Raw genomic sequence first — 55,757 nt, forward strand, 5'->3', positions numbered from 1 at the left:
CCTGCAGCGGCCGCTGGCCGTGGTGGTGGTGGGCGGCACGCTGTTCCTGCCGCTCCTCATCCTTCTGGTGCTGCCGGTAATGATCGAGCGCTTCGGCCAGCCCCGCCGCGTGCTGCGCGCGGCCCCGGCGTGACCGCGCAGCACGATTCCCGCCGGCCGCGGCATCGGCTAAACGGGGGTTAATCACGCCCCAGGGAGGCCCGTCATGACCCAGCCCTTCGCCCGCCGCGCGCTGCTCGCGGCCCCGCTGCTCGCCGCACCCGGCCTCGTTCGGGCCCAGGCGCCGGTGGTGAACCGCACCGCGCGCATCCTGGCAGGCTTCCCCGCCGGCGGCACGGTGGACCTCACCTGCCGCCTGCTGGCCGAGCGGCTGCGCGGCGTCTGGGCCCCGCAGGTGGTGGTGGAGAACCGGGTGGGGGCGACGGGGCGGCTCGCCATCGAGGAGCTGATCCGCGCCGAGCCCGACGGAACCACCTTCCTCGTCACCCCCGCGAGCATGGTGACGATCTACCCGCACCTCTACGGCGACCGGCTGCGCTACGAGCCGCTGCGCGACATGGCGCCCGTCTCGCCCGTGGTGGTCTATCCCTTCGGGCTGGCGGTCGGGCCGGGGGCGCCGGGGGTGACGAACCTCGCGCAGATGCTCGACCTCGCGCGGCAGCGGCGCGGCCTCTCCTACGCCTCGCCCGCCGCAGGCTCCGTGCCGCATTTCACCGGCGTGATGCTGGCCCGCGCGAGCGGCGTGGAGCTGACCCATGTGCCCTATCGCGGTGCCGCCCCGGCCATCGCCGACACGCTGGGCGGGCAGATCGCCGCCACCATCAATGTGCTGGGCGACCTCGTGCCGCACCATGAGGGCGGGCGGCTGCGCATCATCGCGCTGACCAGCGCCCAGCGCCTGGCGCGGCTGCCGGGCGTGCCCACCTTCGCCGAGCAGGGCCACCCCGACCTCACGGCCGACGAGTGGTTCGGCGCCTTCCTGCCCGCGCGCGCGCCGACCGGGCTGGTGGGGCAGCTCAACGCGCTGCTCGCCGAGGCGGTGCGCCACCCGGAGATGCGTCAGAACCTCGAGAACCGCGCCTTCGACGTGGCGCACAGCAGCGCGGCCGATTTCACCGCGCGCATCCGCGCCGAGACGGCGAAATGGGGCCCGATCGTGCAGGCCTCGGGCTTCCGTCCGGAGGATTGATAAGGGCGGCGGTCACGCCGGACGGTTCAGCCCGCCGCGGCGCGGCGGGCCGGCAGCATCCGGGAGGGCAGCGCGGCGAGGCCCTCCATCTCGGCGGGGCTCGCGCCCGCCCCGGCGCGGCCGAGCCCGGCGAGCCGCGCGGCCAGGTTGAGCACCGTCTCGCGCAGCTCCGGCGCCTCGATCAGCGCGAAGCTCTGCAGCAGGGCGGCGTTCTCCGCGAGACGGCGCGCCGCCTCGCCCGAGGCCTTCGCGTTCGCGGCCTCGCTCAGCCCGTCGAGCAGGAGGGGCAGCGGCGCCTCCAGCAGCCCGGCCAGCCGCACCAGCCGGCCGATGGAGAGACGGTCCTGCCCCAGCTCGTATTTCTGGATCTGCTGGGCGGTGACGCCGAGCCGCTCCGCCGCCTCGCGCCGCGTGATCCCGCGCTGGAGCCGGAGCCGCCACAGCCGCTGGCCGAGCTCCGCGTCGATCGCATCCGCCCGCCGCGCCCCGCGCGGGGAAGGCGGCGAGGCCTCGCACCCGGGCGCGCCTGCGGCCACCGGCGCGGGAAGTCCGGGGCGGCAGGAGGGCGCGGCGGGGGGCATCGGTGCCATCGGCTTTCGCTCCTTCAGGGTCGCACAGCTCTGATCGCAGATCGGGGGAGGGCGGTTCGGCCAGCGCGGGCTTTTGCGCCATATCCCCGTATATTCTGCCAGCATGACAAAACCGAGCGGAAAATACAACCGAGGCGGGTGCGGCGGGTGATCGTTTCTCTGATACGGCGTGCCGGGCGGCCGGGGTGCGCGCGGAATACCGCGCCGTCACGCCGGCTGCGCGGCGCTACAAGCCAGGGTTGTGTCCCGGGCGCGGCGTCGCCGCATGGCAGCCGCCGCTGGTCTGCTGCCGTTCTCGCGCGCCGCCGCCCGCCAAACCGGCGCGCCCCTTTCCTTCGGCGTCACCGCCGGCTGCATCACCCGGGAAGCGCGGGCATGGGCGCCCCCACGGGCCGCGCGATGCTCATCTTCCCGAGGCTGCCCCAGCCGCGCTCGTATTGCGGCGGAACCGAGAGCGCCTCGGTCCTTCCCAGCGCCACCGCCGCGTTCAGCACCCAGTAGGGGTCGCGCAGGAAGGCGCGGGCCAGCAGCACCATGTCCGCCTTGCCCTCCGCGAGGATGGCCTGGGCCTGGGCGGGCTCGGTGATCAGCCCCACCGCCATCACGGGCAGCCCCGCCCCCGCGCGCACCGCCGCCGCGCCGGGCACCTGGTAGCCGGGGCCGAGGGGAATCCGCTGCGCGGGGTCGAGCCCGCCCGAGCTCACATCCACCACATCCACGCCGAGCGCCCGGAGCCGGCGGGAAAGTTCCACGCTCTCCTCCGTCGTCCAGCCGCCCTCCACCCAGTCGGTGTGGGAAATTCTCACCCCGAGGGCCACCCCGGCCGGAAGCGCGGCGCGCACGGCGGCCACCGCCTCGCGCAGCAGCCGGGTGCGGCCCTCGAAATCCCCGCCCCAGGAATCCTTGCGGCGGTTGGAGAGCGGCGAGAGGAACTGGTGCAGCAGATAGCCATGCGCCGCGTGCACCTCGATCAGCCGGTAGCCCGCGCGCACCGCCCGCCGCGCCGCGGCCACCATGTCCGCGATCACCTGCGCCACCTCCGCCTCCGTCATCGCGCGCGGCACGGCGTAGTGGCCGAAGGCGAGGGGGGAGGGCGCCAGCGCCTCCCAGCCCGGCACGGCGGGCCCGGAATCCCAGGCCGGCAGGCGGCTCGCCTTGCGCCCGGCATGGGCGAGCTGGATCGCCGGCACCGAGCCCGCATGGGCGATGGCGGCGGCGAGCCGCGCATGCGGCCCCACATGCGCCTCGCTCCAGATGCCGAGGTCATGCGCGCTGATCCGCCCCTCGGGGCTGATCGCCGCGGCCTCGGTCATCACCATCCCCGGCCCGCACACGGCGCGCGAGACGAGATGCGCGAGGTGCCAGTCCGTCGGCAGCCCGTCCTCGCCGGCGCAATACTGGCACATGGGCGAGACGCCGATGCGGTTGCGGAAGGTGACGCCGCCGAGCGTGAGCGGGCTGAACAGGTCGGTCATGGGGCGGGGCTGTCCGTCGGTGGAGGGTCCGCTTCATTCCACACCCGGGGGCGGGGCCTGTCATCCCCGCCACGCAGCCATCATACCAGCGGCCGCTGATTTCGACTCCTGAGGGGTCTGTGCGGCCGCTGGTATACTTTTGTTTTGGCGCGCAGCCGCCACACCAACCCTGCGCGCGATACGGTCGGCATGTCATGCCGACCGTATCACTCGCCGGAACGGGTCGGCTCTGGCATGATCCGCCCCATGTTTGTCGCCGCCAACCGTTTCCGCGTCATCCCCGAGCACGCCCCCGCCTTCGAGCAGGCCTGGCTGACCCGCGAGAGCCACCTGCACGAGCTGCCGGGCTTCCTCTCCTTCCACCTGCTGCGCGGGCCCGCGATGGAGGACCATGTGCTCTACTCCTCCATGACCCTATGGGCCTCGCGCGAGGCCTTCGAGGCCTGGACGCGCAGCGAGCAGTTCCGCCGCGCCCATGCCGGGGCGGGCGAGAGCAAGCCCATGACCCTCGGCCCGCCGCAGTTCGAGGGCTTCGAGGTGCTGCAGACCCTCACGCCCGGCGGCCCTGCGTGAGCGACCCCGCCTTCGCCCGCCCGGGCCGCTTCTGGAAGGGCAATCTCCACACCCATTCCACCCGCTCGGACGGGGCGCGCAGCCCCGAGGCCGTCTGCGCCGCCTACCGCGAGGCGGGCTACGACTTCCTCGCCCTGACCGACCATTTCTGGGCGAAATACGGCTTCCCCATCGTGGACACCCGGCCCTTCCGCGCGCCGGGCTTCACCACGCTGCTGGGGGCGGAGCTGCACGCGCCCGCCACGGCGCTCGGCGAAATCTGGCACCTGCTCGCCCTCGGCCTGCCGCTCGACTTCCCGCCCACCGCGCCGGAGGAGACGGGGCCCGCGCTCGCCGCCCGCGCGCTCGCGGCCGGGGCCTTCCTCGCCATCCCGCACCCCGGCTGGTACGGGCTGACGGCAGAGGACGCGGCCAGCATCCCCGGCGCCCACGCGGTGGAGGTGTACAACCACACCTCCCAGCTCCGCACCGAGCGCGGCGAGGGCGTCTATCTGGCCGACCAGCTTCTCGCCCAGGGCCGGCGGCTTGGCCTGCTCGCGGTGGACGACGCGCATTTCAAGTCGCCCGACGCCTTCGGCGGCTGGGTGATGGTCAAGGCCGAGGCCAATGAGCCCGAGCCGCTGCTGGAGGCGCTCAAGGCCGGCGCCTACTACGCCACCCAGGGCCCGCTGATCCACGACATCGCCTGGGGCGAGGAGGCGGTGGAAGTGGTCTGTTCGCCCGCCCTCTCCATCATGGTGCTGGGCCGCGGCTCCAAGGCCGAGCAGTCGGTGGCGCTGGGGCAGACCCGCGCGCGCCTGCCGCTGGCCGGGCTGCGCCCCGGCGGATACGCCCGCGTGGTGGTGGCCGACGCCATGGGCCGCCGCGCCTGGTCCAACCCCATGCATTTCCGATGACGGACAACGCGCCCATGCACCCCATCCTCGCCGAGATCGAGGCCCTGCTGACCGGCAAGGCCGAGGGCCGCTACGGCCTCAGCGCCGTCAACCAGCGGCAGCACGCGCTGCAATGCGCCTGGCTCGCCGAGAAGGACGGCCATGGCGATGCGCTGATCGCCGCCGCCCTGCTGCACGACATCGGCCACATGGTCCATGACCTGGGCGAGGACCCCGCCTCCGAAGGCGTGGACGACCGCCACGAGGAGCTGGGCCAGGCCTGGCTCGCCGCGCATTTCGGCCCGGAAGTCACGGAACCCGTGCGCCTGCACGTCGCCGCCAAGCGCTACCTCTGCGCGGTGGAGCCCGATTACTTCGCCCGCCTCGCCCCCGACAGCGTGAAAAGCCTCGCCCTGCAAGGCGGGCCCATGAACGCCGAGGAAGTGACCGCCTTCGAAGCGAACCCGATGTTCCGCGAGGCCGTGCAACTCCGCCGCTACGACGAACAGGCCAAGGTGAAAGACCTGCCCACCCCGCCCGTAAGCCACTTCCTGCCCGCCGTCGCCCGCTGCCTGAGGGGGTAGCCCCGCAGGCGGGGAAGGGCGCCGCCCTTCCCCGGACCCCATCCCACCAAGGGGCAGTGGCCCCTTGGAACCCTGAACCGTGTCGGGCTTGGGGGGAGGGGCCGGCGCGACCGCCCGGCCCGGCGCTTCCTCCGGCCCCTCCCCCCAAGCCCGACATGATGCCCGAGGTCCAGGAGGCCACGGCCTCCTGGCGGGTGGGGTGCGGGGAGGGCAGGGCCCTCCCCGCCGGCCGCGCGCCCCCCTTGGTCAGGGCGTCGCGCGGATCAGGCGGGTCAGGTCGAAGCCTTCGCGGCGGGCGATGGCGAGGGCGGTGTCGAGGTCGGTTTCCCTCATGCGTTCGCTGCGCGAGAGGATCCACAGCGAGCGGCGCGAGGGCGAGCCCACCACGGCCCAGCGGTAGTCCGGGTCGAGGCCGATCACCCAGTAGTCGCCGTAGAAGGGCTTGAAGAAGGAGACGCGCAGCCGCGCGCCCTCGCTGCCCTCCACCACATAGGCCTCGCCCTGCGCCACGCGGCGCGGCGCGTCGGGGTCGAGGGCGTTGAGGCAGGAGTTGGTCACGCGGATGCGCCCAGGGCCGAGCGGCGCGTATTCCGCCGTGGTGGCGGTGCAGCGCAGCGTCGCGCTGTCCTGGAAGCGCTGGGGCAGGCGCGCGGCCTCGTGCCAGGTGCCGAGATAGCGCGCGAGGTCCACCCGCTCGACCGTGCGCGGCGTGGTGGGGCCGGGCTCGGTGGCGCAGGCGGCGAGCGCGAGCAGGCCGAGAAGGGCGGCCCGCCTCACGGGATCGCGCCTTCCGGCCAGGTCATGCAATGGTCGAAGACGCCGCCCGCGGTGGTGATCCACACCGCCTCGCGCTGCGCCGCGATTTCGGCGAGCGCGCGGCGCAGCGCGCGCAGCCGGTAGGGCTGGCCGATGATGTAAGGGTGCAGCGCGATGCCCATCACCTGCGGCAGCCCGTCGCGCGTCTGGCGCAGGCGTTCGCGGAAATCCTCGAGGATCATGTCGGCGAACTGGCGCGCGCCGTCCTTGCGCGCGACGATGGCGGGGATGTCGTTCGCCTCCTGCGGGTAGGGGATGGCGAGCAGCCGCCCCGCGCGGGTGCGCATCCAGACTGGCTGGTCGTCCATGCACCAGTTCAGCGTGTAGGCGTAGCCGGCCTCGGCCAGCAGATCGGGGGTCGCGTGGCTTTCGGCGATCCAGGGCGAGAGCCAGCCGCGCGGCGGCCGCCCCTCGTGCCGCGCGATGAGGGCGGTGGCTTCGGCGATCAGCGCGCGCTCGGCCGGCTCGTCCAGCACGGACTGGCGCTCGCTGTTGGTCCGGCCATGGCCCGCGATCTCGTCGCCGCGGGCGCGGTGCGCGGCCACGAGATCGGGCGCGTAGGCGTACATGGCGCTGTTCAGCAGCACGGTGCAGGGCAGGGCGAGCTCCTCGAGCACCTCGAGCAGGCGGAAGGCGCCCACGCGGTTGCCGTAGTCGCGCCAGGCGTAGTTCAGCACATCGGGCGGCGGGCCGCCGGGCGCGAGCTCCGCCCCCAGCCCCTCGCCGAAGGCGAAATGCTCGAGGTTCACGCCGAGATAGACGGCGAGCTTGCGCCCGCCCGGCCAGGATTCGCGCGGGCGGCGCGCCCAGGGCGTCCAGTCGTAGCGGCCATGGGTCTTGAGCATGGGTCCCCCTTCGTTCCGCCCTCATGTCGGCCCGTCCGGCCCGTGGCGCAACCGGGTGCCTTCGCCTACAAACGCCGGCAATGGAACCGCCCGTGAACGGCCGCGCGGCATCGGCCTGGCTGAGGAAGGAGGCGCGCGCCCAGCGGGGGCGCGTGGCGCTGCCCATCGCGCTCGGGCTGCTCTCCACGCTCTGCGCCGCGGGGCTCGCCTGGCTCATCGCGCGGCTGCTCGCCACGCTGCTGGGCTTTCCGGGCGGCGGCTGGGCGGATGTCGGGCTCGCGCTGCTGCTCATCCTCGTCGTCGCGCTGCTCGGCATGGCGCAGGAGGCGGCGCAGACCCGCGCGGGCGAGGCGGCGCGCGCGCGCATCCGCGCCGCGCTCTTCGCGCGGCTCATGGCGCTCGGCCCCGACGATCCGCGCGGCGTGGGCGAGAAGGCCTCGCTGCTGGTGGACAGGGTGGAAGCGCTGGAGGGCTTCTTCGCGCGCTGGCTGCCGGCCATGGCGCTCGCGCTGCTCTCGCCGCTGCTGATCATCCTGATCGCCTGGTGGGCGGACTGGGTGAGCGCGCTGGTGCTGCTCGTCATGGGGCTGCTCGTGCCGGTCGGCATGGCGGTGACGGGCATCGGCGCGGCGCGCGAGAGCCGGCGGCAGCTCGAGGTGCTGGGCCGGCTTTCGGGCCGCTTCGTGGACCGGCTGCGCGGCCTCGCCACCCTCGTGCAGTTCGACCAGGCGGAGGCGGAGGCGCGCGCGCTCGCCGGCAAGGCCGAGGAGTTCCGCGCGCGCACCATGCGCGTGCTGCGCGTGGCCTTCCTCTCCACCACGGTGCTGGAGCTGCTGGCCGCCGGGACCATCGCCTACCTCGCCTGGCGGCATGGCGCGCATCTGGGCGCGAACCACCCGGACCCGGCCACGGCGCTGTTCTGCCTGCTGCTCGTGCCCGCCTTCTTCCAGCCGCTGCGCACCTTCTCCCAGGCCTATCACGAGGCGCTGGCGGCGCGCGGTGCGGCGGCCGATCTCGCGCCGCTGCTCGAGGGCGCGCCGCCCGCCGGTCTGCGGCTTGCGGAAGTGCCGCCGCGCGTGGCGGTGGCCTTCACCGAGGTGAGCCTCGCCTATCCCGGCGCGCCCGCGCCCGCGCTCGATCGCCTCACCTTCGCCCTCGCGCCGGGCGAGGCGCTGCTGCTGGTGGGCCCTTCGGGGGCGGGCAAATCCTCGGTGCTGAAGCTGCTGATGGGCTTCGCGCGGCCCACATCGGGGCGCATCGCGCTGAACGGTCAGGACGCGACGCTGCTCGCGCCGGCCGAGCTGCGCCGCCTCTCGGCCTATGTGGGCCAGCGCGCGCATCTCTTCGCGGGCACGATCCGCGAGAACATCCTGCTCGCCCGGCCCGAGGCGAGCGAGGCGGAGCTGCTGCGCGCCGCCGAGGCCGCGCGCGTTCTCGCCTTCGCGCGCGAACTGCCCGAGGGGCTGGAGACGCGCGTGGGCGAGGGCGGCTACGGCCTCTCGGGCGGCCAGGCGCAGCGCGTCGCGCTCGCCCGAGCCTTCCTGCGCGATGCGCCGCTCGTGCTGCTGGACGAGCCCACCACCGCGCTCGATCCGGGCACGGAGGCCGAGGTGATGGAGGCCATCGCGCGGCTCTGCGCCGGGCGCACCGCCATCATCGCCACCCATTCGCCCGTGCTGCGCGGCCTCTCGGCCCGGGTGCTGGCGCTGGGCGAGGGCCGCCGCGCCGAGAGCCCCGTGGCATGAGCATGTGGGCGGATCTGGCGAGCGTCTGGCGGCTGTGGGCGGCGCGGCGGCGCGCGCTGTGGGCGGGGCTCGCGGTGGCCATGCTCTCCGCCCTGGCGGGCGTGGCGCTGATGACGCTGGCGGGCAAGGGCGTGGCGGCCGGGGTGGCGGGAGGCGGGATGCTCGGCGTCGCCGCGCTGCTCTGGCTGCGCCCCTTCGTGCTGATCCGCCCCGCCCTGCGCTGGTGGGAGCGCATGGCGAGCCATGACGCCGCCTTCCGCGCCCTGGCCGACACGCGGGTGTGGTTCTTCCGCCGCCTCGCCGAACGCATGCCGGGCGGCATCGGCTTCACCGGCTCGGGCGATCTGCTGGGGCGCCTCGTCTCGGACGTGGACGCGCTGGATCGCTTCTACCTCGGCGCGGTCGTGCCGGCGGCGGGGGCGCTGGCGGCGGTGCTCGCCATCGCGCTGCTGCTGGGGGCGGAGCCCGCGCTGCTGCTCTGGGTGGCGCTGCCGCTCGCGGTGGCGCTGGTGCTGCCGCTCGCTCTCGCGCCCGCCACCGCCCGCGCCGCCCAGCGCGCGGCCGAGGCGCGCGGCGCGCTGCGCGCGGCGGCGGTGGACCCGCTGGCGGGGATGGAGGATGTGCTGGCCGCCAACGCCGAGGGGCGGGCCGCGGCCCGCCTCGCCGAGGCCGATCGCGCGATGATGGCCGCGCAGCGCCGCCTCGTCGCGCGCGGGGCCTGGGCGGGCGCGGCGGGGCAGCTTCTGACGCAGATGGCGCTGATCGGCGGGCTGGCCTGGGGGCTGATGGCGGGCGAGGCCGGGGCGGCGCTCGCGGTGCTCGCGCTCTTCCTCGCCATCGGCGCGGCGGAGATGCTGGGGCTCATGCCGCGCGCCGGCGCGGCGCTCGCGGCCGCGGGGGCGGGGGCGCGGCGGCTCTTCGAGGCCGCCGACGCGCCGCCGCCCGTCGCCGAGCCCGCCACGCCCGCCGCGCCGCCCGAGGACGCCACGCTGGCGCTCGAGCGCCTCTCCTTCGCCTGGAGCCCGACTGCCCCGCCCGTGCTGCGCGCGGTGGATCTCGTGATCCGCCCGGGCGAGCGCATCGCCATCCTCGGGCCTTCGGGGGCGGGGAAATCGAGCCTCGCCGCGCTGCTGCTGCGCTTCGCCGCGCCCGGCGAAGGGCGGATCACGCTCGGCGGGGTGGACATCGCGGCGCTGGAGGGGGCGGCGCTGCGCCGGCGCGTGGTGGTGCTCTCGCAGAACGCCCGGCTGTTCGACGACAGCATCGCGGCCAACCTGCGCCTCGCCGCGCCCGAGGCGCCCGAGGCCGCGCTCTGGCGCGCCCTGGCCAAGGCCGGGGTGGGGGAGTTCGTGCGCTCCCTGCCCGAGGGGCTCGAGACCCTCTGCGGCGAGGGTGGCAGCCGCTTCTCGGGCGGGGAGGCGCGGCGCATCGCCCTCGCCCGCGCCCTGCTGCCGCCCGCGCCGGTGCTGGTGCTGGACGAGCCGACGGCGGGGCTGGATCAGGCCGCGGCGCGCGCCTTCCTCGCCACCCTCGGCACGGCGGCGGAGGGGCGCACGCTCATCCTCCTCACCCATGAGCTGACGGGGGTGGAGCCGCTGGACCGCGCCTTCCGCCTCGCCGGAGGGCGGCTGCTGCCGGCGGCGGGTTGACGGGACTCTGCCCGCTCTGGCCTTGAAGCGGCCACAGGAAGGAGACCGCCCGATGCGCCGACGCCTCTTCGCCCTCGCCGCGCTGCCGCTGCTCGCGGGCTGCGAGGCGCTCACCCTCACCCGGCTGCAGGACGAGCCGGTGCGCGTCGTCTTCTTCAACGAGGACAGAGCCGAGCTGGACGCCCCCGCGCGGGAGGTGGTGCGCTCGGCCGCGCGGGCGGCGGCGCGCCACCCTTCGGCGCGGGTGAACGTGTTCGGCTATGCCGGGCCGGCCGGCGGCCTCGCCTACAACCGCGCGCTCTCCGAGCAGCGGGCGCGGCATGTGGCGGAGCTGCTGCGCGAGATGGGGGTGGCGGCCGAGCGCGTCTTCGTCGTGCCGCGCGGGCCCGTGCCCTTCGAGGCCGCCCCCATCGAGAGCCGCCGCGTCGAAATCCGCCTCGTCGCCGGCTGAGGTGCGCGGGCCGGACGAGATCCTCCGCGAGGTCTTCGGCCATGCCGGCTTCCGCGGTCGCCAGCGCGAGATCGTGGAGCATGTGCTGGCCGGCGGGTCGGGCCTCGTGCTCATGCCCACGGGGGGCGGAAAGTCGCTCTGCTTCCAGGTGCCGGCGCTGTGCCGGCCCGGGCTCGCCGTCGTCGTCTCGCCGCTGATCGCGCTGATGGAGGACCAGGTGGCGGCGCTGCGCCAGCAGGGCGTGGCCGCCGCCGCGCTCCATTCGGAGCTGGAGGAGGCGGAGCGGCGCGCCGTGTGGCGCGGCGTCTTCGAGGGCAGCCTCAAGCTGCTCTACGTCAGCCCCGAAAGGCTGACCATGGAGGGGATGCTGGAGCGCCTGGCGGAGCGGCCCCTTGCGCTCTTCGCGGTGGACGAGGCGCACTGCATCTCCCAATGGGGGCACCATTTCCGCCCCGAATACCGGGCGCTGACGCGGCTTGCGGAGAGTTTCCCCGGCGTGCCGCGGCTCGCGCTCACCGCCACCGCCGATGCGCGCACGGTGCAGGACATCCGCGCCCAGCTCGGCCTGCTCGACGCGCCGGTGTTCCGCTCCTCCTTCGACCGGCCCAACATCCACCTCGCCGCCGCGCCGCGCGAGCAGGAGCGCGCGCAGCTCCGCGCCTTCCTGCGCGAGGGCTGGGAGGGAAGGGGCGCGGGCATCGTCTATTGCGGCACCCGCGCCCGCACCGAGCAGACCGCCGACTGGCTGCGCGCCGAGGGCCATGATTCCATGGCCTTCCACGCCGGCATGGAGCCCGCGGCCAAGCGCGAGGCGCATCGCCGCTTCGCGCGCGGGGATGCGGTGATCATGTGCGCCACCATCGCCTTCGGCATGGGCATAGACCGGCCCGATGTGCGCTTCGTCGCCCATCTCTCGCTGCCGCAGGGGCCGGAGGGGTGGTACCAGGAGATCGGCCGCGCGGGGCGCGACGGCGCGCCCGCCCGCGCGCTGCTGCTCTATGGCGCGGGCGACATCGCGCTCGCCCGCCATCGCATCGAGGAAAGCCCGGCGGGCGAGGAGCAGAAGCGCATCGAGCGCGCGCGGCTGGAGGCGATGGTGGGCATCGCCGAGGCCGCCACCTGCCGCCGCCGCGTGCTGCTGCGCTGCTTCGGCGAGGATCTGGCGCAGGATTGCGGCAACTGCGACATCTGCCGCCAGCCGCCGCGCCTCTCGGACGCCACGGAGGCCGCGCAGAAGCTGCTCTCCGCGGCGGTGCGCACGGGCGGGCGCTTCGGCCTGCTGCATCTGATCGACGTGCTGCGCGGCCGGCTGACGGAGAAGGTGGCGCAGCACGGGCATGACCGGCTGCCCACCTTCGGCGTGGGCGCTGATCTGCCCGAGGGGGTCTGGCGCGGCGTGGCGCGGCAGCTCGTCTCGCTCGGCGCGCTGGACATGCGCGTGGAGAACCACGGCGAACTGGTGGCCACCGAGGCCGCCCGCCCCTTCCTGCGCGGCGAGAAGCGGCTGCTGCTGCGCGAGGCCGCCTTCGCGCCCCGCAGCGCCCGCCCGCCCGCCCAGCGGCGCGAGGCCCCGCACGACGACCCGGCCTTCGCCGCCCTGCGCGACTGGCGCAAGACGGAGGCGCGCGCCCAGGCCGTGCCGGCCTATGTGATCTTCCACGACGCCACGCTCGCCGAGATCGCGGCGCGCCGCCCCGCGAGCCTCGAGGAGCTGCGCCTCGTGCCCGGGGTGGGCGAGAGCAAGCTCGAACGCTACGGCGAGGCGGTGCTGGCGGTGCTGCGCGCGGCGTGAGCGCTACTCCGGCTGCACGCCGGCGGCGCGCAGGATGGCCGTGTGGCTCTCCATGCTCTGGCGGACCAGTTCCATCACCTGCTGCGAGGTCTCGAAGCCCGCGCGGGGCGCGACGCCCGCGACCTCGGCGAGCCGCCCGGCCGTCTGGGCGATGGCGCCGCGGAAGGCCTCGCCGAGGGCGGCCACCGCGGCGGGCGGCGTGGCGACGGGGGCGAGGATGGGGAAGAACTCCTCGATCACAGCGCCCGAGAGCCCGGCCTCCGGGGCGCTCAGCACATCGGGCAGGGCGGGGGTGCGCTGTGCCGCCAGCACGGCCAGCGCGCGCAGATTGCCCCCGCGCACCTGGCCGATGGAGGAGGCCATGGTGGGCGTGCCGAAATGCACCTCGTTCGCCACCAGCGCCGCCACCGAGGGCCCGCCGCCGCGGTAGTGGATCAGCTCCACCTGCACGCCCGTCTGGGCGCGGAAGAGCTCGGCCGCCACATGCACGCCGCTGCCGATGCCCGCGGTCGCCATGTTGTAGCGGCTGGGCGCGCCGCGCAGCAGCGCCACCAGCTCCTGCGCCGTGCGCACCGGAAGCTGCGGCGAGGCGACGAGCACATAGGGCGAAAAGCCCGCCACCGCGATGCCGACGAAGTCGCCCAGCGTGTTGTAGGGCACGCGCGCCACCAGCGCGGGGATGGTGGCGTGCGAGCTGTTGATCAGCAGCGTGTGCCCGTCCGGCGCGGCGCGCGCCGCCGCCTCGGCCCCGATGGCGCCGCCCGCCCCGGCGCGGTTCTCGATGACGATGGGCTGGCCCAGGCTCTGCGCCGCCGCTTCGGCCACGATGCGCCCCACGATGTCGTTCGAGCCGCCGGGCGCGAAGGGCACGATGAGGCGGATCGGCCGGCTCGGCCGCCAGGCCTGGGCGCGGGCGATGGCGGGCGAGAGCCCCGCGGCGAGGGCCGCGGCGAGGGTGAGGCGGCGAGTGGGCATGGATCGTTTCCCCTGGACCTGGCTGCGGGCCCGCGCCGTCTGCCGCGGCGTTCGGGCCCATGCCATTGAAGGGGGAAGGGGCCGCGCCCCGCAAGGGCCCTTCATGCCAGCGGCCGCCACACCGGGGCCCATCGAAGCGAAGCTTCGATGGGTGCCCGTCAAGCCCGCGCGCCGGGCGAATCAGATGTGGATCACGCGCCCATAGGCGTCGAGCACGCTCTCGTGCATCGTCTCGCTCACCGTCGGGTGGGGGAAGACGGTGTGCATCAGCTCGGCCTCGGTGGATTCGAGGGTGCGGGCGATGGCGTAGCCCTGGATCATCTCCGTCACCTCCGGGCCCACCATGTGCGCGCCCAGAAGCTCGCCCGTCTTCGCGTCGAACACGGTCTTGCAGAAGCCTTCGGGCTCGCCGAGCGCGATGGCCTTGCCGTTGCCGATGAAGGGGAAGCGGCCGACGCGCACCTCGTGGCCGAGTTCTTTCGCGCGCGCCTCGGTCAGCCCCACGCTCGCCACCTGCGGGCGGCAATAGGTGCAGCCGGGGATGTTCGTCGCCTCCATCGGGTGCGGGTCGAGCCCCGCGATGGCCTCGACGCAGATGATCCCCTCGTGGCTCGCCTTGTGCGCGAGCCAGGGCGGGCCCGTCAGGTCGCCGATGGCATAGACGCCCGGTTCGCCGGTGCGGCCCATGGCGTCGGTGAGGATGTGCGTGCGCTCCACCCGCACCTGCGTGCCCTCGAGGCCGATGTCCTCGACATTGCCGACGATGCCCACCGCGCTGATCAGCCGCTCGGCCTGCAGCTCCACCACCTTGCCCTCGGCCTCGACGATGGCGGTCAGGCTGTCGGCCGCCTTGCGCACGCCCTGCACCTTGGCGCCGGTGAGGATCTTCATGCCCTGCTTCTCGAAGGATTTGCGCACGAAGGCGCTCACCTCCGCGTCCTCCACGGGCAGGATGCGGTCCATCACCTCGATGAGCGTCACCTCGCTGCCCATGTTGAGGTAGAAGGAGGCGAACTCGGCGCCGATGGCGCCCGAGCCCATGACGATGAGCCGCCTGGGCAGGGCGGCGGGCGTCATCGCCTCCTTGTAGGACCAGATCAGCCGGCCGTCCGGCTCCAGCCCCGGCAGCAGGCGCGCGCGCGCGCCGGTGGCGAGAATGATGTGCTTCGCCGCGAGCTCCGCGACCGGCCTGCCCTCCTTCGTCACGGCGAGCCTGCCGGGGCCGGCCAGCGCGCCGTGGCCGTCGAAGACGGTGACCTTGTTCTTCTTCAGCAGATGCTTCACGCCGCCCGAGAGCTGGCCCGCCACGGCGCGCGAGCGCTTGACCACCTTCGCGAAGTCGAAGCGCACATTGTCGGCCGCGAAGCCGTAGGCGTCGAGGCTGTGCAGCAGATGGTTGATCTCCGAGGCGCGCAGCAGCGCCTTGGTCGGGATGCAGCCCCAGTTGAGGCAGATGCCGCCCAGGTGCTCGCGCTCGACGAGCGCCACCTTCATCCTGAGCTGGGCGGCGCGGATGGCCGCGACATAGCCGCCGGGCCCGCCGCCCAGCACGATGAGGTCGAACTGCTCGGCCATCTCTCAGCCCCTTTCCGCGAGGGCGCGCAGCGCCTCGCCGCTCACGCGCATGTCGGTCCACTGCTCGCGCGGGAGGGCGCCCATCGCGCGGTAGGCGGCGATGGCGGGCGCGTTCCAGTCGAGCACATTCCACTCCAGCGTTGCGCCGCCCTCGGCCAGCACGCGCCGCGCGAGGAGGCGGAAGGCGGCGGTGCCGAGGCCCCTGCGGCGATGCGCGGGCTCCACGAACACATCCTCGATCCAGATGCCGGGCTTGCCGGTGAAGGAGGGGAAGACGCGATACCAGAGGCAGACGCCGACGGCCCGCCCCTCCACCTCCGCGATCATCGCCTGCGCCGCGGGCGAGGGGCCGAACAGCGCGGCCTCGTAATCGGCCTCGGTGGCGGTGAACTCGTGCAGCAGCTTCTCGTAGTCGGCGAGCGCGCGCAGGAGGCGGAACACCTCCGCAAGGTCCGCCCGCGTCGCGTCGCGCCAGGCCATGGCGTCAGAGCATCAGCGAGAGCGGGTTCTCGATCAGCCCCTTCAGCGTCTGCATGAACTCCGCCGCCAGCGCGCCGTCGATCACGCGGTGGTCCACGCTGAGCTGGCAGGTCATCACGGTGGCGATGGCGAGCGCGCCGTTCTTCACCACCGGCCGCTGCTCGCCCGCACCCACCGCGAGGATGCCGGCCTGGGGCGGGTTGATGATCGCCGCGAAGTGGCTGACGCCGTACATCCCCATGTTGGAGATCGAGAAGCCGCCGCCCTGGAACTCCTCGGGCTTGAGCCGGCCGGCCTTCGCGCGCGCCGCGAGATCCTTCATCTCGTTCGAGATGGTCGCGAGGCCCTTCTGGTCGGCCCGCTTCACGATGGGCGTGATCAGCCCCTCGGGGATGGCGACGGCGACGCTGATGTCCACATCGCTGAAGCGCAGGATCGCCTCCTCCGTCCAGGAGGCGTTCACGCCCGGGTGGCGGCGCAGCGCCACGGCGCAGGCCTTGATGATGAGGTCGTTCACGCTGAGCCGGAAGGCGCCCGGCCCCTCCTTCGGCGCCTGGGCGTTGAGCTCGGCGCGCAGCTTGAGCAGCGCGTCGAGCTCGATGTCCATGGCCACGTAGAAGTGCGGGATGCTCGCCTTGGACTCCGAGAGCCGCCGCGAGATCACCTTGCGCATGGTGGAGTGCGGCACGGCCTCATGCGGCGCGGCGATGGCGGCGCGCGCGGCGCTGGGCGCGGGCCTGGGTGCCGGCGCGGCGACGGGCGCGGGCGCCACCGCCGCCACGGTCACGGGCGCGGCGGCGCGCGTCGGGGCCGCCGGGCGGTTCATCGCCGCCTCGACATCGGCCTTCACGATTCGCCCCTGCGGGCCGCTGCCCGTGACCGTCGTCAAATCGAGACCGGCCTGCTGCGCCATCCGCCGCGCGAGCGGCGAGGCGAAGACCCGGTCACGGTTGCCGGCCGGCGCCGCCGCGGGCGCCGCCGGGGTGGACGCAGGTGCGGCCGCGGGCACGGGTGCGGGCGCGCTGGCGGGCTTGGGCGCGGCGGGGGCGGGCCCGCCCGGCACGGCCTCTCCGGGCGCCACCAGCACCGCGATCACCTCGTTCACCTTCACGCCTTCCGTGCCGCCGGGCACCAGGATCTTTCCCAGCACCCCCTCGTCCACGGCCTCCACCTCCATGGTGGCCTTGTCCGTCTCGATCTCGGCGATGACGTCGCCCGCCTTGATCGCCTCGCCTTCCTTCTTGAGCCAGCGCGCCAGCGTGCCCTCCGTCATGGTGGGCGAGAGGGCGGGCATCAGGATGTTGGTGGCCATCGCGCTACCCTCCTCAGCGGTAGGTGACGGCGCGCGCCGCCTCGATCACCTGCTCGAGCCGCGGCAGGGCGAGCTTCTCGAGATTCGCGGCATAGGGCATGGGCACATCCGCGCCCGTCACGCGCATGGGCGGCGCGTCGAGATGGTCGAAGGCGTGCTCCATGATCCGCATCGCCACCTCCGCGCCGATGCCGGCATAGGGCCAGCCCTCCTCGAGCGTGACGAGGCGGTTGGTCTTCTTCACGCTCTCGACGATGGTCGCGGTGTCGAGCGGGCGCAGGCTGCGCAGGTTGATCACCTCCGCGCTGATGCCCTGCTCGGCCAGCTTCTCGGCCGCCTGCATCGCCATGCCCACCATGATGGAGAAGGCGACCAGCGTGACGTCCGTGCCCGCGCGCTCCACCTTCGCCCGGCCGATGGGCAGGATGAACTCCTCGTCCACCGGCACCTCGAAGCTCTGGCCGTAGAGGATCTCGTTCTCGAGCACGATCACCGGGTTCGGGTCGCGGATGGCGGCGCGCAGCAGCCCCTTGGCGTCGGCCGCGCTCCAGGGCGCGACCACCTTCAGCCCCGGGCAATGCGCGTACCAGGAGGCGTAGCACTGGCTGTGCTGGGCGGCGACGCGCGAGGCCGCACCGTTGGGCCCGCGGAAGACGATGGGGCAGCCGAGCTGGCCGCCCGACATGTAGAGCGTCTTGGCGGCCGAGTTGATGATCTGGTCGATCGCCTGCATCGAGAAGTTGAAGGTCATGAACTCCACGATGGGCTTGAGCCCCGTGAAGGCCGCGCCCACCGCCATGCCGGCGAAGCCGTGCTCGGTGATGGGCATGTCCATCACGCGCTTCGGCCCGAACTCCTCGAGCAGCCCCTGGGAGACCTTGTAGGCCCCCTGATACTGCGCGACCTCCTCGCCGATCAGGAACACGTCCGGATCGCGTCGCATCTCGGCCGCCATGGCGTCGCGCAGCGCCTCGCGCACCGTCATGGTCCGGGTGGGGCCCCAGTCCTTCTCCGCCGCCGCGGCGGCGGGTGCGGCGGGCAGGGCGGGGGCGGAGGCCGGCGCGACCGCCGTGGGGGCGGGAGAGGGCGCGGGCGCAGCCCCGCCGTCCAGCTCGGCGATCGGCGCGTTCACCTGCACATTCTCCGTGCCTTCGGGGACCAGGATGCGCGTCAGCACGCCCTCGTCCACCGCCTCCACTTCCATGGTGGCCTTGTCGGTCTCGATCTCGGCGATCACCTCGCCGGCCTTGATGCGCTCGCCCTCCTTCTTCAGCCAGCGGGCGAGCTTGCCCTCCGTCATGGTCGGCGAGAGGGCGGGCATGAGGATCGCGACACCCATGGCTCAGCCCTCCACCAGCACGTCGGTCCAGAGCTCGGACTCGGGCGGCTCGGGCGAGGTCTGCGCGAAATCCGCGCTGTCCTGCACGATGGCCTTCACCTCCTCGTCGATCACCTTGAGCTCGGCCTCCGCCACGCCCAGCGCGAGGAGGTCGGCGCGCGCGGTCTCGATGCAGTCGTGCTGCTCGCGCATCTTCTGCACCTCTTCGCGCGTGCGGTACTTCGCCGGGTCGCTCATCGAATGGCCGCGGTAGCGGTAGGTCTTCATCTCCAGCAGATAGGGGCCGTTGCCGGCGCGGCAGTGCGCCACCGCCCGCCGCCCCGCCTCATGGACGGACTGCACGTTCATCCCGTCCACCTGCTCGCCCGGGATGCCCCAGGGCGAGCCGTTCTTCGAGAGGTCGCGGCTCGCGCTCGCGCGGTCCACGCTGGTGCCCATGCCGTATTTGTTGTTCTCGATGATGAACACGACGGGCAGCTTGAACAGCGCGGCCAGGTTGAAGCTCTCGTACACCTGGCCCTGGTTGGAGGCGCCCTCGCCGAAATAGGTCAGCGCCACGCGCCCGTCGTTGCGGTACCAGTTGGCGAAGGCGAGGCCCGTGCCCAGGCTCACCTGCGCGCCGACGATGCCATGCCCGCCGTAGAAGCCCTGCTCGCGCGAGAACATGTGCATGCTCCCGCCCTTGCCCTTGGAATAGCCGCCGATGCGGCCCGTCAGCTCCGCCATCACGCCGCGCGCCTCCATCCCGCAGGCGAGCATGTGGCCGTGGTCGCGATAGGAGGTGATCACCTGGTCGCCCGGCTGCAGGGCGGCCTGCATGCCGACCACCACCGCCTCCTGGCCGATGTAGAGGTGGCAGAAGCCGCCGATCAGCCCCATGCCATAGAGCTGGCCCGCCTTCTCCTCGAAACGGCGGATCAGCAGCATGTCGCGGTAGGCCTTGAGGAGGGCGTCGCGGCCCATCGGGGGCTCCTTCGCCTTGCTGCGGCGCTTGCTCCCGGCGCTGTCCGTGGCCATGGGCTTTCCCTCCGAAACTGCGCCTCCTTACGCGCCCGGGGCGCGGCGCGCAAGCCCGTTCTGAGGCAAAAGGCCCATCAGAAATGTAGTTTTTTCCGTATCTTATAAAGATTAACCGAAATCCGGTTCACATGCTGCGGCGCGGCATCGCGGCCCCGGCGCGCGGGCCTCTGCGGCCCCGCGGTGGCCGCGGCGCGAGGACTGCGCTACACGCCTCGCATGGTCCACGCCCCGCCTCGCCCGCCCGCGGGCAGCCCGCCCGTCCGCATCAACCTCTACTCCGACACCCAGACGCGCCCCACGCCCGCCATGAAGGAGGCGATGATGCGCGCCGAGGTCGGCGACGAACAGCACGGCGACGACCCGACCGTGCACGCCCTCTGCGACCGCATGGCCGCGCTGATGGGCAAGGAGGCGGCGATGTTCCTGCCCTCCGGCACCATGTGCAACGTCATCGCCATCCTCACCCATTGCCGGAAGGGCGATGAGGTGCTCGCCCACGAGACGAGCCACATCCTGCACAGCGAGGGCGGAACCCACGCGGCGCTGACGGGCGTGCAGATCATGCCGCTGCGCGGGCCCCGCGGCATGTTCACCGCCGAGGAGGTCCGCGCCGGCATCCGTCCGCGCACGCGCTACGCCCCGCCGCAGCGCCTTCTCGAAGTGGAGCAGACCGCGAACATCGGCGGCGGCGCCGTCTGGCCGCTCGCGCAGTTGCACGCCGTCGTGGAGGTGGCGCGCGAGCAGGGCTGGGCCACGCACATGGACGGGGCGCGGCTGATGAACGCCTGCGTCGCGACCGGCATCGCCCCGGCCGAGATGGTGGCGGGATTCGACTCCGTCTGGCTGGACTTCACCAAGGGGCTCGGCGCGCCGCTCGGCGCGGTGCTCTGCGGCACGCGCGCGTTCATCGGCGAGGCCTGGCGCTGGAAGCAGCGGCTGGGCGGTTCCATGCGCCAGGCCGGCATCTGCGCCGCCGCCTGCCTCTACGCGCTCGATCACCATGTCGAGCGGCTGGCGGAGGATCACGCCAACGCCAGGGCCCTCGCACGCGGCCTCGCGCAGATCGAGGGCGTGGCGGTGGAGGAGCCGGAGACGAACCTCGTCTTCTTCGACATCGGCGCGACCGGCGTGAGCGTGGCGGAGCTGCAGCGGCGCCTGCTGGCGCAGGGCATCGCCGTCAGCGCGCTCGGCGGGCGGGTGCGGGCCTGCACGCATCTGGACGTGACGGCTGCGATGATCCCCGAGGCGGTGGCCGCCATCCGGGATGCGCTCGCCGCCTGAGGCGCTGCGCGCGGCCCGCGGCGCGGTGGCCGAGCGCGCCGGACGCGCCGCCGAAGCCCGCGCGCGCGATCTGCTGGAGGCGGAGGGCTGGCGCGTGCTCGCCGCCCGCGCCCGGACGCCGGCCGGGGAGATCGACCTGATCGCCGAGCGCGCGGGGCTGCTCGCCTTCGTGGAGGTGAAGGCGCGCAGCAGCCTGCGCGAGGCCGCGCACGCGCTTTCTGCGCGGCAGCGCGCCCGGCTGCTCGCCGCGGCCGAGGCCTGGTGCGCGGCCCATCCCGGCCATGGCGCGGCCGGCATGCGCTTCGACGTGATCCTGATCGCCGCCGACGGCGCGGCGCGGCGCATCGCCGACGCCTTCCGGCTGGAGTGATACGCCCGGCGGTCACGCCGGACGTATCGTGCACGCCGGTTTGGCGGGCGGCGGCGGGCCGAAGCAGGGCCATCGCGGCGGCCGCTGGCATGCGCCTCAGCGCCGCCGCGGCTGGTAGGCGTCGAGATAGGCGTGGTTGATGAAGAACTCGTCGCGCGGGAACATGTCCGTCAGCGGCGGCGGCACGCGCGGCGTTTCCGGCGTCCAGACCGTCATCTCGCCCGAGACCATGGGCGTGAGGTCGGCGATGTTGGGGTTGCCGCGCCGCGTGAAGGCGACGAGCTCGGGCGAGCGCAGCCGCTCCAGCAGCGCCTGCTGGTCGATCGGGATGGGCCGGTCGCTGCCGATCAGCACATTCGCCGGGCGCAGCAGCACCGCATGGGGGAAGACAGCGGCGAAAGTGTCCACCACCCGCCAGGTCGGCGCCCACTGCACATAGAGGCCGCCGGGGGCCAGGCGCTCGCGCACCTGCATCAGGAACTCGGCGCTGTAGAGCAGGCCGGAGTGCGAGGTCTGCGGCCGGATCGCATCCGCCTCGATCACGTCGTAGAGGCCCTGGCCGCGCGTCAGCGCCCGCCGCCCGTCGCCGTATTCGAGCTTCACCCGCGGGTCGCGCAGGAGCTGGGCCACGCCGGAATCCGGCCGCTCGCGGGCGATCTCGCCCAGCGTGTCCAGCACGGGGCGGATCAGCTCGATGCCGCGCACCTCGCGCGTGGCGGGGTTCACCGTGGCGCCATAGGGCGTGCCGCCCGAGCCGATGCCGATGGTCAGCACCCGCTCGGGGTTGGGATGCACGAGCGGGCCGATCATGCCGAGCAGGATGTGCGTGTCGAGGAAGGGCACGAAGCCCTGGCCATGGCCCATGATGAAGAAGCGGCCCGGCGCGCGCCCCTCGCCCTCGCCGCGCTCGCGCCAGAAGGCGACGCCGGAGCGGTCCTCGCTCCAGGCGAACTCCGTGTTCTCCGGAAGCCCGTGCAGCCGCGCCCAGAAGCGCTCGTTGCTGGGCGCGAGCAGCGCGATGGCCGCGGTGGCGGCGGCCAGCCCCGCCGTCCAGGGGCGCGAGGCGCGCGCCTGCCACAGCCAGGCGAAGAGCAGCCCGAGCGAGAGCAGCGCGAGCAGCAGCATCGTCCCCATGGTGCCGAAAAAGTGGAAGGTGACGAGGCCGGTGCCGATCGAGCCCGCCGCATTGCCCAGGATGTTGGCGAGCTGCACCCAGCCCACCCGCGCGCCCACGCTCGCCAGATCCTGCTGCACGGCGCGCTGCACGAAGGGGAAGGTCATGCCGATGATGAAGGAGGGCGGCCCCACCACGACGAGGATCAGCGCGGTGGAGATGGCGAGGTGCAGCGGCCCGAAGCGGTCGAAATCCACCGCCATGAAGTCCGCGAGCGGCGAGCGCCCCATCGCCCACCACAGCGCGCCGAGGAGCAGCGCGCCCAGCACGAAGCCCGCCCCCTGCGTCAGGAAGAAGGCCGGGCGCGGATCGGCGAGGCGGCGCACCATCCGCGCCGCCAGCGCCATGCCCAGCCCGTCCATCAGCAGGAACACGCCGAGGATCGTGGGGAAGAGATAGGCGTGATACTGCCCCACCTGCCCGAGCAGCCGCACCCAGACGATCTCCAGCGCCACGATCACGTAGCCGGAGAGGAAGACGAGCAGGCACCAGAGTTTCAGCCCGCCGAAGGGCTCGGCCGGGCCGGTCGCGCCGGCCGCGCCCGGCGCGGGGGCGGGGGCGCCGCGCGCCAGCCCCGGCAGCAGCGACAGCGCGAGCAGCCCGGCCAGCACGTCGAGCGCCGCCGCGAGCCCGAGCGCGCCCACGAAGCCGAGCGAGCCCACGACGAACCAGCCGCCGATCAGCGCCCCGAGCCCCGCGCCCAGCGTGTTCAGCCCGTAGAGCGTGCCGATGCGCTCGGCCACCGTGGCGAGATCGGTCGCCACCGCGCGCGCGAGGAAGGGCAGCGAGGCGCCCATGAGCGTGGTGGGCACCACCAGCCCCGCGAAGCACAGCGCGAAGACCGCGAGCGGCTGCTGCACCTCCTCGGCGAGGCCGATGGCGATGAAGTCGTAGAGGAAGGGCTTGGAAAGCAGCGCGCAGACCGCGACCCCGAGCTCCGCCAGCACGAAGCCCAGCATGGCCTGGCGCGGCGAAAGCCGGTCCGCGAGCTTCGCGCCGATGATGGAGCCGAGCCCGAGCCCCGCGAGGAAGGCGCTGACCACCAGCGCCGCCGAGACCGTGTCCGAACCCGCGAAGACGCCGAGCATGCGCTGCCAGATGATCTGGCAGAGCAGCGCCGCGAAGCCCGAGCAGAAGAAAGCGACCATCAGGCGCGTCATCGCGCGAGCCTTCCCAGCAAGACCGTTCCCCGTATCCTTCCGCCCCTGCGGCGGCGCTTTTGTGGCGATTGGACACGAAATTGCGACGAAGCCGTGGCGGCGGCAAGCACCCCCGCCCGGCCGCGCCGGCATCCCGATGACGGGGGGGCCGTTGACGGACGGGCGGCCGGACGCTCCCATTCCCGCAAGCAAGCCTGGAGGAAGCGCGCCATGAAGGCCTGGGCCGTCGTCGAGAACGGGAAGCCGCTACAGGAGATCGAACTCCCCACGCCCGAGCCCAAGGGCGATGAGGTGCTGCTGGAGGTGACGCATGCCGGCGTCTGCCACTCCGACATCCACATCTGGGAGGGCGAGTACGACATGGGCGCGCGCGGCAAGCTGCGCATGACCGACCGCGGCCTGAAGCTGCCCCTCGCGATGGGCCATGAGATCGTGGGCCGGGTGGTGAAGTGGGGCCCGGGCGCCAAGGGGCAGGGGCTGAAGAAGGGGCAGCTCCGCCTCGTCTTTCCCTGGGTGGGCTGCGGGGAGTGCGCGCGCTGCCGCAAGGGGGAGGAGAATCTCTGCGCCGTGAGGCCGCGCGCGCTCGGCGTCTATCAGAACGGCGGCTACGCGACCCATGTGCTCGCCACGCACTGGAAGCACCTGATCCCGATCGAGGGGCTCGACCCGGCGCTGGCGGCCACCTACGCCTGCTCGGGCGTCACGGTCTATTCCGCCATCCGCAAGCTGATGCCCATGCCGAAGACGCAGCCCATCGTGGTGGTGGGCGCGGGCGGGCTCGGGCTGCAGGCCATCGCGGTGCTCAAGGCGCTCGGCCATCGGCGGATTTGCGCGGTGGACGTGGACGCGGCGAAGCTCGAGGCCGCGCGCGCCCAGGGCGCGACCGAGACGGTGCTCGCCACGCCCGAGGGCACGGCGAAGCGCATCATCGAGGCCTGCGGCGGGCCGGTGCTCGGCATCGTGGATCTCGTGAACGGCAGCCAGTCCGCCACCGCGGCCTTCGACGCGCTGGCCAAGGGGGGCAAGATGGTGCAGGTCGGCCTCTTCGGGGGCGAGCTGCGCCTGCCGCTGCCGCTCGTGCCCATCAAGGCGGTGACGATCCAGGGCAGCTATGTGGGCAGCATTCCCGAACTCAAGGCGGTGGTGAAGCTCGCGCAGTCCGGCAAGCTGCCGCCCATTCCCATCAGCACGGAGCCGATGGCCAACGCCAACCTCGCCCTCAACCGGCTGCGCGAGGGCAAGGTGACGGGCCGCACCATCCTGGTCGCGGGCTGATCAGCCAAGCCGCGCGGCCAGCCACTCCCCGGCGGCGGCCACGGCCCGGTCCGCCGCGCCCACCCGCCCCAGCGCGCGCAGGAAGCCGTGCAGCGTGCCGGGAAAGGCCTGCATCTCCAGCGCCACGCCCGCATGGCGCAGGCGCTCGGCGAAGGCGAAGTTCTCGCTCGCCAGCACATCCAGCTCGGCGATGTGCAGCAGCGTGGGCGGCAGCACCGAGAGATCCCCGCGGATGGGCGAGGCGAGGGGCGAGAGCCGCGCCACCGGGTCGGGGCAGTAGGCGTCCCAGTAGAAGCGCATCTTCTCCAGGGTGAGGCCGTAGCCCTCGCCGAACTCGCGGTAGGAGGGCGTGTCGAGCACATGGTCGAAGACGCCGTAGTTCAGCAGAAGTCCGCGCAGCGGCGTGGGCCGCGGCTGCCCCGCCTCCAGCAGCGCGACCGCGGCGGCGAGGTTCGCGCCCGCGCTGTCGCCGCCCAGCGCGATGCGCGCGGGATCGAGCCCGAGCGCGGCGCCCTCGCGCGCGACATGGCGCAGCACCGCCGCGCATTCCTCCAGCGCCTGGGGGAAGACCGCCTCCGGGCTGAGCGCGTAGTCGGGGCCGAGCACGGCGCAGCCCGCGGCGGCGGCGTAGCTGCGCATGATGCGGTCGTGCGTGTCGAGGCTCCCCCAGACCCAGCCGCCGCCGTGGAAGTAGATCAGCACCGGCAGGGGCGCGTCGGTGCGCGGGCGGTGCAGGCGCAGCAGCATCCGCCGCCCGCGGATGGGCAGCCAGAGATCGCGGCTTTCGGCCATCGCGGGCCCGCCCTCGGCGAGGAACTCCTGCGGGCCGTCGTTGAGGCGGCGCTGCGCGTCGAAGGGCGCCGAGCGCGGCGGGGAGGGGAAGAGGATGGGCGGCAGCCCGGCCGTGCGCTCCGCCATCATGGCGGTGAAGGCGGCCATCTCGGGGTCCAAGCGCGGGTCGTGGGTCATGCTCGCGGCCTTTTCATGCGAGGGTAACGCAGCAAGGGCGGAAGGGTTCCGCAAGATGGCGCCATGTCGCTGATCATGGAGGCGCGCCCGGGCGTCGGGTTCCGGGTGGCCGCGCTGTTCCGGCCGCGCGCGGTGCTGCTGCTGGCCGATCCCGCCCTGCCGGAATCGGCGCTGCTCGCGCGCAACCTCGCCGCGGGCGGCTTCCAGGGCCGGCTGATGATCGAGGGCATGGCGCATGAGGGCTTCGGCCCCGCCGAGGACGTGCCCGACCTCGCGGTGCTCAGCCTGCCCCCGCCCGCCCAGGCCGAGGCGCTTCAGCGTCTCGCCGCGCGCGGCTGCCGTGCGGTGGTTGCGCCGGTCGCCGCGCCGGGCCTTGCGGAGATGGCGCGCGCGGCCGGGGTGCGGGCGCTGGGCGAGCGCAGTTTCGGGATCGCGGTGACGGAGATCGGCCTCAACGCCACCCTGGCCCATGCGCCGCTCCGGCCGGGCCGTCTCGCGCTGATGACGCAGTCGGCCAGCATCGCGCGCAGCGTGCTCGACTGGGCCGAGGCCGAGGGGCTCGGCTTCTCCCACGTGATCGGCGTGGGGGCGAACGACGATATCGGCTTCGCTGCGGGGCTCGACTGGCTGGCGCGGGATGCGCGCACCGGCTGCGTGCTGCTGGAGCTGCGGCGCATCAAGAACCGGCGGGAGTTCGTCTCGGCCGCGCGGGCCACGGCGCGCACCCGCCCCGTGCTGGCGCTGCGGCCCGGCGTGCGCGCCGAGGATCCCTCGGGGCTCGGCGAGGCGGTGATGGAGGCGCTGCTGCGCCGCGCCGGGGTGCTCTCGGCCGGGGGGCTGGAGGACTGGCTGGCCGCCGCCGAGACGCTGGCCCGCGCCCGCCCGCGCGAGGGGCCGGGGCCGGGAGACCGCATCGCCATCCTGGCCAATGGCCGGGGCGTGGCGCGGCTCGCGGCCGATGCGGCGCTGCGCGAGGGGCTGCGGCTGGCGGGCGAACCCCTCTCGCTCGGCCCCGGCGAGGCGGAGCGCATCGCGGAGGCGCTGGCGCCGCTGCTGCGCGGGGGCGAGGCGGACGCCGTGGTGGCGCTGCACGCGCCGGAGGAGGCGGCGGAGCGCCCCTCCGCCGCGCTGCTGGCCGCGCTCGCGCGGCTGCGGGGCGCGCCGCTGCTGCTCGCCTGGATGGGCGAGGGCGCTGGCCGGGCGGGGCGCGCGGCGCTGGCCGAAGCGGGGCTCGCGGCCTTCGCGACCCCCGAGGCGGCGGTGCGCGGCGCGGCGCATCTGCTGGCCGAACGCCGCAACCGCGCCGCCGCGGCCGAGCTGCCGCCCGCCGACATCCTGGAGGTGACGCCCGATCGCGAGCGCGTGCGCGCGCTCTTCGCCGCGGTGCGCGCCGAGGGGCGGCTCGATCTCTACGAGGACGAGGCGCTCTCCGTGCTCGACGCCTATGGCGTTCCGGTCGTCGAGGGCCGCCGTGCAGCCACCCCGGCGGAGGCCGCCTTGGCGGCGCACGCCATGGGCCCGCCGCTGGTGCTGAAGGCGCGCATGCTGCTCGCGCACAAGAGCGAGCATGGCGGGGTGGTGCTGAACCTGCGCGAGAGCGGGGCGGTGCGCGAGGCCGCGCAGGAGATGGAGCGCGAGATCGCCGCGCGCCTGCCCGCGGCGCGCATGGACGGCTTCCTGCTGCAGCGCCAGGCGCCGCGCGGCGCGCTGGAGCTGCGCCTGCGCGCCGGCGAGGACGCGATGTTCGGCCCCTGGATCGGCTTCGGCCAGGGCGGCACCACGGCCGATCTCGCGCGCGACGAGGCGGTGGAGATGCCGCCGCTCAACCTGCCGCTCGCGCATGCGCTGATCGCGCGCACGCGCCTGTCGCGCCTGCTGCCGGGCTGGCGCGACCGCCCGGCGGTGGCCGAGCCCGCCATCGCCGATTCCCTCGTGCGTCTCTCCCAGCTTCTGGTGGACTTTCCCGAGATCGCCTCGCTGGCGGTGAACCCGCTGCTCGCCACCGCCGCGGGGGTCCTGGCGGTGGACGCCGAGCTCGCCCTGCGCCCCGCTGGCGAGGCGGCGCTGCATGCCATCGCCCCATACCCCGCCCATCTCGCCGAGAGATGGACGGCGCGCGACGGGCGGGTCTTCGAGCTGCGCCCCATCCGGCCCGAGGACGCGGCGGCGCAGGGCGCCTTCTTCCGCGCCCTGCCGGCCGAGGATGTGCGCTTCCGCTTCTTCTCGACGATGAAGGAGCTGCCGCCGCCGCTGCTCGCCCGGCTCACCCAGATCGACTACGCGCGCGAGATGGCCTTCGTCGCCATGCGCGAGGGGCGCAACCACGGCACCGCGCGGGTGATCCGCGAGCCGCTGGGCAACTCGGCCGAGTTCGCGGTGGTGGTGACGCCGGACGCGAAGGGAACCGGCCTCGCCCGGCGGCTGATGGAGCGCGCGGAGGAATGGGCGCGCAGCCAGGGCGTGAGCGAACTCGTCGGCCATGTGCTGGCCGACAACCAGCCCATGCTGGGCTTCGTGCGCAAGCTCGGCTACGCGCTGCGGCGCAGCGCCGAGGATGCCGAGGTGATGCTCGCCGTGAAGCGGCTGTGATGCGGCCGGCCTGGGCGCCGCCCCTATCAGGCGCGCCTGCGCCGCGGCCTCGACGGCGCCGCGTGGCGCGCGAGGATGGGCGCGAGGAAGCGGCCCGTGTGGCTCGCGGGGTTGGCCGCCACCTGCTCGGGCGTTCCTTCCGCGACGATGCGCCCGCCGCCCTCGCCGCCCTCGGGGCCGAGGTCGATCACCCAGTCGGCCGTCTTGATCACCTCGAGGTTGTGCTCGATCACGATGACCGTGTTGCCGGCGGCGACCAGCGCGTGCAGCACCTCGAGCAGCTTGCGCACATCCTCGAAGTGCAGCCCGGTGGTGGGCTCGTCCAGGATGTAGAGGGTGCGGCCCGTGGCGCGGCGCGAGAGCTCCTTGGCGAGCTTGATGCGCTGCGCCTCGCCGCCCGAGAGGGTGGTGGCCTGCTGGCCGAGGTGGATGTAGCCGAGCCCCACCTCCTCCAGCGTGCGCAGCTTCTCGTGGATGGCGGGCACGGCGGCGAAGAAGGCGCGCGCCTCGCTCACCGTCATGTCCAGGACATCGGCGATGGACTGGCCGCGGAACTTCACCTCCAGCGTCTCGCGGTTGTAGCGCTTGCCCTTGCAGGCGTCGCAGGTCACGTAGACGTCGGGCAGGAAGTGCATCTCGATCTTGATGACGCCGTCGCCCTGGCAGGCCTCGCAGCGCCCGCCCTTGACGTTGAAGCTGAAGCGGCCGGGCTTGTAGCCGCGCGCCCGCGCCTCGGGCAGCTCCGCGAACCAGTCGCGGATGGGTGCGAAGAGGCCGGTGTAGGTGGCGGGGTTGGAGCGCGGCGTGCGCCCGATCGGCGACTGGTCGATGTCGATCACCTTGTCGAGGAACTCGACGCCCTCGATGCGCGCGTGCGGTGCGGGCACGACGGCGCTGCCCGCGAGACGCCGGGCGAGCCCGTTGAACAGCGTCTCGATGACCAGCGTGGATTTGCCTCCGCCCGAGACGCCCGTGACGGCGGTGAAGGTGCCCAGCGGGAACTCCGCCGTCACGTCCTTGAGGTTGTTGCCCGTGGCGCCGACGACGCGCAGCAGCCGCTGCCGGTCGTGCGGGCGGCGGGTGGCGGGGATGGGAATGCCGCGCCGGCCCGAGAGATAGGCGCCGGTGATGGAGGTGGGATGCGCCGCCACCTCCTCGGGCGTGCCTTGCGCCACCACGGTGCCTCCGGCCGCGCCCGCGCCGGGGCCGATGTCCACCAGATGGTCCGCCGTGCGGATCGCGTCCTCGTCGTGCTCCACCACCAGCACGGTGTTGCCGAGGTCGCGCAGCCGGCGCAGCGTGGCGAGCAGGCGCTCGTTGTCGCGCTGGTGCAGGCCGATGGAGGGCTCGTCCAGCACGTAGAGCACGCCGGTGAGGCCGGAGCCGATCTGCGAGGCGAGGCGGATGCGCTGGCTCTCGCCGCCCGAGAGGGTGGCGCTGCCGCGCGCGAGCGAGAGGTAGTCGAGCCCCACGTCCACGAGGAACTGCAGCCGCTCCTCGATCTCGCGCAGGATGCGCCGCGCGATCTCCTGGCGCTGCGGCGTGAGGGTGGCGTGGACGCCCGCGAACCACTCGCGCGCGCGGCGGATGGAGAGCGCGCTCACCTCGCCGATGTGCCGGCCGGCCACCTTCACGGCCAGCGCCTGCGGCTTGAGGCGGTGCCCGCCGCAGGCGTGGCAGGGCTTCTCGGCCTGGTAGCGCGCGAGATCCTCGCGCACCCAGGGGTTGTCCGTCTCGCGGAAGCGGCGCTCGAGATTGGCGATCACGCCCTCGAAGGGCTTCGTGACCTCATAGGCGCGCAGCCCGTCGCGGTAGCGCAGCGTGACCGGCTCGCCCTTCGTGCCGCACAGGATGGCCGCGCGCGCATCGGCCGGCAGCTCCTCCCAGGGCTTTTCCAGGCTGATCCTCAGATGCTGCGCGAGGGAAGCGAGGGTCTGGTCGTAATAGGGGCTGGAGGCGTTGCCCGCCCAGGGGGCGATGGCGCCCTCCTTCAGGCTCAGCGCCTCGTTCGGCACGACCAGCGCAGGGTCGAAGAAGCTCTCCGTGCCCAGCCCGTCGCAAGCCGGGCAGGCGCCCTGCGGCGAGTTGAAGGAGAAGAGGCGCGGCTCGATCTCCTCGATGGAGAAGCCCGAGACGGGGCAGGCGAATTTCTGGCTGAACACCGTGCGCTCGGCCGTGTCGGCGTTCTCGGCGTAGGCGATGCCTTCGGCGAGGGCGAGGGCGGTCTCGAAGCTCTCGGCGAGGCGCTGCGCGAGGCCGTCCCGCACCACCACGCGGTCCACCACCACCTCGATGTCGTGCTTGAGCTTCTTGTCGAGCTTCGGCGCCTCGGCGATCAGGTGCAGCGCGCCGTTGATCTTCACGCGCTCGAAGCCGCGGCGCTGGTATTCCGCGAGCTCCTTCCTGTACTCGCCCTTCTTGCCGCGGATGACGGGCGCGAGGATGAGCAGCCGCGTGCCCTCGGGCATGGCGAGCACCCGGTCCACCATCTGGCTCACCGTCTGCGCCTCGATGGGCAGGCCCGTGGCGGGCGAATGCGGCACGCCCACGCGCGCCCAGAGCAGGCGCATGTAGTCGTGGATCTCGGTCACCGTGCCGACGGTGGAGCGCGGGTTGTGGCTCGTCGTCTTCTGCTCGATCGAGATGGCGGGGGAGAGCCCCTCGATCGAATCCACGTCGGGCTTCTCCATGAGCTGGAGGAACTGCCGCGCATAGGCCGAGAGGCTCTCGACATAGCGGCGCTGGCCCTCGGCGTAGATGGTGTCGAAGGCGAGCGAGGATTTGCCCGAGCCGGAGAGCCCCGTCAGCACGATCAGCCGGTTGCGCGGCAGGTCGAGGTCGAGCGACTTGAGGTTGTGGGTGCGCGCCCCGCGCACGCGGATGAGGCCGGTCTCCGAGGGGCCGGTTCGGGGGGCGCTGTCACGCGGCATGGAAGACACTCCGGGCGGGCGGCATGGCGGGGCTTGTCGCAGGTCGGCCGGGGGGCCGGAAGGGGGCCGCGGGTTGGCGCGGCGGCCGGCAAGAGGTAGTTTGCCGCTCCGTTTTGCCCACCCCGAACAGCGTCAGGAGGCGCGCCCCATGGCCGGCGTGAACAAGGTGATCATCCTCGGCCGGCTCGGGAAGGACCCCGAGGTGCGGAACTTCCAGAATGGCGGGCGGGTGGTGAACCTGCGCATCGCCACCTCCGAACGCTACAAGGACCGCGAGGGGAACATGCAGGAGCGCACGGAGTGGCACTCCGTCGCCATCTTCAACGAGAAGCTGGGCGAGATCGCCGAGCGCTATCTGCGCAAGGGCAGCGAGGTGTACATCGAGGGCCAGCTCGAGACCCGCAAATGGCAGGACCAGTCGGGCCAGGACCGCTACACCACCGAGATCGTGCTGCGGCCCTACCGGGGCGAGCTCGCGCTCGTCGGCGGGCGCGGCGGCGCGGGCGAGGGGGCGGAGGAGCGCGGCTATGGCGGGGCCGAGCGCGCCTCGGGCGGGTCCGCGCCCGCGCGCCCGGGCGGGGCGCGCGGCGGCGGCTGGGACGCGCCCCGCAAGGCCGACCTGGACGACGACATCCCCTTCTGAGGCCCGCCCCGCCGCCCTCCCGCGAAGGCCGGGCCGCCTGCGCGCCCCCTGAGGAACAGAGCGTTTGAGCGACAACACAGAGAAGCCCGAAGACATCGCGCCCATCGCGCTCGAGACGGAGATGCGCCGCTCCTACCTCGACTACGCGATGAGCGTGATCGTCAGCCGCGCGCTGCCCGATGTGCGCGACGGCCTGAAGCCGGTGCACCGGCGCATCCTCTTCGCCATGCAGGAGGCCGGCTACACGGCCGACAAGCCGCACCGCAAATCCGCCCGCGTGGTGGGCGACGTGATGGGCAAATATCACCCGCACGGCGACGCCGCGATCTACGACGCCATGGTGCGCATGGCGCAGCCCTTCTCGATGCGCGTGCCGCTGATCGACGGGCAGGGCAATTTCGGCTCCATGGACGGCGATCCGCCCGCGGCCATGCGCTACACGGAGGTGCGCCTCGCCCGCTCCGCGGCCGCGCTGCTGGAGGGAATCGACGAGGACACCGTCGATTTCGCGCCCAACTACGACGAGAGCGCGGAGGAGCCGCGCGTGCTCCCCGCCGCCTTCCCGAACCTGCTGGTGAACGGGGCGGGCGGCATCGCGGTGGGCATGGCGACGAACATCCCCACCCACAACCCGGCCGAGGTGATCGACGCCGCCCTCGCCCTGATCGCCGATCCCGCCACGCCGCTCTCGCGGCTCATGGAGATCGTCCCGGGGCCCGATTTCCCCACGGGCGGGATCATCCTCGGCCGGTCCGGCATCCGCGCCGCCTTCGAGACGGGGCGCGGTTCCATCCCGCTGCGCGCGGCCTGCGAGATCGAGGAGATGAAGGGCGGCCGCCAGGCCATCGTCGTCACCGAGATCCCCTACCAGGTGAACAAGGCCGCGCTGATCGAGCGCATCGCGGAGCTGGTGCGCACGAGGCAGATCGAGGGCATCAGCGACCTTCGCGACGAGTCCGACCGCTCGGGACTGCGCATCGTCATCGAGGTGAAGAAGGACGCGGTGGCGGAGATCGTGCTCAACACGCTCTACCGCATGACGCAGCTTCAGGTGAGCTTCGCCGTCAACTTCCTCGCCCTGCACAAGGGGCGGCCGCAGCAGATGGGGCTGCGCGAGGCGCTGCTCGCCTTCATCGAGTTCCGCGAGGAGGTGATCCTGCGCCGCTCGCGCCACCGGCTGGGCAAGGCGCGGGAGCGGGCGCACACGCTGATCGGCCTCGCCATCGCGGTGGCGAACATCGACGAGGTGATCCGGCTGATCCGCGAAAGCCCGGACGCGGCGGCCGCGCGCGCGGCGCTGATGGCGCGCGACTGGCCGGCGGCCGACGTCGCGCCGCTGGTGGCGCTGGTGCAGGACGAGGGCAATGTGCTCTCCGCCGAGGGCACCATGCGGCTGACCGAGGCGCAGGCCCGCGGCATCCTCGACCTGCGGCTGCAGCGCCTCACCGGGCTCGAGCGCGAGAAGATCGACGCCGAGCTGCGCGAGGTGGGCGCGCGCATCACCGAGCTGCTCGAAATCCTCGGCAGCCATCCGCGCCGCATGGAGGTGATGGCCGAGGAGCTGCGCGCGGTGCGCGCCACCCTCGCCGCGCCGCGCCTGACGCGCATCGAGGACAGCGACGCCGACATCGACGACGAGAGCCTGATCGCCCCCGCCTCCATGGTGGTGACGCTGACGCGCGACGGCTACGTGAAGCGCACGCCGCTCGACGTGTTCCGCGCGCAGAATCGCGGCGGCAAGGGGCGCGCGGCCGCGGCCACCCGCGCCGACGACGCGGTGGTGCGCAGCTTCGTCGCGCACACGCACCAGTGGGTGCTGTTCTTCACCTCGCGCGGCATGGCCTATCGCGAGAAGGTCTGGCAGCTCCCCGAAGGCGGGCCGACGGGCAAGGGCCGCTCGCTGCGGCAGGTGCTGCCGCTGCAGGAGGGCGAGAGCGTCACCGCCGTGCTGCCGCTGCCCCAGGACGAGAGCCTGTGGGACGCGCTGCACCTCGTCTTCGCCACCTCGGGGGGCGATGTGCGGCGCAACCGCCTCTCGGATTTCCGCAACATCCGCGCCTCCGGCCTCATCGCCATGAAGCTCGCGGAAGGGGAGACGCTCATCGGCGTCGCCACCTGCCACGAGGGCGACGACGTGCTGCTCGCCACGCGGCTCGGCAAGGCGATCCGCTTCGTCGCGGATGCGGAGACGCTGCGCGTCTTCGCCGGGCGCGATTCGACGGGGGTGCGCGGCATCCGCCTCGCCCCGGGCGATGCGGTGATCGCGCTCGCGGTGCTGCGCCATGTCGAGGCGAGCCCGGCGGAGCGCGAGGCCTATCTGCGCCTCGCAGCCCAGCGCCGCCGCGCCGCCGGCGAGGAGTCCGAGCCCGCCCCGCAGCCCGCGGAGGAGGGCGAGGCGCCGGCCGAGGCCATCGTCCTCTCGCCGGAGCGCGAGAAGGAGCTGGAGCGCGCCGAACAGTTCCTCTTCACCGTCACCGAACGCGGCTTCGGCAAGCGCAGCAGCGCCTACGAGTATCGCGTCACCGGGCGCGGCGGGCAGGGCATCACCAACATCGCCTTCAGCCGGCGCACGGGCAGCCGCGTGGTGGCCAATTTCGTCGTCGCCTCGGGCGACCACATCATGATGATGACCGACGCGGGCCAGGCCATCCGCTTCGACGCCGACCAGGTGCGCCAGACCGGCCGGCTCTCCCAGGGCGTGATGCTGCAGCGCCTCGAGGAGGAGGAGCAGGTGACGAGCTGCTTCCCCGTGCTGGAGGATGGCGAGGAGGAGGCCCAGGAGAATGGTTGAGCGCGTGGCCCTCTATCCGGGCACCTTCGACCCCATCACCAACGGGCATCTGGACGTGATCGGCCGCGCCGCGCGGCTGGTGGACCGGCTCGTGGTCGGGGTGGCGATGAACGCCGGCAAGGGCCCGCTCTTCCCGCTCGAGGAGCGGGCGGAGCTCGTGCGCGCGGAGATGGAGCCCATCGCCCGGCGCAGCGGCTGCCGCATCGAGGTGCGGCCCTTCACCGGGCTGCTCGTTCATTTCGCGCGCGAACTCGGCGCGCAGATGATCGTGCGCGGGCTGCGCGCCGTGACGGATTTCGACTACGAGTTCCAGATGGCGGGGATGAACGCGCGCCTCGCGCCGGACATCGAGGCGGTGTATCTCATGGCCAGCGAGCGCAACCACTTCATCTCCTCGCGATTCGTGAAGGAGATCGCGCAGCTCGGCGGGGACATCTCCTCCTTCGTCCCGCCGCTCACGCTGGAGCGCACCCTCGCGCGCGTCCGCCGCCCCGCGGCGGGCTGATCGCGCCCATCCGCACGGAGGAACAGAGATGCACCGCCGCGCCCTTCTCGCCACCCCTTTCATCGCAACGGGATTCATCATGACCGACACCACCGAGGCCGAAGCCCAGGGCGCCGCGCCGGACCGCGAGAACATGCTGCGCATGACGCTCAAGGACAACGGCCTCGTCACCATCCAGCTCCGCCCCGATCTCGCGCCGCGCCATGTCGAGCGCATCAAGACGCTGACGCGCCAGGGCCTCTACGACGGCACGCCCTTCCACCGCGTGATCGAGGGCTTCATGGCCCAGGGCGGCGACCCCACCGGCACCGGCACGGGCGGCTTCCGCGACCGCGGCTTCCCCGACCTGCCGGCCGAGTTCGTGCCCGCCTCGCGCGCGCGCTTCCTGCGCGGCACCTGCGGCATGGCGCGCGCGCAGGATCCGAACAGCGCGAACAGCCAGTTCTTCATCATGTTCGCGCCCGGCGATTTTCTGAACGGCCAGTACACCATCTGGGGCCAGGTCACGGCCGGCATGGAGCATGTGGACCGCATCGCCCGCGGCCAGGGGCCGAACGGCATCGTGCGCAACCCCGACCGGCTGATCCGCATGCAGGTGATGGCCGACATCCCGGCCTGATCGGCGGTTGACTTCCCGTCCGCGGCGCGGTTTCTGCCCCGCGCCGCGGGCGCGCGGGCCGGTAGCTCAGTTGGTAGAGCACGTGACTTTTAATCATGTGGTCGCGGGTTCGAGTCCCGCCCGGCTCATTCCCTCCGCGTCGCCGGCGCTGCGGCCTCCTCCGCGCCGCTGAGCCCCAGCACCGCCCGCTGCCGCGCCAGCATCGCCCGCGCGTGCTCGCCCAGCTCCTCCTCCGGACCCGCCACGCCCTCCACGGCGGCCATGGCCCGGCGGCGATCCTCCTCCTCCGGCAGCAGCAGCGGCAGACTTTCGAGCGCGAGCGCGGGCTGCAGCGCGACGATCAGCGTCTGCTCGCGGATCATCTCCTGACGCCGCTCGGGGCTGAGGGAGCGGAAGGGCTCCTCCGTCGTCAGCAGCGCGCTGGAGCGTTCGAGGCGCGAGCGCCGCACCGCCCCGCGCGCCTCGGCGAGCAGCACCAGCATGCGCACCACCGCCTCCGCATAGCCGCCGAGCGGCGCGAGGCGTTCCGCCCGGCCCGCCGCCTCCTCCAGCAGCGCCGCCTCCTGCCCCTCTGCGGCGGCGCGGGCCGGGGCGCGCGCGCCGATCCCGAGCGCGGCGAGGCCGCCATAGACGGCGTGGAAGGCGATCTCCGCCACCGCCTCCTGCGCCTCGCGCCAGCGGGTGATGCCCTCCTCCACCGCATCGGCGAAGACCCGCTCCCAGGCGAGGAAGGGGTTGTCGGCCGCGGCGGGGGCGCGGTGCCGGCGCGCGATCTCCGCCGCCGGCGCCACCCAGGCGAGGAAGGGGTTGCGGTCGGAAACCAGGGTGCGGCGCAGCCGCAGCGGATGAAGCTGCCGGCGCAGCTCCGCCCCCGCCTCGGTGGCCGTCGCGCGCACGAGCGGACTCACGGCCGTGTCGTAGATCGCCTGGCCGAGTTCGGAAATCTGCGCGACGGCGGGGAAGGCGTGATTGTCCGCCTCGCCGGCGAGCGCGCGGATGTCGCTCATCTTCCGCTCGACGAGCTCGACGGCGTAGGGCGCGTTGCCGCCGCCCTCCTCGGTGATCACCATCTCGTAGAGGCCCGGGGCCACCGCCTCGATCATCTCCAGCGTGGTCGCGATCTCGCTGTGCTCCTTCCGCGCCACCTTGCCCGAGACGAAGATGCCGAGGTGCCCGATCTCCTCGTGCAGCAGATAGACGATGGTCTGCCCGCGCGCGCGGATTTCGCGCTCGTCGCCGTACACGTCCGCGATCCAGCGCAGCGCCTGGCCGGGCGGGGTGATGTTGTCGCCCGCCGAGGCGAAGACGATGACGGGCGAGCGCACGGCGCGCATGTCGAAGCGCCCCTGTTCGGGGGCGGCGAGCGCGCCCTGCGCGAAGCGGTCGCCAATAAAGAGGTTGTCCACGATCCAGCCGATCTCGTCGCGGTTCATCAGGAAGAACCCGCCCCACCAGCGCTCGAACTCCAGGAAGCGCGGCCCCTCGTGGTCGGCCTTCTCGTAGAGGTCCCAGTATTTGCGGAACCAGGTGGTGGCGGGCGAGAGGGCCTCGAAGTTCAGCACGAGGTTCGCCCCGTCGAAGCGCCCGTTGCCGAGATCGGCCAGCAGCGCCGCGGGCCAGCCGCCGCCGGCGAGCCCGCCCAGGTAGCGCATCGGGTTGCGGCCCTTCTCGCCCGCCCAGTAGGAGAGCGGCGCGCCGTTCAGCACCAGCGGGCCGACGAGATCGGGCTCGGCGCTGCCCAGCATCATCACCGCCCAGCCGCCCTGGCAGTTCCCGATCACCACGGGCTTGGGCGCATCCGGGTGGCGGTCGCGCACCAGGCGCAGGAAGGCGCCCTCGGCGGCGGTGATGTCGAGGATGGTCTGCCCCGGCTCCGGGTCGCGGAAGAAGATGACGAAATAGACCGGGTGGCCGCGCCGCAGCGCCACGCCCACCTGGCTGTCGGACTTGAAGCCGCCGATGCCCGCGCCATGGCCCGCCCGCGGGTCCACGATCACGAAGGGGCGCAGCGCGGGATCGGTGGCGGGCATGCCCGCGCCGGGGAGGATGCGCACCAGCGCGTAGTTCACCGGGCGCGGCAGGCTGCGGCCGTCGAGCAGCGTCTCGTAGTCGAAGACGAGCACGGGCGGGCAGCCCGCCTCCTCGTGCGCGATGAAGATGTTGCCCGCCTGCCGCATGATGTCGAGGAAGAGCGCGCCGCGCTGCGCCGCATCCAGCGCGTATTCCGCCGCCGCGGCGAACAGCGCCGGCGGCGGGGGCGGCGGGGGCAGCGATTCCGGCAGCCGCGGCAGGTTGGCGGCGAGGCCGATGGCCCGCGCGGCGGCGAGGTCCATCACGCCCTGCGCCTGCGCGGCCATGCGGCGCCAGGCCTGCTGGCCGCGCTCCGCCAGCTCGAGGAAGGCCGAGGCGGGATGCGGGTCGGTCATGGCAGCGTCTCCGTCGCCGGGGCGATCAGGGCAAGGCAATGCGCGGCGATCATGCCTTCCTCGTCGGTGGGGCGGACCAGCACGCGCACGGGGCCGGCGCCGATCTCCGGGGCGTTGCGCGCATTCGCCGCGGGATCGAGCGCGATGCCGAGGAAGCCCAGCCCCTCGCAGATGCGCGCGCGCGCGCCCGCCGCGTTCTCGCCGATGCCGGCGGTGAAGACCAGCGCGTCGAGCCCGCCCATGGTCGTGGCCAGCGCCGCGATCTCGCGCCGCACGCGATAGGCGAAATGGCCGAGCGCGCGCTCGGCCGCCTCGCCGCCCGCCGCCTCGATCTCGCGCACGTCCTGCGAGACGCCGGAGAGGCCCTTGAGCCCGCTCTCGTGGTAGAGCAGCCGCGTCACCTCCGCGGTCGTCATGCCCATGGCGTCCAGCAGATGCAGCACCACGCCGGGGTCGAGCTGGCCGCAGCGCGTGCCCATGGGCACGCCGTCGAGCGCGGTGAATCCCATGCTCGTCGCCACGCTCCGCCCCCCGGCGATGGCGCACAGCGAGGCCCCATTGCCGAGATGCGCCACGACGAGGCGCGCCCCGCCCAGCGCCGCATCCTCGCGCGCGAGGCGGCGCGCGATGGATTCGTAGGAGAGGCCGTGGAAGCCGTAGCGCCGGATGCCCTGGCGGAAGAAGCGGTCGGGCAGGGCGAAGCGCTCCGCCACCTCGGGCTGGGTGCGGTGGAAGGCGGTGTCGAAGCAGGCGATCTGCGGCACGCCCGGGAAATGCCGCGCCGCCGCCTCGATGCCCGCGAGGTTGTGCGGCTGATGCAGCGGCGCGAGCGGGATGAGGGCGCGCAGCCGCTCCATCACCGGCGGCGAAAGGCGCACGGGGGCCGCGAACTCCGCCCCGCCATGGACGACGCGGTGGCCGATGGCCCGCGGCGGGGCCGCGCCCAGCACCTCCGGCAGCCAGGCGATGATGGTGGCGAGCGCCTCCTCATGGGTGGCGGGCGCGCCGCCGCCCTCCCAGCGCCGCTCGGCCAGCGCCTCGCCGCCGGGCCCGCGCGCGCGGAAGCGCGGCGCGGCGCCCAAGCCCTCCACCTGCCCCGCGCAGAGCGGCGCGGGCGGCCCGTCTGCGGCCGCATAGGCGGCGAATTTCAGCGAGGAGGAGCCGGCGTTGAGGACGAGGATCGAGGGCGGCATGCTCATGCCCGGATGTGCAGGCCGCCATCCACGTGGATGACCTCGCCCGTCATGCCCGAGGCCGCGCCGCTGACCAGGAAGGCGACGACGCGCCCCACCTCCGCGATGTCCACGAGGCGCTGCTGCGGGGCGCGGCGTTCGGCCATCTCCAGCAGCGTGTCGAACCGCGCGATGCCCGAGGCCGCGCGGGTGGGCATCGGCCCCGGCGAGACGGCGAAGACGCGGATGCCCCGCGGCCCCAGCTCGGCCGCCGCATAGCGCACCGCGGCCTCGAGCGCGGCCTTCACCGGGCCCATGAGGCTGTAGTGGTCCACCACCCGCTCGGCGCCGTGATAGCTCATGGTGACGAGCGCGCCGCCCTCGCCCATCAGCGGCTCCGCGAGATGCGCCATGCGCAGGAAGGACCAGCAGGAGACGTGCATGGCCTGGGCGAAGCCCTCGGCCGAGCAGTCCACCACGCGGCCGTGCAGGTCGGCGCGCGGGGCGAAGGCGATGGAGTGGATCACGAAGTCGAGCCGCCCCCATTCCTGCCCGAGCCGCGCGAAGACCGCCTCCATCGCGCCGGGCTGTTCCACGTCCAGCGGCATGGCGAGGCGCGCGCCGAGCCTCTCGGCCAGCGGGCGCACATGCGGCTCCGCCTTCTCGTTGCGCCAGGTGAGGGCGAGCTCGGCCCCGCAGGCGCGCAGCACGGCGGCGCAGCCATAGGCGATGCTGCGCGCATCGGCGATGCCCACGACCAGGCCGCGCCGGCCCCGCAGCGCCTCGCCCAGCCGCGTCTGCGCGGACCAGAGGCGGGGCAGGAGGTCGCTCGGCATCTCGTCCATCCGGGGCTCCGTGCGGTGCAGCATGCTTCCTGCACCATAGGCAGAGCGGCCGCCAAGGGGCGATGACCGTTGCGCGACGCAGGGGGGCGGATCAGGCCCTGGCGAGCAGCAGGCTGGTCAGCATCGGCGTGCGGGTGGGCAGGGGGCGGCTGTCGCGGAAGCCGGCCTCGCGCAGCATCGCCTGCAGCTCCTCCATCCGGCGCGGTCGGCCGCGCCCCATGGCGAGCAGGTAGAAGCCGAAATAGGCCTCGCCCACCGGCTCCGCGCCCGGCGTGCCGGACATGGGCTCGGCCAGCAGCAGCACCCCCCCGGGCGGCAGGGCGGCATGGACCCGGCGCAGCAGGGCGCGCGCCTCGGCGTCGTCGTGGTCGTGCACCACCCGCACGAGGGAGATCGCGTCCGCCCCGCGCGGAAGCCCCTCGCTGTGGAAGCTGCCGCCATGCACCTCGGCGCGCGCGGCGAGCCCCTCGCGGGCGAAGCGCGCGCGGGCGCGCTCGGCCACCGCCGGCAGGTCGAAGAGCACCAGGCCGAGCGACGGGTGGCGCTTGCCGGCGGCGCAGAGGAAGGCGCCCTCGCCGCCGCCCACATCCATCAGCCGGCGATGGCGCGAGAGGTCGTAGGCGGCGAGGATTTCGGCCGCGATCATGGGCTGGGAGGCGGCCATGAGCGCGCTGTACTCCCCCACCGCGCCGGCCTCCAGCGCCTCCGCCTCCGCATGGCCCGCATAGGCCCAGTAGCGGGCGAGCCGCGTGCCGCCGCGCGGGTTGCGCAGCAGCGCCACGGGGGCGGCGAGGTCGGCGTAGAACAGCGCGTGGTGCTCCACCATCGCGGCCACGCCCGGGTTGTCCACCAGCGCCGCGCCGAGCGCGCCGAGGCCGTAGCGCCCGCCGCTGCGCGGCGCGACGAGCTTCAGCGCCGCCGCCGCCTCCATCAGCCGGATCGTCGCGTCGGTGGAGAGGGAAAGCCGCTGCGCGAGCCAGGGAACCGGCCGCGGCCCCTCGCGCAGCGCCTCGAAGACGCCCAGCCGCACCGCGGCGGCGAGGATCTGCGAATAGACGAAGCCCGCATTGAGGTCGAACAGCGCCCGCGCCCGGCGCCGCGCGAGCGGCCGGGTGAGCGGGAAACGCGCCGCCCAGTCGCGGAAGCGCGGATCGGCCACCATCCGGTCGCGGAAGGCGAGGAAACGCTCCTTCAGCGAGGGGGCGGGCGGCGGGACATCGGCCACGCGGTCGCTCATGCGGCTCTCCACAACGGGCGCGAGCCTAGACCAGTCACGAGGCCAAGCCCAGATGAATGTCAGAATGGATTGACAGTGAGAGCCGGTCCGGGCGTCACTCCGCGCATGGGACGCGCGATCACCCGGCAGGCGCCGGCCGGTTTCCGGGGCCACGCGGCGGCGTCCGGGGGGCGGCGATGAGGGGCTGGGAGTTCGACAGGCCGGTGCCGGAGCGCGGCTATGCCTGGTGGTATGTGGACGCGCTCTCGGAGGACGGAACGCAGGGCATCACGCTGATCGCCTTCATCGGCACGGTGTTCTCGCCCTGGTATGCCCTGGCCCGTCGCGGCGGCGGGGGCGATCCGCACAACCACTGCTGCCTGAACGTCGCGCTCTACGGCCGGCCGCGCCGCTGGGCGATGACCGACCGCCGCCGCGGCGCCCTCGCCCGCGGCGCGGATTTCCTGCAGATCGGCCCATCGCGCCTCGACTGGGACGGCGAGGCGCTGACCATCCGCATCCAGGAGGTGACGGCGCCCATCCCCTCGCGCCTCTCGGGCGTGGTGCGGCTGCGGCCGCGCGCGCTCAGCACGCGCCGGTTCGAGCTCGACCGCGCGGGCCGGCACCTGTGGCACCCCATCGCCGCGCGCGCGCGCGTCGAGGTGGCGCTGGAGAACCCGGCGCTGCGCTGGTCGGGCCCCGCCTATTTCGACTGGAACGCGGGGGCGGCGCCGCTCGAGCAGGATTTCCGGGAGTGGGACTGGTGCCGCGCGCCGATGGCCGACCGCACCGCCATCCTCTACCACGCCGAGCGGCGCGACGGATCGAGCCAGAGCCTCGCGCTGCGCGTGGACGAGGACGGCGCGGTGGGCGCCTTCCCGCCGCCGCCGCCGGTGAGCCTGCCGCGCACGCTGTGGCGCATCCGCCGCCCCACCCGTTCGGAGGACGGCCATGCGCGGGTGCTGCGCACGCTGGAGGACACGCCCTTCTACGCGCGCTCCGTCATCGAGACCCGGCTGCTGGGCGAGCGCGCGACGGCGGTGCACGAGAGCCTCGACCTCGACCGCTTCGCCCACCCCTCCATGTACGCGATGCTGCCCTTCAAGGTGCCGCGGGCGCTAGGCTGAGGGCGGGCGCTCGCCCTCGTACCAGTCGAGGTCGAGGGTCGCGACCTCGCCGAAGGGCCGGCGCCGCTGCAGCGCGAGGCGCAGGATGGGCCAGGTGGTCCAGGTCATGGTCAGGAAGGGCAGCGGGTCGCGCCAGGACCAGGTGACGTCGCGCGTGCCGAGCAGGGTGCGCAGCGTGGCGAGATAGCCGCGTCGGAACATCACGCCCGAGAGCGCGGTGAGCACCGAGTAGAACTGCTGCAGCCGCGCCTCCTCGCGCGGAGCCGCCGGGATCCCCTCCAGGATGGCGGGCGCGATGGCCTCGGTGCGCAGGAAATGCACGCCGCTCGTCGCGCGCGGATTGCACTCGATGCCCCAGGGTTCGCCCGCCTCGTCCACCATCAGGTCGAAGGAGATGAAGCCGGTATGGCCCGAGGCGGCGACGAAGCGCGCGATCCACTCCTCGATGCGCGGCGCGTCCGTCACCCGCTCGAAGACGGTGGCGACGGAGCCTGCGAACATCACGCCCCGGTAGATGGCGTTGGCGACCAGCCGGCCCTCCTGCGCGATCCCGCAGGAGGAATGCACGCGCCCCGGCACGAAGGCCTGCACCACATGCGGGGCGGGCTCGGCGGGCAGGGGCGCGCCGCGCCGGACAAGGCGGAAGCCCCGCCCGCCGCAGGAATGCACGGGCTTCACCACCACATCCTGCCGCGCCGCGAGGGCGGCCGCCTCCTCCGTGCCGAGCGGATGGGTTTCCGGCACGCGCACCCCGTAGGCCGCGCAGCGCCGGGCGAAGGCGAGCTTGTCGTGCAGCGGCAGCAGGCGCTCGGGCGGGGGCGCGAACAGGCGCACCCCGGGGGGCAGGCGGCCGTGCAGCGCCGCCACATGCATCGTCTCCTCCGAGACGGGAAGCACGAGCCGCGCCTCCTCCTCGCGCACGACGCGCAGGAGATCATCGAGATAGGCCTGCTTCCCCGCGCTCGGCGGCCGCACCGCGACGGATTTCGCCACATGGCGCGAGGCCCCGGTGAGGTGCCGCGCGAAGGGCTCGGCCACCACCACGCGCCAGCCCGCGGCCGAGAAGCTGCGCGCGATGTCGAGCGCCTTGGGCAGCCGCCCGAGCGTAAGAAGGACGGTGGGCGCGCTCATCCGCCCGCGCGCGAGACCATGACCATCACCTGCTCGGTGGGCCTCGTGGTGAGGCGCGCGGCGGGGCGAACGCGGCCGGGCTCCAGCACGCGGAAGTCGAAGCGGCGGAACAGCCGCGCGATGAGCAGGATGGCCTCGGTGGTGGCGAAGGCGGCGCCGGCGCAGACGCGCGGGCCCAGGCCGAAGGGGATGTAGGCGCCGGGCGTGATCTCGCCCTCGCGCTCGGGCAGGAAGCGGTCGGCGTCGAAGAGGTGCGGATCGCGCCAGTAGCGCTGGTGGCGGTGCAGCACCCAGGGCGCGACCATGACCAGCGCGCCGCGCTTCACCTTGAAGTCGCCGATCGTGGTCGCCTCCAGCGCCACGCGCGGCAGGAAGGTGATGGGCGGATAGAGGCGCAGCGTCTCGCGGAAGAGGTTGCGCGCGAAAACGAGGCGCCTGGTGTGCTCGAACTCCACCGGGCCGTCGCCGCACACCTCGCGCAGCTCCGCGCGCAGCCGCGCCACCAGGGCGGGGCGGGTGGCGAGGAGGAAGAACACCCAGGTCAGCGCGCTCGCGCTCGTCTCGTGCCCGGCGAGGAAGAGCACGCCGAGCTGGTCGATCAGCTCCTCGCGCGAGAAGGCCTCGCCCGTCTGCGGATCGCGCGCGGCGATGACGGCGCTCGCGATGTCGTCGAAGCGCCCGGCCTGCGGGCCGGCATGGGTGTCGAGCAGCTCGGCGAGGTGATGGCGGATGGTGCGGCAGGCTTCCAGCACTTCGGGCCGCTGCGGGGCGTTGCGCCAGGCCTCGTCGAAGATGAGGCGGCGGATTTCCACCTGCGCCACGCTGCGCTCGAAGAGGGTGAAGGCGTCGAACACGTCCCGCGCCGCCTGGTGGCGCAGGCTGGTGGAGAAGACGGTGCGGCAGATGATGTCGGCCGTCAGATGGCTCATCGTGAGGTCGAGCGAGACGGGGCGGCGCCGGGCGGCCTCCTCCTCCAGCGCCTCCTCCGCCGCCTCGCAGCCCGCGACCATGGCGGGGAAGGCGTTGGTCACGCGCATCATGGTCAGCGAGGGGTCGATCATCCGGCGCTGCCGCTTCCAGGTGGCGCCGGAGGAGACGAAGATCGAATCGCCGATCAGCGGATCGAGCGCCTCCACCATCAGGTCGCTCTTGGGGAAGATGCCCTCCGGGTCGGAGAGCACGCGCCGCACCTGGTCGGGGCGGTTCACGATGAGGATCTGCCGGCGCGACCAGCCCAGATGCCCCACCTCGACCCGATAGGCGGCGGCCGGCAGCAGGGAGAGCAGGTCACCATCGCCCCGCAGCATCACCCGCAGCAGCGAGACGAGGGCGGAGAGCGAGGTGGGCTTGGGCGGGGTGAAGGTCTCGGGCCGCGGCGGCGGCGCCATCATGTTCATGGGGCTTACCCGTCGAGAAGGCGGGTGCATTCGGCGGCGTGACGGCGTAGTGTGTCAAGCAAGATTGTCGCCCCCGCTGTCCGAGGCCCGCGCATGGACCTGAGCAAGCTGCTCGACCTCGCCGAACTGGACCTGTTCCACACGCTGGTCCTGCTGCACATCTTCACGGGGGCCACGGGGGCCATCGCCTTCTGGGTGCCCGTGATCGGCCGCAAGGGCGGGGCGAACCACAAGCTCTGGGGCCTGGTGTTCAACACCTGCCTGCTCGTCACCGGGCTGCTGGCGCTGGGGATGAGCCTGCTGACGCTGCGCGACCCCTTCGGCACGCACCCGCACCTCGTCGGTCGCTTCGAGGCGGAGTTCATCCGCGGCCTCTTCGGCTGGATGATGCTGCACAACGCCATCCTGACCGTGAACCTCGTCTGGTACGGCTGGCTGTGCGTGCGCAACCGCCGCGACCATGCGGCGAACCGCACGCCGCTGAACCGCGCCCTGCAATGGCTTCTGCTCGCGGCCGCCATCGCCTGCGCGGCGGATGGCTGGCGGATCGGCCAGCCGCTGATGATCGGCATCGCCGTGGTGGGCGTGGCGACGGTGGCGACGAACTGGTGGTTCCTCTGGCGCGACAATCCCGGGCCGCTCGACTGGCTGAAGGAGCACATCAAGGCGCTCGTCGGCGCCGGGATCAGCGTCTACACGGCCTTCTTCGCCTTCGGCTCGGTGCGGATCATGCCGGTGCTGGCCCTGCACCCGGTCACCTGGGCGATCCCGCTCGTCACCGGCATCGCGCTGATCGTCTGGCACCAGCGCAAGGTGACGCTCGGGCTGCGCGCGCGGCGCGCGGCCGCGGCCTGAGGGCGATATGCGCGTCGCCGTCATCGGCGCGGGGGTGGGCGGGCTCGCCGCGGCGGCCGACCTCGCCCGGCGCGGCTGCGAGGTGACGGTGTTCGAGGCCGCCGCCGCCCCAGGCGGAAAGATGCGGCAGATCGAGGTGGCGGGGCGCGGCGTGGATGCGGGGCCCACCGTCTTCACCATGCGCTGGATCTTCGAGGCGCTCTTCGCCGATGCGGGGCGGCGGCTCGAGGACCACCTGGACATGCTGCCCTCGGAGCTTCTGGCGCGGCATGCCTGGCGGGCGGGCGGGCGGCTCGACCTCTTCGCGGACATCGGGCGCTCGATGGAGGCGATCGCCGCCTTCGCCTCGCCGGAGGACGCGCGCGGCTATCGCGAGTTCTGCGCGCGCAGCGCCGCGATCTACCGCACGCTGGCCGGGCCCTTCATCGCCTCCGAGCGGCCCTCGCCGCTGGAACTCGTGCGGCGCGTGGGGGCGGGGAATCTCGGACAGTTCTGGCGCACCGCGCCGCTGCGCAGCCTCTGGGGCGCGCTCGGCGCGCATTTCCGCGACGTGCGGCTGCGCCAGCTCTTCGCGCGCTACGCCACCTATGTGGGCGCCTCGCCCTTCCTCGCGCCGGCCACGCTGATGCTCATCGCGCATGTGGAGCAGGACGGGGTGTGGCAGGTGCGCGGGGGCATGGCGGCGGTCGCGCGGGCGCTGCATGGGCTGGCCGAGGCGCAGGGCGCGCGGTTCCGTTTCGGGGCGCGCGTCGAGGAGGTCCTCGTCGATGGCGGGCGCGCGGCCGGGGTGCGGCTCGCGACGGGCGAGGTGCAGCGGGCGGAGGCCGTGCTGTTCAACGGCGACGCCTCGGCGCTCGGGCAGGGGCTGCTCGGCGCGGGCGCGCGGCGGGCCGCGCCGGAGACGCCGCGCGCGCGCCGCTCGCTCTCCGCCATCACCTGGTGCGTGAATGCGCCGACCGAGGGCTTCGCGCTGGCGCACCACAATGTCTTCTTCGCGGAGGACTACGCCGAGGAGTTCGACGCGATCTTCCGCCGCCGGAGCCTGTGCGCCGCGCCCACCGTCTATGTCTGCGCGCAGGATCGCGGGCCCGCCGCCGAGGCGCCCGCGCCGGGTGGGGCGGAGCGGCTTCTGGTTCTCGTGAACGCGCCCGCGGAGGGCGATGCCCAGGCCCTCGACCTCGCGCGGCACGAGGCGGAGGCCTTCGCGCTGCTGGCGGCCTGCGGGCTGCATGTCGCGCGCGCGCCCGGGCGCATGGCGGCCACCACGCCCAAGGGTTTCCACGCGCTGTTTCCCGGCACGGGCGGGGCGCTCTACGGCCGCGCGAACCATGGGATGACGGGCAGCTTCGCGCGGCCCGGCGCCGCCTCGCGCCTGCCCGGGCTCTACCTCGCCGGAGGATCGGTGCATCCGGGCGCGGGCGTGCCGATGGCCGCGATGTCGGGCCGGCTGGCCGCCGCGCGGCTGCTGGAGGACCGCGCGGGCGAGCGGCGCGCAATTGTCGGGCTGGGGCTTTCGCCAGCGGCCGCCGGCGTCACTGCCGATACGTCCCGCCCTCCGGCCGGTCGCATCAGACCCGCGCCGACGTGAAGGACTCCGCGGGCGGCAGCACCTGATCCAGCACGCGGGCGGAGGCGATCACGCCCGGCACGCCCGCGCCCGGATGGGTGCCCGCGCCGACGAGGAAGAGGTTGCGCAGCTCCTCGCTCATGTTGTGCGGGCGGAACCAGGCCGACTGGAAGAGCTGCGGCTCCATGGCGAAGGCCGCGCCCTGCCAGGCGTTCAGCCTCTCGCGGAAGTCGAGCGGCGTCAGCAGACGCTGCGTGACGATGTGCCGGCCGAGGCCGGGCAGCACCGTCTCCTCCAGGCGCTGCTGGATGCGTGCGCGATAGGGCTCGGCCATGGCCCGCCAGTCGATGCCGCCGCCCAGATGCGGCACCGGCGAGAGCACGTAGAAGGCGTCGCAGCCCGGCGGCGCGAGGGAGGGGTCATTGGCCGTCGGGCGATGGAGGTAGAGCGACATGTCCTCGGCGAGGCGCTTGCGCTGGAAGATGTCCCGCAGCAGCCCTTCGTAGCGCGGGCCGAGCACCATGGTGTGGTGGTACACCTCGTCGAAGCGCCGGTCGGTTCCGAAATACCAGACGAACAGGCCCATGGAATACTTCGCGCGCGCGAGCTTCGCATCCGTCCAGCGCCGGCGAGGCCGTGCGCCGAGAAGCCTCGCATAGGTCCAGGCCGGATCGGCGTTGGAGACGACGACATCGGCGCGCAGCACCTCGCCAGAGGCCAGGCGCACGCCGGCGGCGGCGCCGTTCTCGGCCAGGATTTCCGTCACCTCCGCGTCGCAGCGCAGGCGCCCGCCCTTGGCTTCGATCAGGCGCACCAGCGCGCGCACCACGGCCCCCGTGCCGCCCATGGCGTAATGGACGCCGTGCAGCTTCTCCAGATGCGCGATGAGGCAGTAGTAGGCCGTGGTGTTCAGCGGGTTCCCGCCGATCAGCAGCGGGTGGAAGCTGAAGGCGACGCGCAGCTTCGGGTTGCGGAAGTTCGAGCAGACCTTGCCGAAGACGGAGCGGTATCCCTGCAGGCGGATCATGTCCGGCACCGCGGCCAGCATGGCGCCGAGACGGTGGAAGGGCCGGTCGGCGAGCTGCGCGAAGGCGACGTCGTAGATCGCCTCCGAGTCGCGGATGTGGCGCTCGAAGCCCTCGACATCCTCGGGCGCGATGCGCCGCACCTCCTCGCGCATGGCGCTGACGTCGGCGCTGGCGCGGAACTCCGTGCCGTCGTCGAAGCGGATCACGTAGAAGGGGTCGATGGCGCGCAGGTCGAGGTCATCGGCCATGCGGCGGCCGTGCAGCGCCCACAGCTCCTCGAGCAGATAGGGCGCGGTGATGATGGTGGGGCCGGCGTCGAAGGTGAAACCGTCCTGGCGGAAGGTGTAGGCGCGGCCGCCCGGCGCATCGAGCTTCTCCAGCACCGTGACGCGATAGCCGCGCGCGAGGAGCCGCACGGCCGCGGCGAGGCCGCCGAAGCCCGAGCCGATGACGATGGCATCGGGGCGCGGGGGGGCGGAGATCACGTTCATGCGTGTGGGATCCTCGGCGGTTCCCGGCTCCCGCATCCTCGCGCATCGCGCTGCGGAATCCAAAGGGAAACCTCGGCCCTCACGCGAGCTGCAAGGCGATCCACGCGAGCACGACATAGCGTCCCGTCTTGGCGAGCGCCACGAGCGGCACGAAGCGCCAAAAGGGCTCGCGCATCACGCCCGCAACCACGGTCAGCGGGTCTCCGATGATCGGCGCCCAGCTCGCCAGCAGCGACCATCGGCCCCAGCGCGCATACCAGGCCTGGGCGCGGTCGAGCGCCGCCTCGCCCACGGGAAACCAGCGGCGATGGCGGAAGCGCTCGACCATGCGCCCGAGCGCGTAGTTCACGCAGGAGCCGAGCGTGTTGCCGAGGCTCGCCACCAGCACCAGCGCCCAGGCCGGATGGTCGGAGGCGAGCAGCAGCCCGACCAGCACCGGCTCCGACTGCATGGGCAGCAGCGAGGCGGCGCCGAAGGCGACGAGGAACAGCGAGGCGTAGGTGGCGAGCGCGCTCATCGCCCCGCAGGGAAGGCGAAAAGGGAAGGGGGCGGAAGGCCCTCGCCCTCCGCCCCCCTCGAGGCTGCGCCCGCGCGGGGCGGATCAGTTGCGCGCCGGCTGCGACGCGGCCTCCGCGCGGCGCGGCGGCGGGTTCAGCTCCGGATAGTCGCTGAGCATGGGCGCGCCGTAGAGCGGGCGGTACACGCCCTGGTGGCAGGTGGTGCAGTTCACCTTCAGCGTGTCGCCGAGCGGGCCGAGGCGATGCGGCGGGAAGCGCTCGCGCAGCGGCTCGATGTAGTCGTTGTTGATGGCCCGCACCATGCGGATGCCGTGCCAGGCGGTGACGCGCTGCGGCGTGCTCGTCTCCCACGAGGCGAAGGAGCGGCTGTTGTGGCAGAAGGTGCAGTTGACGCCGAGCGAGGTGGACATGTGCATCATCAGCCCGTAGATCCACTCGGTCTGGATGATGCTTGCGTTGTTGTTCCGCTCGCGCGCCGTCTCCGACTGGTGACGGATGGGCTCGTCCCGCAGCAGATAGGGCGTGAAGGGATCGGAGGGCAGCGTGGCGTAGCCGGTGGCCGCCACGGGCCGGTTCTGCTCGCCCGCCACCTGCCACATGCGCGAGGCGGGCGCGTTGGATGGCGCCTGCGACCACACCGCGGCCGGCACGGCCTGGCCGCGATGGCAGGTGTAGCAGGTGACGCCCGTGTTCTGCACATGGTTGGCGAAGCTGCTGTTGATGGTGTGGACCATCTGCAGCATCCGCCGCGCGACATGCTTGGTGTAGATGTCCTCGGCGGCGAAATTGCCGGGGACGTGGCAGCCGTTGCAGCTCTCGGCCGGGTTCTCGTTGGGGTAGATCCACTCGGACATGGCCTGCATGATCCGGTTGAACTGCTCCACCGAGAGGTGGCCGAGCACCTGCACGTTCTCGAACACCTCCGAGGCGCGCGGCCCTTCGGGGTCGGCGGGCTCGATGGCGGCGGGGACGATGTTGCGCGCCTGGATGCGGTCCAGGTTGCGGTTGTTGTACACCACCTCCATCGCCGTTCCGCGGAAGCCCATCTGGACCTCCGTGGTGCCGGGGCGCTCGAAGGTCACCACCAGGAAGGCGGCGGTTGCGATGGCCGCCACGCCCGTCCAGAAGAGGAAACCGAAGGTCCTGTAGAATTCGGGCTTCATGGCTCGATCCTCCTCACCGCGCCGCCGGGTCGAGGATCGGGCCCCACACCTGCGGATACTCGGGTGCGAAACGCTTCTCGATGGCCCAGAGGTACCAGTTGTCCACGATGGTGCCGGTCAGCAGGATGCCGATGCCGCCGGTGAGCGGGGTGAGCACCGCGAACCACCAGGCCCAGCGGTGGATGCTCTCCGAGGTGGCGTTGAAGCCCATGGTCCAGCGCCAGAAGAGGCCGGCGCGCTCCATCGCCGTGCCGCGGTCGATCGCCTGGTCCACCTCGCGCTCGCCGCCGAAGCGCGCGACCGCGAGGATCGTCGCCCCGTGCATCGCGAAGAGCAGCGTCGAGCCGTAGAGGAAGACGATCGAGAGGGCGTGGAACGGGTTGTAGAAGAGGTTGCCGTAGCGGATGGAGAAGGCGGCGGTCCAGTCGAGGTGCGGGAAGATGCCGAAGGGCACCGCCTCGCTCCAGGAGCCCATCCAGAGCGGGCGCAGGAAGCCCAGCACCAGGTAGAGCCAGATCGCGGCCAGGAAGGCCCAGAAGGTGTGCTGGCCGAGGCCGAGCTGATCGGCCCGCCGCCACACCCGCGCCGCCCAGAGGAAGAGGGAGAGCGTGAGGAAGAAGCCCGCGGCCAGCCACCATCCGCCCTCGTTGAGAGGCGGGATGCGCAGCCCCCATTGCGGGCCAGGCGGCTCGAGCGCGAGCCATGGCAGCAGCCGGATGAACTGCACTGGATCCCAGTTCACCGAGGCCAGCATGTTGAGCCCGATGATCTCGATCGCGATGAAGCCGCACAGCAGCGAGAGCGAGCCGAGCGTGCCGAGATAGAGCGGCCCGATCTGCGCATCCGCGAAGAGGCCGAGGAGGCGGCTGTGCAGCGGCTTGCCGATGCGCGCGTCGTTGTCCGCCGGCAGCGGCACGCCCGGATAGGAGGGGCCGTGCGGCTGGATGCGGGTGAAGAGGAACTGGTATTCCATGGTTCGCGTCCTCCCGCTCAGTTCCAGATCGGCAGCTGGAGCCACCAGTTCCACCACTCGGGCCAGCCGCGCGTCCAGAACGGGCCGCTGATGACGATGCACACCGCGCTCCAGAAGCCGGCGGAAAGGGCGATGAACAGGCCGAGCCGGTGGATGCCCAGCGTGCCGATCGAGTAGCCGATGAAGTCGCGGTAGAAGGTGTTCTCGTGCTCGGGCGTCTTCACCGGCTCGCCCTTCTTGGGGTTGATCGCGGCGAGCACGAGCGAGGCGTGCAGCGAGAGCGCGAGCGTCGTGGTGAAGAAGAAGGTCACCGCGATCATGTGCGCCGGGTTGTAGTGGAAGTGCAGGAACTGGTAGCCCACGTTGCTCACCCAATCGAGGTGGCTCCAGATGCCGTAGGGGAAGCCGTGGCCCCAGGCGCCCAGCAGCACGGGGCGGATCACCACCAGCGTGAAGTAGGCGAAGACGGCCATGCCGTAGGCCCAGGGAATGTGCATCCCCATGCCGAGCTTGCGCGCGATCTCCGCCTGGCGGAACGCCCAGGAGAGGAAGGCGCCGAGCGCGCAGACGGTGATGAGCTGCCACAGCCCGCCCTCGCGCAGCGGCGCGAGCCTGAGGCCGTAGCTCAGATCCGGCGGGGCGATGTTGATCAGCCACGGATTCCAGGTTCCGCCGATGGCCGCGCCGTAGAGGATCAGGGAGACGCCGACGAGCGTGAAGAAGAACGTCGTGACGCCGAAGAAGCCCACGTAGAAGGGGCCGACCCAGAAGTCGAACAGGTTCCCTCCGACGAGGGTGCCGCCCCGGACGCGGTACTTGGCTTCGAAAGTCAGCATCGCCATGGCTTGATGCTCCTGTGGGGGCTCGGCGTTGACCGGCTGCGGCGCGTCGCGATCCGCGACGGCGGAGGGAAGGGCAAGCCCCGGCCCCTCCGCCGCCGCGGCGCGGCGCGGCCCGCGCTAGCGGCCGGCCGGGGTCCGCTGCACGGGCTGTCCCGTCGTGTACGTGACCGACCCGGCACACCAGCCGAGGTGGTCGCAGTAGCGCGGCGAGGACAGCACGACGAAATGGATCACGAGCGCGATCGCCATCACGCCCACGGCGCCGAGGATGCCGAGGCGCAAGGGGTTCGACACCATCCAGATCTTGTGCACTGGGTTGATCTCCTTTCCTGGAAAGGAGGGGCGGGCCGACGGCTCGCGCCGCCGGACCGCATCCCTCAGTTGATGAAGAAGCGCCAGTCCGGCGGGACGACCTGCGACCCGTAGACCAGCGGACGCCACAGCCAGACCAGGATGTGCGCGCCCATCGACGCGAACACCGAAAAGATCCAGCCCTGCATCACGAGGCGGTGGACCTCGCGGGCTTCGGGCTCGGTCAGGCCCGTCCTCGCACTCACATCGGCCATCAGTTGACCTCCATTCGGCCTTTCGGCCCGTTACCGCGCAACTCCCGCGCAGCAGGGATGTGCGTGGCGCGAGAGGCCACGCACCTCTGTCTGCCCGGGCATGCCGGGCGGGCAGGGAGATGGGCGGGGCGCGCGCTCATGCGGGCTGCGCCTCCGCCGCCAGGATCGCGCGCGCGCGCGCGGCCGTGACGCGCGCCTCGCCCGCCTCGCGCGCCGCCTGCTCCACCTGCTCGCGCAGGCGCTTGGCGGCCGAGATGCGGATGAGGAAGGGCTCGCGCTCCACCCGCGCATCGAGCAGCGCCTGGGCCTCGGGCTCCCAGATGTCGGCGGGGCGGGCCGGCGTGGCCGCCACCTTGTCGAGCTCGGTCCCGAGCGGAAGGATGTGGAACAGCGCGTCGAACAGCGCGTTGCAGTATTCCTGCACGATGTAGGTCGCGCCCGCGTAGCCCATGAAGGGCGTGCCCGTGGCGCGGCGGATGATGGCGCCGGGGAAGCTCGCGGGGATGTAGGCCGTCTTCTTTCCCGCCTCGGCCAGGTACATGCGCTCGTTGAAGCTGCCGAAGACGACGAGGCCCGGGTTGCCGTGCATCGCCGCGCGCGTGGCGTCGTTCTGCGGTTTCTCTCCGGGCTTGCGCGCGGCGCTGTACGCGCAGGGGATGCCGAGCTCCTCGGTGAGGAACTGCCTGAGGCCGAAGCTGTAGGTGTGGTTGGCCACCACCGAATAGGGCGCGGAGGCGAAGAAGTCCTGCGTCACCGAACGCCAGAGATCCCACAGGGGCTTCAGCGTCGTGTGCTTCTCGCGCTCGATGAAGGGCTCGGGATCGAGCCCGGTGAGCTCGCCCAGCGTGCGCAGGAAGTTCGTGGTCGCGAACATGCCGATGGGCGCCTGCAGGTAGGGCCGCTCCAGCGCCTCGCAGAGCTTCCGGCCGAACTCGCGGTAGAGGCAGATGTTCACGTCCGCATCCGGCAGGCGCTGGATGTCCTCCACATGGCTGCCGAGCGGGAAGACGAGGTTCACCTCGCAGCCGATGCCCTCGACGAGGCGGCGGATCTCCGCGAGATCCGAGGGCATGTTGAAGGTGCCGTAGATCGGCCCGATGATGTTGACGCGGGGCTTCTCGCCGAGCTTCGGGTTGCGCGCGCGCACCTTTCGCCCGCGCGCGCCGAACTCGTTCCACAGCCACATGATGGCGCGGTCGGCCGCCTGCCACTGGTCCTCGTCGATGGTGCGGCAGATGAAGCGCTGCAGGTTCGAGCCCTGCGGCGTCACCCCGCCGCCGATCATCTCGGCGATCGAGCCGGTGACGACCACGGCGGGCAGATCGGGATCCTGGGTGCCGGCGGCGCGGCGCAGCAGCCCCTCCGTGCCGTCCTTGCTCATCGCGTCCTCGTCGATCCCGGTGACGACGATGGGCAACTCGTGCGGCGGCAGCGCGTCGGTGTAGTGCAGCACCGCGGTGACAGGCAGGTTCTCGCAGCCCACCGGGCCGTCGATCACCACGCGCAGGCCGCGCACGGCCGAGAAGGCGTAGATGGCGCCCCAGTATCCGCCGGCGCGGTCATGGTCGAGGACGAGCATGGCTCAGCTCCCCACCGCTTCTTCGGCCTTGGCGCGGGCGGCGCGCAGCTTGCGCATCCGCTCGCGGAAGCCCGGTGGATCCTCGGGCTTGTCGCGGAAGCCGTAGCCCGCGCGGTCGGCGCTGCCCACGCCCTCGAAGAAGCCCACCATGCGGGCGAAGCGCTCGCGCCCGCGCGTCTGCGCCGCCACGATGCCCGCCATGGAGCCCGCGCCCATGATGCCGAAGAGCGGCCGGGCGCTAACCATGTTGGTGAAGTAGAGGGCGGGCCAGCCCATCTCCTTCGCCTTCTGCACGAGCGGCGTGGTGCCGAGGGCGAGATCGGGCTTCGCCTCCTTCATCGCCGCGATGTCCTGCTCCAGCGAGGCGCGGAACTGCACGTGGCAGCCATGGGCGTTCAGCCACTCCGCATCCGCGGCGCTCCACTCGGTGCGCGGGCAGGCGGTGCCGACATAGGGCACCTCCGCGCCCGCCTCGATCAGCAGCCGCGCCACCAGCAGCTCGCTGCCCTCGTAGCCGGAGACGGTGATGCGCGCGGCGATGGCGTTCTTCTCGAGCTGCGCGCGGATCGCGGGCAGCACGGCCTGGCGGGCGGCGTCGCGCATCGCTTCCGGCACCTCGGCGGCGCGGCCGATGGCCTCCATCCACGCCGCCGTCCCCTCCACGCCGACCGGGCCGGAGCCGACCACGGGCCGCCCGGCCGCCACGAACTCGCGCACGCTCGCGGTGTAGAAGGGGTGCAGCGCGGCGACCGCCACGCCGTCCAGCGCGGCGTAGAGGTCGCGCCACTCGCGGCAGGGCGCCTGCGCGCCGGCGGCGAGGCCCATGGGCGCGAGGAGCTGGCCGATGGCCACGGGGTCGGCGGGAAACAACTCGCCGATCAGGGTCACCGCGCGGCCTTCGACCAGGCTGCGCGGCCGCGCGACGGGGCCCTGCTCGGCCTCCTGCCGTGCGTAGCGCAGCATCGCGCCGGTCAGCACGTCCTTGGCTTCCGCATGCGTCGGCACGCCGAAGCCCGGCACGTCGATGCCGATGATCCGCACGCCGTTGATCTGCCGGGGGAGGAGATCGAGCGGCACGCCGGATGCCGTGGGCACGCAGAGATTGGTGACGACGACCGCGTCGTAGTCCTCGGGCTTCGCGGTCGCGATCACCGCCTCGCGGATGTCCTCGAACAGCTTGCCGGTGACGAGGGTTTCCGAGTTGAAGGGCACATAGCCCACGCTGCGCTTCGCGCCGTAGAAGTGGCTCGTGAAGGTCAGGCCATAGACG

48 protein-coding genes and 1 tRNA gene (2 of these 49 only partly in view) are annotated in these 55,757 nt (G+C 73.1%); 21 read left to right on the forward strand and 28 right to left on the reverse strand.

Going from position 1 to position 55,757, the window contains the following annotated elements:
- Positions 1-133, forward strand: partial view of an efflux RND transporter permease subunit gene (locus H596_RS0104370; RefSeq protein WP_027283861.1) — the 3' portion only. 2,981 nt of this gene lie to the left of the window's left edge; the window shows 133 of its 3,114 coding nt (coding positions 2,982-3,114); the start codon falls outside the window, past its left edge; the stop codon is at positions 131-133.
- Between the two features lie 72 nt (positions 134-205).
- On the forward strand, positions 206-1,189 hold the full coding sequence (locus H596_RS0104375) for a tripartite tricarboxylate transporter substrate-binding protein (protein ID WP_027283862.1): 984 nt from the start codon (positions 206-208) through the stop codon (positions 1,187-1,189).
- Between the two features lie 26 nt (positions 1,190-1,215).
- Here H596_RS0104375 and H596_RS22740 read toward each other — a convergent pair whose 3' ends face one another.
- Entirely contained in the window at positions 1,216-1,779 is a 564-nt protein-coding gene (locus tag H596_RS22740; protein WP_169579844.1) for a helix-turn-helix domain-containing protein, read from the reverse strand.
- 356 nt (positions 1,780-2,135) lie between these two features.
- Positions 2,136-3,254 carry an NADH:flavin oxidoreductase/NADH oxidase gene (locus H596_RS0104385; protein WP_027283863.1) on the reverse strand — a complete coding sequence of 373 codons (1,119 nt, stop codon included), beginning with the start codon at positions 3,252-3,254 and terminating at the stop codon, positions 2,136-2,138.
- Between the two features lie 246 nt (positions 3,255-3,500).
- Between H596_RS0104385 and H596_RS0104390 the strand changes: the two genes are divergently transcribed.
- From H596_RS0104390 to H596_RS0104400, 3 genes are read left to right on the forward strand one after another with little or no spacing between them, the layout of a single operon-like run.
- The gene (locus tag H596_RS0104390) at positions 3,501-3,827 is read left to right on the forward strand and encodes an antibiotic biosynthesis monooxygenase family protein (protein WP_027283864.1); all 327 of its coding nucleotides are present in this window, start codon (positions 3,501-3,503) and stop codon (positions 3,825-3,827) included.
- Entirely contained in the window at positions 3,824-4,723 is a 900-nt protein-coding gene (locus tag H596_RS0104395) for a PHP domain-containing protein (RefSeq protein ID WP_027283865.1), read from the forward strand. The genes H596_RS0104390 and H596_RS0104395 overlap by 4 nt, the downstream gene beginning before the upstream one ends.
- Complete coding sequence (locus tag H596_RS0104400) at positions 4,720-5,286, forward strand: phosphonate degradation HD-domain oxygenase (RefSeq protein WP_027283866.1); 567 nt, start codon at positions 4,720-4,722, stop codon at positions 5,284-5,286. The genes H596_RS0104395 and H596_RS0104400 overlap by 4 nt, the downstream gene beginning before the upstream one ends.
- A gap of 246 nt (positions 5,287-5,532) precedes the next feature.
- Here the strand turns inward: H596_RS0104400 and H596_RS0104405 are convergent, their stop codons facing one another.
- Both H596_RS0104405 and H596_RS0104410 read right to left on the reverse strand, forming a co-directional pair.
- Positions 5,533-6,063: a lipocalin family protein gene (locus tag H596_RS0104405; RefSeq protein WP_027283867.1), complete on the reverse strand. Its 531-nt coding sequence runs from the start codon at positions 6,061-6,063 to the stop codon at positions 5,533-5,535.
- Entirely contained in the window at positions 6,060-6,947 is an 888-nt protein-coding gene (locus H596_RS0104410) for a polysaccharide deacetylase family protein (RefSeq protein WP_027283868.1), read from the reverse strand. Before H596_RS0104410 ends, H596_RS0104405 begins: the two co-directional genes overlap by 4 nt.
- A 92-nt stretch (positions 6,948-7,039) precedes the next feature.
- Between H596_RS0104410 and cydD the strand changes: the two genes are divergently transcribed.
- The 4 genes from cydD to recQ are packed head-to-tail and all read left to right on the forward strand — an operon-like array spanning position 7,040 to position 12,584.
- A complete protein-coding gene (cydD, locus tag H596_RS0104415; RefSeq protein WP_027283869.1) occupies positions 7,040-8,692 on the forward strand; it encodes a thiol reductant ABC exporter subunit CydD in 1,653 nt (550 codons plus the stop codon).
- Positions 8,689-10,341 (forward strand): thiol reductant ABC exporter subunit CydC, encoded by a 1,653-nt coding sequence (cydC, locus tag H596_RS0104420; RefSeq protein ID WP_027283870.1) that lies wholly within the window; start codon positions 8,689-8,691, stop codon positions 10,339-10,341. The genes cydD and cydC overlap by 4 nt, the downstream gene beginning before the upstream one ends.
- 52 nt (positions 10,342-10,393) lie before the next feature.
- Entirely contained in the window at positions 10,394-10,792 is a 399-nt protein-coding gene (locus H596_RS24340; protein WP_027283871.1) for an OmpA family protein, read from the forward strand.
- Between the two features lies 1 nt (position 10,793).
- Positions 10,794-12,584, forward strand: coding sequence for a DNA helicase RecQ (recQ, locus tag H596_RS0104430; protein WP_027283872.1), 1,791 nt, complete (start codon positions 10,794-10,796; stop codon positions 12,582-12,584).
- 3 nt (positions 12,585-12,587) lie between these two features.
- Here the strand turns inward: recQ and H596_RS20055 are convergent, their stop codons facing one another.
- The 6 genes from H596_RS20055 to pdhA all read right to left on the reverse strand — a co-directional run bounded on the left by H596_RS20055 (position 12,588) and on the right by pdhA (position 19,228).
- Entirely contained in the window at positions 12,588-13,559 is a 972-nt protein-coding gene (locus H596_RS20055; protein WP_051212387.1) for a Bug family tripartite tricarboxylate transporter substrate binding protein, read from the reverse strand.
- Between the two features lie 180 nt (positions 13,560-13,739).
- Positions 13,740-15,134: a dihydrolipoyl dehydrogenase gene (lpdA, locus tag H596_RS0104440; protein WP_027283873.1), complete on the reverse strand. Its 1,395-nt coding sequence runs from the start codon at positions 15,132-15,134 to the stop codon at positions 13,740-13,742.
- A gap of 3 nt (positions 15,135-15,137) precedes the next feature.
- A complete protein-coding gene (locus H596_RS0104445) occupies positions 15,138-15,614 on the reverse strand; it encodes a GNAT family N-acetyltransferase (protein WP_027283874.1) in 477 nt (158 codons plus the stop codon).
- Positions 15,615-15,618: 4 nt separating this feature from the next.
- Entirely contained in the window at positions 15,619-16,926 is a 1,308-nt protein-coding gene (locus tag H596_RS0104450) for a pyruvate dehydrogenase complex dihydrolipoamide acetyltransferase (protein ID WP_027283875.1), read from the reverse strand.
- Between the two features lie 13 nt (positions 16,927-16,939).
- Complete coding sequence (locus H596_RS0104455; protein ID WP_027283876.1) at positions 16,940-18,265, reverse strand: pyruvate dehydrogenase complex E1 component subunit beta; 1,326 nt, start codon at positions 18,263-18,265, stop codon at positions 16,940-16,942.
- Between the two features lie 3 nt (positions 18,266-18,268).
- The gene (pdhA, locus tag H596_RS0104460; protein ID WP_211225247.1) at positions 18,269-19,228 is read right to left on the reverse strand and encodes a pyruvate dehydrogenase (acetyl-transferring) E1 component subunit alpha; all 960 of its coding nucleotides are present in this window, start codon (positions 19,226-19,228) and stop codon (positions 18,269-18,271) included.
- Positions 19,229-19,501: 273 nt separating this feature from the next.
- Here pdhA and H596_RS0104465 point away from each other — a divergent pair, with 273 nt between their 5' ends.
- Complete coding sequence (locus tag H596_RS0104465; RefSeq protein ID WP_027283878.1) at positions 19,502-20,566, forward strand: threonine aldolase family protein; 1,065 nt, start codon at positions 19,502-19,504, stop codon at positions 20,564-20,566.
- Positions 20,550-20,936: a YraN family protein gene (locus H596_RS0104470; RefSeq protein ID WP_027283879.1), complete on the forward strand. Its 387-nt coding sequence runs from the start codon at positions 20,550-20,552 to the stop codon at positions 20,934-20,936. The genes H596_RS0104465 and H596_RS0104470 overlap by 17 nt, the downstream gene beginning before the upstream one ends.
- A 96-nt stretch (positions 20,937-21,032) precedes the next feature.
- Here the strand turns inward: H596_RS0104470 and H596_RS0104475 are convergent, their stop codons facing one another.
- On the reverse strand, positions 21,033-23,270 hold the full coding sequence (locus tag H596_RS0104475; protein ID WP_027283880.1) for a fused MFS/spermidine synthase: 2,238 nt from the start codon (positions 23,268-23,270) through the stop codon (positions 21,033-21,035).
- A 210-nt stretch (positions 23,271-23,480) separates the two neighbouring features.
- On the opposite strand from H596_RS0104475, the gene H596_RS0104480 reads away from it, so the two are divergent.
- Positions 23,481-24,545, forward strand: coding sequence for an alcohol dehydrogenase (locus H596_RS0104480; RefSeq protein WP_027283881.1), 1,065 nt, complete (start codon positions 23,481-23,483; stop codon positions 24,543-24,545).
- Here H596_RS0104480 and H596_RS0104485 read toward each other — a convergent pair whose 3' ends face one another.
- A complete protein-coding gene (locus H596_RS0104485; RefSeq protein ID WP_027283882.1) occupies positions 24,546-25,514 on the reverse strand; it encodes an alpha/beta hydrolase fold domain-containing protein in 969 nt (322 codons plus the stop codon). It abuts the gene before it with no gap.
- A 63-nt stretch (positions 25,515-25,577) separates the two neighbouring features.
- Between H596_RS0104485 and H596_RS0104490 the strand changes: the two genes are divergently transcribed.
- Entirely contained in the window at positions 25,578-28,103 is a 2,526-nt protein-coding gene (locus H596_RS0104490; protein WP_027283883.1) for a bifunctional acetate--CoA ligase family protein/GNAT family N-acetyltransferase, read from the forward strand.
- A gap of 26 nt (positions 28,104-28,129) precedes the next feature.
- Here the strand turns inward: H596_RS0104490 and uvrA are convergent, their stop codons facing one another.
- Complete coding sequence (gene uvrA, locus H596_RS0104495; protein WP_037300025.1) at positions 28,130-31,033, reverse strand: excinuclease ABC subunit UvrA; 2,904 nt, start codon at positions 31,031-31,033, stop codon at positions 28,130-28,132.
- 148 nt (positions 31,034-31,181) lie between these two features.
- Between uvrA and ssb the strand changes: the two genes are divergently transcribed.
- The 5 genes from ssb to H596_RS0104520 all read left to right on the forward strand — a co-directional run bounded on the left by ssb (position 31,182) and on the right by H596_RS0104520 (position 35,719).
- Positions 31,182-31,676 (forward strand): single-stranded DNA-binding protein, encoded by a 495-nt coding sequence (gene ssb / locus H596_RS0104500; RefSeq protein WP_027283885.1) that lies wholly within the window; start codon positions 31,182-31,184, stop codon positions 31,674-31,676.
- Positions 31,677-31,740: 64 nt separating this feature from the next.
- Entirely contained in the window at positions 31,741-34,467 is a 2,727-nt protein-coding gene (gene gyrA, locus H596_RS0104505; RefSeq protein WP_027283886.1) for a DNA gyrase subunit A, read from the forward strand.
- Positions 34,460-34,972, forward strand: coding sequence for a pantetheine-phosphate adenylyltransferase (gene coaD / locus H596_RS0104510; protein WP_027283887.1), 513 nt, complete (start codon positions 34,460-34,462; stop codon positions 34,970-34,972). The genes gyrA and coaD overlap by 8 nt, the downstream gene beginning before the upstream one ends.
- A 79-nt stretch (positions 34,973-35,051) precedes the next feature.
- The gene (locus H596_RS0104515) at positions 35,052-35,591 is read left to right on the forward strand and encodes a peptidylprolyl isomerase (protein ID WP_245583952.1); all 540 of its coding nucleotides are present in this window, start codon (positions 35,052-35,054) and stop codon (positions 35,589-35,591) included.
- A 55-nt stretch (positions 35,592-35,646) separates the two neighbouring features.
- Positions 35,647-35,719 (forward strand) — tRNA-Lys (locus H596_RS0104520).
- On the opposite strand, the gene H596_RS20060 is transcribed toward H596_RS0104520, so the two are convergent.
- From H596_RS20060 to H596_RS0104540, 4 genes are all read right to left on the reverse strand, one after another.
- Positions 35,717-38,017, reverse strand: a complete 2,301-nt coding sequence (locus H596_RS20060) for a DUF3141 domain-containing protein (RefSeq protein WP_051212388.1) — start codon at positions 38,015-38,017, stop codon at positions 35,717-35,719. The two genes, H596_RS0104520 and H596_RS20060, sit on opposite strands and share 3 nt — an antisense overlap.
- Complete coding sequence (locus H596_RS0104530) at positions 38,014-39,216, reverse strand: acetate/propionate family kinase (RefSeq protein ID WP_342663334.1); 1,203 nt, start codon at positions 39,214-39,216, stop codon at positions 38,014-38,016. The genes H596_RS20060 and H596_RS0104530 overlap by 4 nt, the downstream gene beginning before the upstream one ends.
- Positions 39,213-40,058 (reverse strand): enoyl-ACP reductase FabI, encoded by an 846-nt coding sequence (gene fabI / locus H596_RS0104535; protein WP_456307586.1) that lies wholly within the window; start codon positions 40,056-40,058, stop codon positions 39,213-39,215. The genes H596_RS0104530 and fabI overlap by 4 nt, the downstream gene beginning before the upstream one ends.
- A gap of 67 nt (positions 40,059-40,125) precedes the next feature.
- Positions 40,126-41,271, reverse strand: coding sequence for a methyltransferase (locus H596_RS0104540; protein WP_027283891.1), 1,146 nt, complete (start codon positions 41,269-41,271; stop codon positions 40,126-40,128).
- Between the two features lie 176 nt (positions 41,272-41,447).
- On the opposite strand from H596_RS0104540, the gene H596_RS0104545 reads away from it, so the two are divergent.
- Positions 41,448-42,377, forward strand: a complete 930-nt coding sequence (locus H596_RS0104545; protein WP_027283892.1) for a carotenoid 1,2-hydratase — start codon at positions 41,448-41,450, stop codon at positions 42,375-42,377.
- Here the strand turns inward: H596_RS0104545 and H596_RS0104550 are convergent.
- Positions 42,369-43,508 (reverse strand): ATP-grasp domain-containing protein, encoded by a 1,140-nt coding sequence (locus tag H596_RS0104550; RefSeq protein ID WP_027283893.1) that lies wholly within the window; start codon positions 43,506-43,508, stop codon positions 42,369-42,371. The genes H596_RS0104545 and H596_RS0104550 overlap by 9 nt on opposite strands.
- Complete coding sequence (locus H596_RS0104555) at positions 43,505-44,899, reverse strand: cytochrome P450 (RefSeq protein WP_211225248.1); 1,395 nt, start codon at positions 44,897-44,899, stop codon at positions 43,505-43,507. Before H596_RS0104555 ends, H596_RS0104550 begins: the two co-directional genes overlap by 4 nt.
- Before the next feature lie 99 nt (positions 44,900-44,998).
- Here H596_RS0104555 and H596_RS20065 point away from each other — a divergent pair, with 99 nt between their 5' ends.
- A complete protein-coding gene (locus H596_RS20065) occupies positions 44,999-45,760 on the forward strand; it encodes a hypothetical protein (protein WP_037300029.1) in 762 nt (253 codons plus the stop codon).
- Positions 45,761-45,767: 7 nt separating this feature from the next.
- Entirely contained in the window at positions 45,768-47,348 is a 1,581-nt protein-coding gene (gene crtD, locus H596_RS20070) for a 1-hydroxycarotenoid 3,4-desaturase CrtD (RefSeq protein WP_084602575.1), read from the forward strand.
- On the opposite strand, the gene H596_RS0104570 is transcribed toward crtD, so the two are convergent.
- The 9 genes from H596_RS0104570 to bchY form a co-directional block, all read right to left on the reverse strand.
- The gene (locus H596_RS0104570; RefSeq protein ID WP_027283895.1) at positions 47,329-48,846 is read right to left on the reverse strand and encodes a phytoene desaturase; all 1,518 of its coding nucleotides are present in this window, start codon (positions 48,844-48,846) and stop codon (positions 47,329-47,331) included. The two genes, crtD and H596_RS0104570, sit on opposite strands and share 20 nt — an antisense overlap.
- Before the next feature lie 79 nt (positions 48,847-48,925).
- Complete coding sequence (locus H596_RS0104575) at positions 48,926-49,363, reverse strand: YqaA family protein (RefSeq protein WP_027283896.1); 438 nt, start codon at positions 49,361-49,363, stop codon at positions 48,926-48,928.
- A gap of 84 nt (positions 49,364-49,447) precedes the next feature.
- Positions 49,448-50,527, reverse strand: coding sequence for a photosynthetic reaction center cytochrome PufC (pufC, locus tag H596_RS0104580; protein WP_051212390.1), 1,080 nt, complete (start codon positions 50,525-50,527; stop codon positions 49,448-49,450).
- Positions 50,528-50,540: 13 nt separating this feature from the next.
- Positions 50,541-51,500 (reverse strand): photosynthetic reaction center subunit M, encoded by a 960-nt coding sequence (gene pufM / locus H596_RS0104585; RefSeq protein ID WP_037300031.1) that lies wholly within the window; start codon positions 51,498-51,500, stop codon positions 50,541-50,543.
- 17 nt (positions 51,501-51,517) lie between these two features.
- The gene (pufL, locus tag H596_RS0104590; protein ID WP_027283899.1) at positions 51,518-52,342 is read right to left on the reverse strand and encodes a photosynthetic reaction center subunit L; all 825 of its coding nucleotides are present in this window, start codon (positions 52,340-52,342) and stop codon (positions 51,518-51,520) included.
- Between the two features lie 117 nt (positions 52,343-52,459).
- A complete protein-coding gene (gene pufA / locus H596_RS20075; protein ID WP_037300033.1) occupies positions 52,460-52,654 on the reverse strand; it encodes a light-harvesting antenna LH1, alpha subunit in 195 nt (64 codons plus the stop codon).
- A gap of 65 nt (positions 52,655-52,719) precedes the next feature.
- A complete protein-coding gene (locus H596_RS20080) occupies positions 52,720-52,908 on the reverse strand; it encodes a M14 family metallopeptidase (protein WP_037300035.1) in 189 nt (62 codons plus the stop codon).
- A 136-nt stretch (positions 52,909-53,044) separates the two neighbouring features.
- The gene (gene bchZ / locus H596_RS0104605; protein WP_027283900.1) at positions 53,045-54,487 is read right to left on the reverse strand and encodes a chlorophyllide a reductase subunit Z; all 1,443 of its coding nucleotides are present in this window, start codon (positions 54,485-54,487) and stop codon (positions 53,045-53,047) included.
- A gap of 3 nt (positions 54,488-54,490) precedes the next feature.
- Positions 54,491-55,757, reverse strand: the 3' portion of a protein-coding gene (bchY, locus tag H596_RS0104610; protein WP_027283901.1) for a chlorophyllide a reductase subunit Y. Its footprint extends 242 nt past the window's final position; the window shows 1,267 of its 1,509 coding nt (coding positions 243-1,509); the start codon falls outside the window, past its right edge; its stop codon occupies positions 54,491-54,493.

The organism is Rubritepida flocculans DSM 14296, assembly GCF_000425365.1.
GTDB lineage: Bacteria > Pseudomonadota > Alphaproteobacteria > Acetobacterales > Acetobacteraceae > Roseococcus > Roseococcus flocculans.

Bases quoted from the DNA above. Each gene is read 5' to 3' on its own strand.
- H596_RS0104410 (WP_027283868.1), bottom strand. From the start codon at position 6,947: ATGCTCAAGACCCATGGCCGCTACGACTGGACGCCCTGGGCGCGCCGC.
- H596_RS20055 (WP_051212387.1), bottom strand. From the start codon at position 13,559: ATGCCCACTCGCCGCCTCACCCTCGCCGCGGCCCTCGCCGCGGGGCTC.
- H596_RS0104375 (WP_027283862.1), top strand. From the start codon at position 206: ATGACCCAGCCCTTCGCCCGCCGCGCGCTGCTCGCGGCCCCGCTGCTC.
- H596_RS0104445 (WP_027283874.1), bottom strand. From the start codon at position 15,614: ATGGCCTGGCGCGACGCGACGCGGGCGGACCTTGCGGAGGTGTTCCGC.
- H596_RS0104385 (WP_027283863.1), bottom strand. From the start codon at position 3,254: ATGACCGACCTGTTCAGCCCGCTCACGCTCGGCGGCGTCACCTTCCGC.
- pdhA (WP_211225247.1), bottom strand. From the start codon at position 19,228: ATGGGCCGCGACGCCCTCCTCAAGGCCTACCGCGACATGCTGCTGATC.
- H596_RS0104465 (WP_027283878.1), top strand. From the start codon at position 19,502: ATGGTCCACGCCCCGCCTCGCCCGCCCGCGGGCAGCCCGCCCGTCCGC.
- H596_RS0104470 (WP_027283879.1), top strand. From the start codon at position 20,550: ATGCGCTCGCCGCCTGAGGCGCTGCGCGCGGCCCGCGGCGCGGTGGCC.
- H596_RS0104475 (WP_027283880.1), bottom strand. From the start codon at position 23,270: ATGACGCGCCTGATGGTCGCTTTCTTCTGCTCGGGCTTCGCGGCGCTG.
- H596_RS0104530 (WP_342663334.1), bottom strand. From the start codon at position 39,216: ATGAGCATGCCGCCCTCGATCCTCGTCCTCAACGCCGGCTCCTCCTCG.
- pufC (WP_051212390.1), bottom strand. From the start codon at position 50,527: ATGAAGCCCGAATTCTACAGGACCTTCGGTTTCCTCTTCTGGACGGGC.
- H596_RS0104455 (WP_027283876.1), bottom strand. From the start codon at position 18,265: ATGGGTGTCGCGATCCTCATGCCCGCCCTCTCGCCGACCATGACGGAG.
- coaD (WP_027283887.1), top strand. From the start codon at position 34,460: ATGGTTGAGCGCGTGGCCCTCTATCCGGGCACCTTCGACCCCATCACC.
- H596_RS20080 (WP_037300035.1), bottom strand. From the start codon at position 52,908: ATGGCCGATGTGAGTGCGAGGACGGGCCTGACCGAGCCCGAAGCCCGC.
- H596_RS0104485 (WP_027283882.1), bottom strand. From the start codon at position 25,514: ATGACCCACGACCCGCGCTTGGACCCCGAGATGGCCGCCTTCACCGCC.
- bchZ (WP_027283900.1), bottom strand. From the start codon at position 54,487: ATGCTCGTCCTCGACCATGACCGCGCCGGCGGATACTGGGGCGCCATC.
- H596_RS0104555 (WP_211225248.1), bottom strand. From the start codon at position 44,899: ATGATGGCGCCGCCGCCGCGGCCCGAGACCTTCACCCCGCCCAAGCCC.
- H596_RS0104400 (WP_027283866.1), top strand. From the start codon at position 4,720: ATGACGGACAACGCGCCCATGCACCCCATCCTCGCCGAGATCGAGGCC.
- H596_RS0104540 (WP_027283891.1), bottom strand. From the start codon at position 41,271: ATGAGCGACCGCGTGGCCGATGTCCCGCCGCCCGCCCCCTCGCTGAAG.
- H596_RS0104450 (WP_027283875.1), bottom strand. From the start codon at position 16,926: ATGGCCACCAACATCCTGATGCCCGCCCTCTCGCCCACCATGACGGAG.
- H596_RS24340 (WP_027283871.1), top strand. From the start codon at position 10,394: ATGCGCCGACGCCTCTTCGCCCTCGCCGCGCTGCCGCTGCTCGCGGGC.
- crtD (WP_084602575.1), top strand. From the start codon at position 45,768: ATGCGCGTCGCCGTCATCGGCGCGGGGGTGGGCGGGCTCGCCGCGGCG.
- H596_RS0104570 (WP_027283895.1), bottom strand. From the start codon at position 48,846: ATGAACGTGATCTCCGCCCCCCCGCGCCCCGATGCCATCGTCATCGGC.
- H596_RS20065 (WP_037300029.1), top strand. From the start codon at position 44,999: ATGGACCTGAGCAAGCTGCTCGACCTCGCCGAACTGGACCTGTTCCAC.
- H596_RS0104490 (WP_027283883.1), top strand. From the start codon at position 25,578: ATGTCGCTGATCATGGAGGCGCGCCCGGGCGTCGGGTTCCGGGTGGCC.
- pufL (WP_027283899.1), bottom strand. From the start codon at position 52,342: ATGGCGATGCTGACTTTCGAAGCCAAGTACCGCGTCCGGGGCGGCACC.
- cydC (WP_027283870.1), top strand. From the start codon at position 8,689: ATGAGCATGTGGGCGGATCTGGCGAGCGTCTGGCGGCTGTGGGCGGCG.
- H596_RS20060 (WP_051212388.1), bottom strand. From the start codon at position 38,017: ATGACCGACCCGCATCCCGCCTCGGCCTTCCTCGAGCTGGCGGAGCGC.
- H596_RS0104550 (WP_027283893.1), bottom strand. From the start codon at position 43,508: ATGAGCGCGCCCACCGTCCTTCTTACGCTCGGGCGGCTGCCCAAGGCG.
- pufM (WP_037300031.1), bottom strand. From the start codon at position 51,500: ATGGAATACCAGTTCCTCTTCACCCGCATCCAGCCGCACGGCCCCTCC.
- H596_RS0104480 (WP_027283881.1), top strand. From the start codon at position 23,481: ATGAAGGCCTGGGCCGTCGTCGAGAACGGGAAGCCGCTACAGGAGATC.
- uvrA (WP_037300025.1), bottom strand. From the start codon at position 31,033: ATGCCGCGTGACAGCGCCCCCCGAACCGGCCCCTCGGAGACCGGCCTC.
- lpdA (WP_027283873.1), bottom strand. From the start codon at position 15,134: ATGGCCGAGCAGTTCGACCTCATCGTGCTGGGCGGCGGGCCCGGCGGC.
- H596_RS22740 (WP_169579844.1), bottom strand. From the start codon at position 1,779: ATGGCACCGATGCCCCCCGCCGCGCCCTCCTGCCGCCCCGGACTTCCC.
- fabI (WP_456307586.1), bottom strand. From the start codon at position 40,058: ATGCTGCACCGCACGGAGCCCCGGATGGACGAGATGCCGAGCGACCTC.
- H596_RS0104515 (WP_245583952.1), top strand. From the start codon at position 35,052: ATGACCGACACCACCGAGGCCGAAGCCCAGGGCGCCGCGCCGGACCGC.
- H596_RS0104545 (WP_027283892.1), top strand. From the start codon at position 41,448: ATGAGGGGCTGGGAGTTCGACAGGCCGGTGCCGGAGCGCGGCTATGCC.
- H596_RS0104575 (WP_027283896.1), bottom strand. From the start codon at position 49,363: ATGAGCGCGCTCGCCACCTACGCCTCGCTGTTCCTCGTCGCCTTCGGC.
- ssb (WP_027283885.1), top strand. From the start codon at position 31,182: ATGGCCGGCGTGAACAAGGTGATCATCCTCGGCCGGCTCGGGAAGGAC.
- H596_RS0104390 (WP_027283864.1), top strand. From the start codon at position 3,501: ATGTTTGTCGCCGCCAACCGTTTCCGCGTCATCCCCGAGCACGCCCCC.